The organism is Cryobacterium sp. PH31-AA6 (genome assembly GCF_030063195.1).
Taxonomy (GTDB): domain Bacteria; phylum Actinomycetota; class Actinomycetes; order Actinomycetales; family Microbacteriaceae; genus Cryobacterium.
This window is the reverse complement of record NZ_JASISS010000026.1, coordinates 1-42,489: the sequence shown is the minus strand read 5'-3', so window position 1 is coordinate 42,489 and position 42,489 is coordinate 1. Positions and strand designations below refer to the sequence as shown.

Annotated in this window: 42 protein-coding genes and 1 pseudogene; 30 read left to right on the top strand and 13 right to left on the bottom strand. The window is 67.4% G+C overall.

Annotated elements, in window-relative coordinates; all coding sequences use genetic code 11:
- Positions 1 to 1,991: 1,991 nt before the first annotated feature.
- From QMG61_RS14675 to QMG61_RS14650, 6 genes are all read right to left on the bottom strand, one after another.
- Complete coding sequence (locus QMG61_RS14675) at positions 1,992 to 2,948, bottom strand: D-alanine--D-alanine ligase family protein (RefSeq protein ID WP_283495075.1); 957 nt, start codon at positions 2,946 to 2,948, stop codon at positions 1,992 to 1,994.
- 40 nt (positions 2,949 to 2,988) lie between these two features.
- Positions 2,989 to 4,308, bottom strand: a complete 1,320-nt coding sequence (locus tag QMG61_RS14670) for an aminotransferase-like domain-containing protein (RefSeq protein ID WP_283495074.1) — start codon at positions 4,306 to 4,308, stop codon at positions 2,989 to 2,991.
- Positions 4,309 to 4,501: 193 nt separating this feature from the next.
- On the bottom strand, positions 4,502 to 4,825 hold the full coding sequence (gene trxA, locus QMG61_RS14665; protein WP_283495073.1) for a thioredoxin: 324 nt from the start codon (positions 4,823 to 4,825) through the stop codon (positions 4,502 to 4,504).
- An 11-nt stretch (positions 4,826 to 4,836) separates the two neighbouring features.
- Positions 4,837 to 5,811: a thioredoxin-disulfide reductase gene (gene trxB, locus QMG61_RS14660; protein ID WP_283495072.1), complete on the bottom strand. Its 975-nt coding sequence runs from the start codon at positions 5,809 to 5,811 to the stop codon at positions 4,837 to 4,839.
- 156 nt (positions 5,812 to 5,967) lie between these two features.
- A complete protein-coding gene (gene murJ / locus QMG61_RS14655) occupies positions 5,968 to 7,584 on the bottom strand; it encodes a murein biosynthesis integral membrane protein MurJ (RefSeq protein WP_283495071.1) in 1,617 nt (538 codons plus the stop codon).
- The gene (locus QMG61_RS14650) at positions 7,577 to 9,955 is read right to left on the bottom strand and encodes a DUF6049 family protein (RefSeq protein ID WP_283495070.1); all 2,379 of its coding nucleotides are present in this window, start codon (positions 9,953 to 9,955) and stop codon (positions 7,577 to 7,579) included. The genes murJ and QMG61_RS14650 overlap by 8 nt, the downstream gene beginning before the upstream one ends.
- Positions 9,956 to 10,035: 80 nt before the next feature.
- On the opposite strand from QMG61_RS14650, the gene QMG61_RS14645 reads away from it, so the two are divergent.
- From QMG61_RS14645 to QMG61_RS14595, 11 genes and pseudogenes are all read left to right on the top strand, one after another.
- Complete coding sequence (locus QMG61_RS14645) at positions 10,036 to 11,466, top strand: CCA tRNA nucleotidyltransferase (RefSeq protein WP_283495069.1); 1,431 nt, start codon at positions 10,036 to 10,038, stop codon at positions 11,464 to 11,466.
- Between the two features lie 329 nt (positions 11,467 to 11,795).
- A pseudogene (gene rpsF / locus QMG61_RS17455) lies at positions 11,796 to 12,164 on the top strand (30S ribosomal protein S6); the annotation flags it as partial.
- A 180-nt stretch (positions 12,165 to 12,344) separates the two neighbouring features.
- Complete coding sequence (locus tag QMG61_RS14635) at positions 12,345 to 12,848, top strand: single-stranded DNA-binding protein (protein ID WP_283495067.1); 504 nt, start codon at positions 12,345 to 12,347, stop codon at positions 12,846 to 12,848.
- 54 nt (positions 12,849 to 12,902) lie between these two features.
- On the top strand, positions 12,903 to 13,166 hold the full coding sequence (gene rpsR, locus QMG61_RS14630) for a 30S ribosomal protein S18 (RefSeq protein WP_035835236.1): 264 nt from the start codon (positions 12,903 to 12,905) through the stop codon (positions 13,164 to 13,166).
- Between the two features lie 9 nt (positions 13,167 to 13,175).
- Positions 13,176 to 13,625 carry a 50S ribosomal protein L9 gene (gene rplI, locus QMG61_RS14625; protein WP_283495066.1) on the top strand — a complete coding sequence of 150 codons (450 nt, stop codon included), beginning with the start codon at positions 13,176 to 13,178 and terminating at the stop codon, positions 13,623 to 13,625.
- A 461-nt stretch (positions 13,626 to 14,086) separates the two neighbouring features.
- Complete coding sequence (gene dnaB, locus QMG61_RS14620; RefSeq protein WP_283495065.1) at positions 14,087 to 15,466, top strand: replicative DNA helicase; 1,380 nt, start codon at positions 14,087 to 14,089, stop codon at positions 15,464 to 15,466.
- Positions 15,467 to 15,588: 122 nt separating this feature from the next.
- The gene (locus QMG61_RS14615) at positions 15,589 to 16,734 is read left to right on the top strand and encodes a Re/Si-specific NAD(P)(+) transhydrogenase subunit alpha (protein ID WP_283495064.1); all 1,146 of its coding nucleotides are present in this window, start codon (positions 15,589 to 15,591) and stop codon (positions 16,732 to 16,734) included.
- Positions 16,734 to 17,045 carry an NAD(P) transhydrogenase subunit alpha part 2 gene (locus QMG61_RS14610; protein WP_283495063.1) on the top strand — a complete coding sequence of 104 codons (312 nt, stop codon included), beginning with the start codon at positions 16,734 to 16,736 and terminating at the stop codon, positions 17,043 to 17,045. Before QMG61_RS14615 ends, QMG61_RS14610 begins: the two co-directional genes overlap by 1 nt.
- The gene (locus QMG61_RS14605; RefSeq protein WP_283495062.1) at positions 17,042 to 18,415 is read left to right on the top strand and encodes an NAD(P)(+) transhydrogenase (Re/Si-specific) subunit beta; all 1,374 of its coding nucleotides are present in this window, start codon (positions 17,042 to 17,044) and stop codon (positions 18,413 to 18,415) included. Before QMG61_RS14610 ends, QMG61_RS14605 begins: the two co-directional genes overlap by 4 nt.
- A gap of 128 nt (positions 18,416 to 18,543) precedes the next feature.
- A complete protein-coding gene (locus QMG61_RS14600) occupies positions 18,544 to 19,140 on the top strand; it encodes a DUF308 domain-containing protein (protein WP_283495061.1) in 597 nt (198 codons plus the stop codon).
- Positions 19,137 to 19,391: a hypothetical protein gene (locus QMG61_RS14595; protein WP_283495060.1), complete on the top strand. Its 255-nt coding sequence runs from the start codon at positions 19,137 to 19,139 to the stop codon at positions 19,389 to 19,391. Before QMG61_RS14600 ends, QMG61_RS14595 begins: the two co-directional genes overlap by 4 nt.
- A 75-nt stretch (positions 19,392 to 19,466) precedes the next feature.
- Here the strand turns inward: QMG61_RS14595 and purB are convergent, their stop codons facing one another.
- Positions 19,467 to 20,849, bottom strand: coding sequence for an adenylosuccinate lyase (purB, locus tag QMG61_RS14590; protein WP_283495059.1), 1,383 nt, complete (start codon positions 20,847 to 20,849; stop codon positions 19,467 to 19,469).
- On the bottom strand, positions 20,846 to 21,373 hold the full coding sequence (locus tag QMG61_RS14585) for a low molecular weight protein-tyrosine-phosphatase (protein WP_283495058.1): 528 nt from the start codon (positions 21,371 to 21,373) through the stop codon (positions 20,846 to 20,848). Before QMG61_RS14585 ends, purB begins: the two co-directional genes overlap by 4 nt.
- A gap of 170 nt (positions 21,374 to 21,543) precedes the next feature.
- Here QMG61_RS14585 and QMG61_RS14580 point away from each other — a divergent pair, with 170 nt between their 5' ends.
- Both QMG61_RS14580 and QMG61_RS14575 read left to right on the top strand, forming a co-directional pair.
- Positions 21,544 to 21,873 (top strand): hypothetical protein, encoded by a 330-nt coding sequence (locus tag QMG61_RS14580; RefSeq protein WP_283495057.1) that lies wholly within the window; start codon positions 21,544 to 21,546, stop codon positions 21,871 to 21,873.
- The gene (locus tag QMG61_RS14575; protein ID WP_283495056.1) at positions 21,870 to 23,336 is read left to right on the top strand and encodes a hypothetical protein; all 1,467 of its coding nucleotides are present in this window, start codon (positions 21,870 to 21,872) and stop codon (positions 23,334 to 23,336) included. The genes QMG61_RS14580 and QMG61_RS14575 overlap by 4 nt, the downstream gene beginning before the upstream one ends.
- 5 nt (positions 23,337 to 23,341) lie before the next feature.
- On the opposite strand, the gene QMG61_RS14570 is transcribed toward QMG61_RS14575, so the two are convergent.
- Positions 23,342 to 23,734: a phage holin family protein gene (locus tag QMG61_RS14570; protein WP_283495055.1), complete on the bottom strand. Its 393-nt coding sequence runs from the start codon at positions 23,732 to 23,734 to the stop codon at positions 23,342 to 23,344.
- A 77-nt stretch (positions 23,735 to 23,811) separates the two neighbouring features.
- On the opposite strand from QMG61_RS14570, the gene QMG61_RS14565 reads away from it, so the two are divergent.
- From QMG61_RS14565 to QMG61_RS14500, 14 genes are all read left to right on the top strand, one after another.
- Entirely contained in the window at positions 23,812 to 24,918 is a 1,107-nt protein-coding gene (locus tag QMG61_RS14565) for a histidinol-phosphate transaminase (protein ID WP_283495054.1), read from the top strand.
- Positions 24,919 to 24,922: 4 nt separating this feature from the next.
- The gene (locus QMG61_RS14560) at positions 24,923 to 26,050 is read left to right on the top strand and encodes a thiamine pyrophosphate-dependent dehydrogenase E1 component subunit alpha (protein ID WP_283495053.1); all 1,128 of its coding nucleotides are present in this window, start codon (positions 24,923 to 24,925) and stop codon (positions 26,048 to 26,050) included.
- Positions 26,051 to 26,139: 89 nt separating this feature from the next.
- Positions 26,140 to 27,105 carry an alpha-ketoacid dehydrogenase subunit beta gene (locus tag QMG61_RS14555; RefSeq protein WP_283495076.1) on the top strand — a complete coding sequence of 322 codons (966 nt, stop codon included), beginning with the start codon at positions 26,140 to 26,142 and terminating at the stop codon, positions 27,103 to 27,105.
- A 54-nt stretch (positions 27,106 to 27,159) separates the two neighbouring features.
- Positions 27,160 to 28,554 carry a dihydrolipoamide acetyltransferase family protein gene (locus QMG61_RS14550; protein ID WP_283495052.1) on the top strand — a complete coding sequence of 465 codons (1,395 nt, stop codon included), beginning with the start codon at positions 27,160 to 27,162 and terminating at the stop codon, positions 28,552 to 28,554.
- 76 nt (positions 28,555 to 28,630) lie between these two features.
- Complete coding sequence (locus tag QMG61_RS14545; RefSeq protein ID WP_283495051.1) at positions 28,631 to 29,623, top strand: metal ABC transporter substrate-binding protein; 993 nt, start codon at positions 28,631 to 28,633, stop codon at positions 29,621 to 29,623.
- A gap of 7 nt (positions 29,624 to 29,630) precedes the next feature.
- Complete coding sequence (locus QMG61_RS14540; RefSeq protein ID WP_283495050.1) at positions 29,631 to 30,422, top strand: metal ABC transporter ATP-binding protein; 792 nt, start codon at positions 29,631 to 29,633, stop codon at positions 30,420 to 30,422.
- Positions 30,423 to 31,292 (top strand): metal ABC transporter permease, encoded by an 870-nt coding sequence (locus QMG61_RS14535; RefSeq protein ID WP_283495049.1) that lies wholly within the window; start codon positions 30,423 to 30,425, stop codon positions 31,290 to 31,292. It abuts the gene before it with no gap.
- Entirely contained in the window at positions 31,292 to 32,098 is an 807-nt protein-coding gene (locus tag QMG61_RS14530) for a metal ABC transporter permease (protein ID WP_283495048.1), read from the top strand. Before QMG61_RS14535 ends, QMG61_RS14530 begins: the two co-directional genes overlap by 1 nt.
- On the top strand, positions 32,095 to 32,493 hold the full coding sequence (locus QMG61_RS14525) for a Fur family transcriptional regulator (RefSeq protein WP_283495047.1): 399 nt from the start codon (positions 32,095 to 32,097) through the stop codon (positions 32,491 to 32,493). The genes QMG61_RS14530 and QMG61_RS14525 overlap by 4 nt, the downstream gene beginning before the upstream one ends.
- Positions 32,494 to 32,679: 186 nt before the next feature.
- On the top strand, positions 32,680 to 32,916 hold the full coding sequence (gene rpmB / locus QMG61_RS14520) for a 50S ribosomal protein L28 (protein ID WP_104099753.1): 237 nt from the start codon (positions 32,680 to 32,682) through the stop codon (positions 32,914 to 32,916).
- A complete protein-coding gene (rpmG, locus tag QMG61_RS14515; protein WP_104099752.1) occupies positions 32,916 to 33,083 on the top strand; it encodes a 50S ribosomal protein L33 in 168 nt (55 codons plus the stop codon). The genes rpmB and rpmG overlap by 1 nt, the downstream gene beginning before the upstream one ends.
- 2 nt (positions 33,084 to 33,085) lie before the next feature.
- On the top strand, positions 33,086 to 33,391 hold the full coding sequence (gene rpsN, locus QMG61_RS14510; RefSeq protein WP_134364793.1) for a 30S ribosomal protein S14: 306 nt from the start codon (positions 33,086 to 33,088) through the stop codon (positions 33,389 to 33,391).
- A 271-nt stretch (positions 33,392 to 33,662) separates the two neighbouring features.
- Positions 33,663 to 33,950, top strand: a complete 288-nt coding sequence (locus tag QMG61_RS14505; protein WP_066598601.1) for an HU family DNA-binding protein — start codon at positions 33,663 to 33,665, stop codon at positions 33,948 to 33,950.
- A 120-nt stretch (positions 33,951 to 34,070) separates the two neighbouring features.
- On the top strand, positions 34,071 to 36,065 hold the full coding sequence (locus tag QMG61_RS14500) for a bifunctional copper resistance protein CopD/cytochrome c oxidase assembly protein (RefSeq protein WP_283495046.1): 1,995 nt from the start codon (positions 34,071 to 34,073) through the stop codon (positions 36,063 to 36,065).
- Between the two features lie 20 nt (positions 36,066 to 36,085).
- On the opposite strand, the gene QMG61_RS14495 is transcribed toward QMG61_RS14500, so the two are convergent.
- Entirely contained in the window at positions 36,086 to 37,129 is a 1,044-nt protein-coding gene (locus QMG61_RS14495; RefSeq protein WP_283495045.1) for a hypothetical protein, read from the bottom strand.
- A 139-nt stretch (positions 37,130 to 37,268) separates the two neighbouring features.
- On the opposite strand from QMG61_RS14495, the gene QMG61_RS14490 reads away from it, so the two are divergent.
- Entirely contained in the window at positions 37,269 to 38,570 is a 1,302-nt protein-coding gene (locus QMG61_RS14490; protein ID WP_283495044.1) for an ATP-dependent DNA helicase, read from the top strand.
- Positions 38,571 to 38,764: 194 nt separating this feature from the next.
- Here QMG61_RS14490 and QMG61_RS14485 read toward each other — a convergent pair whose 3' ends face one another.
- On the bottom strand, positions 38,765 to 39,364 hold the full coding sequence (locus tag QMG61_RS14485) for a hypothetical protein (RefSeq protein WP_283495043.1): 600 nt from the start codon (positions 39,362 to 39,364) through the stop codon (positions 38,765 to 38,767).
- A gap of 47 nt (positions 39,365 to 39,411) precedes the next feature.
- Positions 39,412 to 39,828, bottom strand: a complete 417-nt coding sequence (locus tag QMG61_RS14480; protein ID WP_283495042.1) for a DUF4383 domain-containing protein — start codon at positions 39,826 to 39,828, stop codon at positions 39,412 to 39,414.
- A 165-nt stretch (positions 39,829 to 39,993) separates the two neighbouring features.
- On the opposite strand from QMG61_RS14480, the gene QMG61_RS14475 reads away from it, so the two are divergent.
- Complete coding sequence (locus QMG61_RS14475) at positions 39,994 to 41,349, top strand: serine hydrolase domain-containing protein (protein WP_283495041.1); 1,356 nt, start codon at positions 39,994 to 39,996, stop codon at positions 41,347 to 41,349.
- Between the two features lie 9 nt (positions 41,350 to 41,358).
- Complete coding sequence (locus QMG61_RS14470; RefSeq protein ID WP_283495040.1) at positions 41,359 to 41,880, top strand: DinB family protein; 522 nt, start codon at positions 41,359 to 41,361, stop codon at positions 41,878 to 41,880.
- 91 nt (positions 41,881 to 41,971) lie between these two features.
- Here QMG61_RS14470 and QMG61_RS14465 read toward each other — a convergent pair whose 3' ends face one another.
- Positions 41,972 to 42,235: a GlsB/YeaQ/YmgE family stress response membrane protein gene (locus QMG61_RS14465; RefSeq protein WP_283495039.1), complete on the bottom strand. Its 264-nt coding sequence runs from the start codon at positions 42,233 to 42,235 to the stop codon at positions 41,972 to 41,974.
- Between the last annotated feature and the right edge of the window lie 254 nt (positions 42,236 to 42,489).

Below are 42,489 nucleotides of genomic sequence, written 5' to 3'. Positions count from 1 at the left end.
AACGCGACGCCATGCGCCTACTCAAACGCTACCTCGCCCGAGAAATCTTCCCCATCCTCAACGCCATCCAACAACGCCACACCCCAACCCAAATCGCCGCTTGACATCAATAGGAGCATCGAGACCCGCCTCCTGTCCCCCGCGGTGGTCGATCCTGTCGAGTCCCGGCTTCCTGACTTCGGTTCGGTGGTCGAGTTTGTCCAGACCGCGTCTACGACGGCCGGCTCCGCCCTTCTGCGAGCAGTTACGGACGTGGACTCCGGTCTCCAACACGCATCCCCCTGGTGGGCCAGGATTCATTGCGAGCGCTCCCCCAAGCTGTCGTAGAGAGTCGATTTCACACTACAGCGCAGGTCAGTTCTTCACCTTTGCAAGGAGAGAAGAATGCCTTGCCCGTAGCGAGGAGAGGGCCGGCTCGCGCCGAGATGTCGGTCCGCCCTTTCGTGAAGGTCAAGCCAGCGGCTCGGTTCGTTGGCTGCCGAGGCGCGAATACTCGTGCTGCGTGCGCGCCTGCCGAGTACGCCAAACATATTGCTGGGCTTGGCGTTCCGGGAGTAGCCGGGGACAGATAGGGCACGTTTCACGTGAAACATTGCCTTCTGGCGGTATTTTTCGTTGCGCGCGGGCCTGGTCGGTCTCTGGCCTGCGCGGTCGATCGGCGGCCCGGCACTCGGTGGCGTGCTCCTTGCCGTCGCCGTGGTTTAGCTCCGGAGACTCGGAAATCGGCCGAGTACCGCCAGCGCGGATTCGCCACGGGCCGGGGCCACGGTTGTGGTGGCGTCGTGACCTACGGTGGACTGGCCGTGACCCTCAAAGTCCTGAGATGGCCTGGGTCGTGGTCTCGGACGTTGGTGTTTGGGTTGGGTGTTGGGGTCTCGTCGGGTTCGACCACCGTGGTTGGTCGGTGGTGTTGACGTTACGTGGGTGCTGAACGTGGATGTTTGGGTTGGGTGTTGGAGGGGGGTCTCGACGGGCTCGACCACCGTGGTCTGGTCGGAGGTGTTGGCGTTACGTGGGTGCTGAACGTGGGTGTCAGGGCTGGGTGGCGGGGGTCTCGACGTGTTCGAAGGACGTGTCGAGTGATGGGAATTGCTGCGGAAATGAGGTCGCGGCGGACCTGGGCCCCGTGTTGGGCGGGTTGTGAGGTTCGGACCGAGGATATGATCACGGCGCCCTGACCAAACAATTCAAGGGATAGTGTTGCGTTTCACGTGAAACATTCGCGTTTGGCGGGAACTTCACAGGCCTGGACGTCCGTTCTTTTCGGCGCTCATTTCATGCGGGACGTGCACTCTGGCGAGGTCGGATCCGTAATCCGGGAAACGTGCACTCGTCCCCTCTGAGCAGGAAACGTTTCGGCGGGTCCGAGCTTCCAGTTGTGTGTGACCCTACGGTGTCGGTGGAAGCACTCCCCCGCCGTGCACTGCGACGACGCGTCCATGGCTCCGAGATTCCGGTTGCCGTTCCACAACGTCCCGAGCCGGGCAAAGAAATCGAAGGTACGCCGTCATTCGTGAGAGGTCAACAAACACTCGCGGGGATCCTTCCTGGATCCATCGACGGACGGAATGGAAGCTGGAGCACTCAATGTCGCGATTGCCATGTTTGACAGGCGGGGTGATCACACGCACGTCATTTCAGAGAATTACTCGTATTAGAGCCCGAAATGGTCGAAAATGCGCCCAAAAACGACTATTTTGAACCGGGCGAACGGTGCTTAGGATCGTTCCTGACGAGCTGAAAACGCTGAGTTTTCGACTCAAATTTCGACGCTTCACTAGTTTCGCGAGTTTTCTCAGGTGGGTTCAGGGAGTCCCCAGGCAACTCACTGGAAGCCGGGTCGACCATTTCGGCACCGGGAACCGAGTCCGGTAACGAAATCAATGAGTTTGGATGCTCGAGGCGAACCAAGCGCGCTGCCCGCCGTGCCCGCTTCAGGACCGGGACGCCCGGGAATGTTTCACGTGAAACGTCGACGTGAGGGTTGCGGCCTAGTTGTCGGCGAGGGCCGCGGAAGCGAGAGCCTCATAGACGGCGCCGAGGGACTGCCCGGATGCCTCGATCGTCTGCGGTACGAGACTCGTTTCCGTGAGTCCGGGGAGCACGTTCGCCTCGAGGAACCACGGTGTTCCCTCGTCATCGACGATGAGGTCGATTCGTGAAATGTGGCGGAGCCCGAGAAGCGTGTGCACGGCCACGGCGGTCTCGGCCACTCGGGCGGCCACCTCCGGAGAAATTCGCGCCGGGGTATAGAAGAGAGTGTCGCCGGCGTTGTAGCGCGCCTCGAAACTGTAGACGCCGACCAAAGGAACGATCTCCACCGCCGGCAGCGCGGTCGGACCGGTGCCGGTGTCGATGACCGTGACGGCCAGCTCGGTTCCGGTCACCTTCTCCTCGACGAGCGCGACATCGGCATAGGTGTACGCGTCAACCATGGCCCTCGGTAGCTCGGCCGATGTCTCGACGATGGTGACCCCCTGGGCCGAACCACCCTCCGCCGGCTTGACGACCAGTGGCGTGGGGAGAGCCGTGAGCAGGTGTTCGAGCACGCTGGCCGCACCCAGATCCCGAAAGGTCTCCTTCGAGAGAGCGATCCAATCGGGAGTCGAATAGCCGGCCCTGCGCACGAGTTCCTTGGCCGTGGGCTTGGACCAGGCCAGCCCGGCGGCTCCGCCACGCGAGCCGACATGGGGGATTCCGGTGGTCTCGAGCAGGGCGAGAAGCGCACCGTCCTCGCCCGTTGCGCCGTGCACGACGGGCCAGATGACATCGGGGTGCCGGTTGGTCAGGTCTGCGAGTAAGCCGGCCTGGGGGTCGAGGACGGTCACGGTGTGGCCTCGCGTCGTCAGCGCATCCGCGACCCGGCGCCCCGAGCGCAGGGACACATCGCGTTCGTGCGAGATGCCACCGGCGAGAACGACGATGTCGAGGGCTGCTAATTCGCTCATGATCAGGAGTTTTCCTTGTTCTGGCCGGTGAAGCGCTGGTCTAGGAGATGTCAGGGGGTGGGGAACTGAAGCGAGCCTTCTCGCCGTGCGGGTTCAGGGACCCCGTGCCCGCGAACGTCTCGAGAAGGTCGAGCTCGTCCCGGATGACGGTGGCCAACCGACGTATTCCAATTCGGATATGTTCGGGCGTCGGGTAGCAAAAGGATAGGCGCATATTCTGGCGACCGTCCCCGTCGGCAAAGAAAGCCGTGCCCGGAGTGTAGGCGACGAGCTCCTTGACTGCCCTGGGCAACATGGCCTTGGAGTCGAGCCGGTCGGGCAGCGTCGCCCACACGTAGAAGCCGCCGTTGGGGTTCGTCCAGGTCAGCTCGGGGAGGTATTCCTCCAGGGCGCCGAGAAGAGCGTTCTTGCGCTCGTGGTAAACGCCCCGGAAGGTGTTGATCTGGCCCTTCCAGTCGGCCGTGGAGAGGTACTCGGAGATGACCAGCTGGCTGAAGGAACTCGGCGAGAGCACGGCGGCCTCGTTGGCGAGCACGAGCTTCTCGCGGATGGCGTGCGGAGCGAGCGCCCAGCCCACCCGGAAGCCGGGAGCGAGGGTCTTGGAGAAGGTGCCCAGGTAGACGACGCCGTCCTGCTCGAGCGAACGCATCGCATCCGGGGCCGGCTGGTCGAAGTAGAGCAGCCCGTAGGGGTTGTCTTCGAGCACCAGAATGTCGTTGCTGCGGCAGATTTCCAGGATCTCGATCCGGCGGGCCCAACTCAGCGTCACGCCGGCGGGGTTGTGGAAATTGGGGATCGTGTAGAGGAACTTGATCGTCTTCCCAGCAGCCCTGACGGCCGTGATGTGCTCGCGCAACGCCTCCGGAATGAGACCGTGCTCGTCCATGGGAACGTGGTCGACCTCGGCCTGGTACGACTTGAAGATGACCATGGCCGTGACATAGCTCGGGCCCTCGGAGAGCACCACGTCGCCGGGGTCGAGGAAGAGCTTACTGACGAGTTCGAGGGCGTGCTGGGAGCCGGTCGTGACAACCACGTCATCGGCGTGCGCACGGATGCCTTCCAGCGCCATGACCTCGAGGATCTGCTCCCTGAGCACGGGAACTCCCTGACCAGAGCCGTATTGCAGCGCTGTGGGCCCTTGCTCGCGCATGACCCGTTCCATGGCGTTGACCACCAGGTCCGGCGGCAGGGCGGCCACGAAGGGCATTCCTCCAGCGAGTGACACAACCTCGGGGCGCGACGCGACAGCGAAGAGGGCCCTCACCTCGGAGGCGCGCAGCCCGGCGGCTCGCTCGGCGTAGTGGTGATACCACGGGTCGAGATTGTTGCCGGCCTGGGGGGAACCCTGTGCGCTCACGTCACTTCCGTTCTGGTGTGGCTTCAATCGTAGGCGGTGTCGTGCGGGGCCCGCTCCTCACGCAGCCTTCCCCCGAGCGTACAAGGCAGGCGGAGGCCACGTTGGGCGCTTGAGCCCCGCGGGGACGGAAAAGACCCGCCCGGCCGGAGCCGGGCGGGTCTTCGCGCCTGAGGGGCCGTGGCCCGCTCGGTGGCTAGGCCAGGTATGCGGCCAGGTCGGCTACGAGGGCGACCTTGGGCTTGGCGCCGATGACGGTCTTGACGACCTCGCCCTTCTGGAACACCTTCATCGCGGGGATCGACGTGATCTGGTACTTCGCGGCGAGGGCCGGGAAGTCGTCGACGTTGAGCTTGACGATGTCGATCTTGTCGGCATTCTCGCTCGCGATCTGGTCAAGGATCGGGCTGACGGCGCGACACGGGCCGCACCACTCGGCCCAGAAGTCGACGAGGACGGTCTTCTGGTTGTTGATGACTTCCGTTTCGAAAGTCGCGTCGGTAACGGCGCGTGCAGACATGTAGTTGCTCCTTAGTTGTTGACGGTTACGAGTTCGGTCTCGCCGGCGTCAGCCAGCAGGTCCGCGGGAAGGGAAGCCAGGTAGTGCTCGGCATCGAGGGCGGCGACGGTACCGGATGCGGCGGCGGTCACGGCCTGACGGTAGGTCGGATCGATGACGTCACCGGCGGCGAAGACACCGGTCTGGCTGGTCTTTGATGAGCGACCGGCGACGGCGATGGTGCCTTCCGCCGTCAGGTCGAGCTGGTCGTGGACGAGGTGGGTACGCGGGTCGTTGCCGATCGCGACGAAGACTCCGCCGAGGGGGAGGCTGGTCTCCTCCGCGGTAACCGTGTTGCGCAGGCGTAGGCCGTCGACGGCCTCGGCGCCGGTGATCCCGACGACCGCGGAATTCCAGATGAACTCGATCTTCGGGTTCGCGAACGCGCGCTCCTGCATGATCTTCGAGGCACGCAGGGTGTCCTTACGGTGCACGACGTAGACCTTGCTGGCGAACCGGGTCAGGAACGTGGCTTCCTCCATCGCGGAGTCTCCGCCGCCGATCACGGCGATGGTCTTTTCCTTGAAGAAGAAGCCGTCGCAGGTGGCGCACCACGACACACCGCGCCCGGAAAGTCGCTCCTCGTCGGGCAGACCCAGCTTGCGGTACGCGGAGCCCGTGGCGAAGATGACGGCCAGTGCCTCGTGGGTCTCGCCGGAGCCGAGGGTGACGGTCTTGGTCGCGCCGGTGAGTTCCAGGGCGGTGACGTCGTCGTAGACGACCTCGGTGCCGAAGCGTTCGGCCTGTTCCTGCATCTTGGTCATCAACTCGGGGCCCTGGATCCCGTCGGGGAAGCCGGGGAAGTTCTCCACCTCGGTGGTGTTCATCAGTTCACCGCCGGCTTCGACGGAACTGGCGATCAACAACGGCTTCAGATTCGCGCGGGCGGCATAGATGGCCGCGGTGAAACCGGCCGGTCCTGAGCCGATGATGATGATCTGGCGCACGCGGGAACTCCTTTGAATGAGGGGGCAGGGCAGTAGATATTCGCCTCGCTGCCGGGTACAACACATCCTAATCGGATGCTATTCCGACGCCCCGGTCGGACCGTTTGGCTCACAGCCCGCTCACATCGAGCGTGACGGAGCATCGGCCCGTGGGGGTCAGCGGCGAAGCCGGCCGACCAGCGGGGCGAGGAAGCCGCGGAGTTCGCTGCTGCGCATGAGCACGAGCAGGCCGAAATAGAGGGCCGACATGACGGTTCCGATCATCAGCATCGCCGCGATCGCCTGAGCCTTGCCGGAGACAGCGAAGCCGTTCTCCTGGGTGCCCCCGAGAACGTAGAGCAGCGCGAGGCCGAGCAGGATGGGCGGCACGGCGGCCGTGAGGTACTTCACCAGGCTGCGGATGATGCGCCGGCCGTCGATGCCCCCGAGCCGTCCGCGCAGGAGCCAGGCAGCGAATCCGGCCTGGGCGATTCCGGCGAGGGTGACGGTGAGGGCGATTCCGGCCGCGATCCACTCACTCGGCAGCAGGGCGCAGCCGAGCACGCCGATGATGACGAGCACGACCTGGAAGAGCGTGAAGAAGAACGGCGTGCGGGTGTCACCGAGCGCGTAGAAGGTGCGCTGGATGACGAAGAGGATGCAGAAGGCGACGAGGCCGAGGATGTAGGCGACGATCACGTTGCCGGTGCTCTGCACCTGGTCGAATCGGGAGACGAAGACGGCGGCGAACGGATAGGCGCAGACGGCGATCACGGCGGAGGCCAGCACGATGATCAGGGTCGTCCCGCGGATGGCGGAGGACGCATCCGTGCGCACCAGGTCGAGCTTGCCGATGGAGGCGTGCTCGCTCATCCGGGTGAAGTACGCGGTGGCGACCGAGACCGTGATCACCGAGTGGGGCAGCATGAAGATCAGCCAGGCGGTGTTCAGCACGGCGACTGACGCGTCGGTGTCGCTGGCCAGGGTCACGACCCGGGTCTCGACGATGCCGGCGAGCGTGGTGAGCAGGAGCATCCCGAACGTCCAGCTCGCCATCTTGCCGGCCGCCCCGAGACCGACGCCGCGGAAGTGGAAGTCCGGGCGGTAGCGGAGGCCGATCCGGTGCCAGAAATAGAACAGCACGACTGCCTGCAGCGCCACGCCGAGGGTCGCACTGCCGGCCAGCACGGCAATCATCCCGGGCGTGAACTCGCCCGCCGCACGAACGCCGTTGGGGTCCGCTCCATAGAGGGCGGCGAAGATGAGCAGGCCGGCGATCGCGACGACATTGTTCAGCACCGGCACCCAGGTGAAGGGGCCGAACGACTTGCGTGCGTTGAGCACCTCACCGAGCACCGTGTAGAGGCCGTAGAAGAAGATCTGCGGGAGGCACCAGAAGGCGAACGCGGTGGCGAGGGCAAGCTGTTCCGGCTTGAAGTGGGGGCCGTAGAGCACCGTGAGAACCGGGGCAAGCGCCGTGGCCACGAGCGTGGTGACGCCCAGGATGACCAGGGCGAGCGTGACGAGCTTGTTGATGTATGCCGTACCGCCGTCGGCGTGCAGGCTGGCGCGCACGATCTGGGGCACCAGCACCGCAGTGAGCACGCCGCCGGCGACGATCACATAGACGGTGTTCGGCAGCTGGTTGGCGACGGCGAACGCGTTGGTGCTCTGGCCGACCTGGCCGATCACACCCACGAGCACGATCAGCTTGATGAAGCCGAGGATGCGGGACACGATCGTGCCAGAGGCCAGAAAGGCGCTCGCACGCCCGATACTGCCGGTCTTAGGCATGCGGCTCCGTTTCAGGTGCGCTCGGGTCAGGTGCGCTCGGGTCGGGTTCGCTCGATGGAGTCGCGGAGACCTCGGACGGGGCCGCGGAGTCGGTGGAGTCGGCCTGGCCCACCGCTGCTTCTGGTGCGTCGCGCTCACGGCGGCGGCGCAGCACATTGCGCCAGACCCCGAAGCCGAAGAACAGCACGACCAGAACGGCGAAGATCAGGGCGCCCAGGCCCTCCCAATCCGCGCGGACATTGATCGGGATGAACGCGGGCTGGTCGATCATCGTTCCCGCCGGGGTGAACAGGGTCACGCGCAGGGTGACGGCTCCGTTTCCGACGGCCGAGGTGACCGGTACCAGCACGGTGCGTGCGGACTGGGCCTCGATGGTGGATTCGACGTCGCCGCCGACGAGAAGGCGACCGTTGGAGGGGACAACCTGCACCCGCACGGTGACGGCCTGGCGCAGGGCGTTGTCGAGCGTGACGGGGATGTCCACCTTGCTGCCGACGACGTTGATCGGGCCCTTGGTCGAGACGGAGACGGAGCTGAGCAGGACGGAGGAATCGACGAGGTTCGTGCCGACGTTGTCCCGCCAACTGCTGGGCTGGGAGGCCCAGGAGTTCGCGAGGAGGGAGAGCAGGGTGAGGCGGTGGGTGCCCGTGATGCGGAGGGGATCGGACAGGGCGGAGGAGAACGCGACCACCTCGTTCTCGCGCAGCATCAGCCGCTGGGCAAGGTCCACGCGCTCGTCCGGTTCCGACTTGCTCTTGAACGTGACGTCCGTCGTGGTGGCGGCGCGTGCGGCGGTAAGGGTCGCGGGTGCCTGCCAGGACAGTGCGGCCATGGCGTCCAGGGTCTGGCTGAGCCGCGCCGCCGTCGACGGCCAGCCGCGGTCGAAGGTCGCCAGCAGGGTGCGGGTCGTGCCTGGCTTCTCCGCCGAGACCACGGCGAGCTGTGAACTGACCTCGGCCATGGCCTCACGCCAGTCTTCGTCCGTGGTCGACAGGGCAGCCGCGCGCAGGGCAACCCCGAGGGGATCGTCGGCGACGAGGCCGGTGCCTGACCCGGCGCCCAGGGCGATGGCGGTGTCCGGGGTGAGATCACGGTCGGTCTGGGTCGTGTTGCGACCGGCCAGGATCGTGCTGGTGAGGCCGGATGCGACGAACACGGGGAGATCCGCCGCGGCGACGGATCCCTCGTGCGGCCAGCCGATGTCGGTGGCGGTGTAGTTCCAGGCCAGCAGCTGTTCCGTGGTCGGCGGGGTGCCGTCGACCGGGCCGACCGGCTGGGGGGCGGTCGGCGTCGGGGCTGGGGTGCCGGTCGGAGCCGGGGGATCGGTGGCGGGCGGAGCAGTGCTGGGAGGCGTGGTGGCAGTCGCGGTGGGCGACGGCGTGGCGGCGGTCGCGGGGGTGGACGTGAACAGTGCGGGGTCGATGGCCTGGTCGAAGGAGGTCGGCGCGAGGAGGGTCGAGGCTCCGGCTTGCGTCTGCACGGAGAGGTCGGCATCTGCATAGCTGAGCGGGAATATTTCGTTTGTGGCCGCGGCCAGCCGGTTGAGCCAGGCGACGGCGCTCGGCGGAGCAGAATTCCCCAGGATTCGGATGGACACGATGATCTGCGGATCGATGGCGATGGCGACCGGCCGGTTGATCACACCCTCGAGCTGGCGAGTGAGCACCCCGGTCGGGCCCGTGAACGTTTCGAGTGCCTTCCCGGGAATCAGCCCGGTCGTCTGTTCCGGTGCCGTGATGGGCATGACCACGGCGACGTTGACCGGGGTGAGCTCCTCGTTGGAGTACCAGACGAACGTCCCACGGCCCTGGGCCTTGACGTCGCCATCGTCGGTCAGGGTCACGGCGATCCCCCGGGCACCCCAGGCGTTCCCGGTGGTGAGGCCAACGGAATCGGCCGGCACGGTGAGAGTGAGGATTTCGCTGCTGTTGGGTTGCACCGGCGCCTTCATCGCCTCACTCAGCATCAGGTCGCCCGGCTTTCCGGCCTTCGCGGGGCGCAGCCAGTTGTCGAGGCTGGTGCGACTGGTGAGGGCACGCTCCGCGAGGTAGACGTCAAGGGTGCCGGCGGCGACGGGGTCGTCGGTCCCATTCGTGATGGTGACCGTGACGGCGAGGTCTTCGCCCGCGTGCAACGGCTTCAGCAAGACCGGGGCGACGGCGATGGTGACCGAGTTCGCGGAGACGGCGCTGAGGGCGGCGGGCGCGGCAGCGGCGGTCGGAGCCGCGGGCGCGGCGGCGGCCGAGAGGGGCGCGGCCACGGCCAGACCGGCGGCGACGACCATCCCGAGCAGCTTCCTGAGCGACCGACGGTGATCGTGCCGCCGTTCACGGAGCGCGGGCCGACGCGCAGGAATTGAGTCGGCCACCATGTAGGGGATTCTACGGCGTGCAGGCTGGGATATCCGGCCCGGGACCGGCGGCGACGCGCCCAGCAACTAACATGGGGGTCATGCAGAGCGTCGCAACAGCCCTCACGCGGCTGGGCGACCTGGCTGCCACTCCCCCGGTGTCGACACTGGCGAACGCCTTCGCCGCGGCCGGGCACGAATTGGCCCTGGTCGGCGGACCGGTGCGGGACGCGTTCCTGGATCGCCCGATCAACGACCTCGATTTCACCACGGATGCCACCCCGGACCAGATCCTTGAGATCGTGAAGCCGATTTCCGACGCCCACTGGGACATCGGCCGGGCGTTCGGCACCATCGGAGCCATGGTCGCCGGGGAAACCGTCGAGATCACCACCTACCGGGCCGACAGCTATGACGGGCAGACCCGCAAGCCGGAGGTCGTCTTCGGATCGAGCCTCGAGGACGATCTGCTCCGCCGCGACTTCACCGTGAACGCCCTCGCGCTCCGGCTGCCCGGACTGACCCTCGTCGACCCGGCCAATGGCATCGACGACCTGATCGCCGGAGTGCTCCGCACCCCGATCTCACCCGAGATGTCCTTCGGTGACGACCCGCTGCGGATGATGCGAGCCGCCCGGTTCACGGCTCAGCTGGGTTTCCGCCTCGACATTGACACCGCGGCAGCGATGGAGGCGATGAGCGAGAGCATCCGCAACATCTCGGCCGAACGGGTTCGCGAGGAACTGTCCAAGCTGCTGCTCGCCGACAGTCCGCACGGCGGGCTGGAGCTGCTCGTGGACTCCGGTCTGTTCGACCTGGTGCTGCCTGAGTTCCCGGCGCTGCGGCTCGAGGTGGACGAACATCACCACCACAAGGACGTCTACCAGCACACGCTCACGGTGATCGATCAGGCCATCGGCTACGAAAAGGCACGCGGCAGTTTCGATGGGCCCGACCTCATCGTGCGGCTGGCGGCGCTTCTCCACGACATCGGCAAGCCGGCGACCCGCAAACTCGAGCCCGGCGGAGTGGTCAGCTTCTATCACCACGATCTGGTCGGGGCGAAGCTGGCCAAGAAGCGCCTCCGCGCGCTGCGCTTCGACAATGACACCATTTCCGCGGTGTCCAAGCTGATCGAACTGCACCTGCGGTTCTTCGGCTACACCGAAGGGGCCTGGACGGACGCGGCCGTGCGCCGCTACGTGCGGGATGCCGGCGACCAGCTCGAACGCCTGCACATCCTCACCCGCGCGGATGTCACGACCCGCAACCGGCGTAAGGCCGACCGGCTCGGTTTCGCCTACGACGACCTCGAACAGCGGATTCGCGAACTTGCCGAACAGGAGGAGATGGCCGCCGTGCGACCGGACCTCGACGGCGAACAGATCATGGCGATCCTCGGTGTGCGCCCGGGCCGTGAGGTCGGCGAGGCCTACCGGTTCCTGCTCGAGCAGCGCCTCGATGACGGCCCGCTGGGTGAGGAAGAGGCCACGCGGCGATTGCAGGCCTGGTGGGCCGGGCGTGGCGAGTAGCCGGCGCATTCCGCGAATGACACGAACCGCACGAGTCGGTCCCAGTCGGTCCTAGTACACACCGCCGGCTACTTCTCCACAGGGGCGGTGGGTGGCGGTTCCGCACCAGGGGTGGCGGACTCGGTATCGGGCACGGTCCTGACGTCAGGATCGCCGCGTGGACAGGGCGCGGAGGGCGTCGGGTCGGCTAGGTGGCGAATGGCCGCGGTATCCGGTAGTCTTGGCAGGTTGTCTGCGTGCCGGAATCCCGGCCTCCGCCTTCGACACATGCACAACCCTCCTGTTGCAGAGATTCTGCAGCCGTTTAGTCCGAAGGAGGTGGGTTAGTCATGCATCAGTACGAGTTGATGGTTATCCTCGATCCCGAGATCGATGAGCGCACCGTAGCTCCCAGCCTTGACAAGTTCCTCAACGTTGTTCGCAACGATGGTGGAACCATTGACAAGGTTGACGTTTGGGGTCGCCGCCGTCTCGCATACGAGATCAACAAGAAGACCGAAGGCATCTATGCCGTCGTCGACTTCACCGCGAACGCTTCTGCGACGGCCGAGCTCGACCGCCAGTTGAAGCTGTCCGAGGCAGTCATGCGCACCAAGGTTCTCCGCGCAGAAGAAGGCATCGCCCAGGTTGCCGTCGCGAGCAAGCTTGCCGCCGAGAAGGCCGCCCGCAAGGCAGCCAACCCGAAGGTCATCGCAGCCAAGGCTGAAGCCGCCGCTGCCGCTCCCGCCGCCAAGGTCGCCGCATCCGTGAAGCCCGCATCGGCAGTTGCCGCCGCGGCCGTCAAGGCTGTTCCGGCCAAGGTCGAGGCTCCTGCCGCGACGGAAGCTGACGCTCCCGCCGCTGCCGTGCCCGCCGACAAGGCAAGCGACAAGTAACCCGTGGCCGGCGAGACCGTAATCACCGTAGTGGGCAACCTCACCAGCGACCCGGAGCTGCGTTACACGCAGAACGGACTGGCGGTTGCCAACTTCACCATCGCATCCACTCCGCGCAATTTCGATCGCGCATCCAGTGAGTGGAAAGATGGTGAGTCGCTGTTCCTGCGTGCGAGCGTCTGGCGTGAATTCGCCGAGCACGTGGCGGGTTCACTGACCAAGGGTTCCCGAGTCATCGCTACCGGGCGTCTCAAGCAGCGTTCCTACGAGACGAAGGAAGGCGAGAAGCGCACGAGCATGGAGCTCGAGATCGACGAAATTGGTCCTTCCCTGCGCTACGCCACTGCTTCGCTCACCCGCGCGCAGTCATCGTCGTCACCTCGTGGCGGCGGCGCACCTGCCGTCTCTGGAAACGACGAGCCCTGGGCAGCCAGCACTCCCGCCGCGAACACCGGCGGAGATGTCTGGAACACCCCGGGCAACTTCAGCGACGAGACACCCTTCTAAGCCAGACCCTCGGGTCCCTGGCTGAAAAACACTTCTTAAGAAAGTAAGGAAATCATGGCTGGAAAGTCGAGCGGCGACCGCCGCAAGCCGCTCCGCGGAGCTAAGGGTGGCAAAAACGCCGCCCCCGCGAAGTCGATCCGGGTTGGTGTCATCGATTACAAGGATGTCCCCACCCTTCGCAAGTTCATCTCGGAGCGTGGAAAGATCCGCGCCCGTCGTATCACCGGTGTCTCCGTCCAGGAGCAGCGTCTGATCGCCCGTGCCGTCAAGAACGCCCGTGAAATGGCGTTGTTGCCTTACGCCGGCTCAGGCAGGTAGGGAACCCACATGTCAAAAATCATTCTGACGCACGAGGTCTCCGGCCTCGGTGCACCCGGTGACATCGTCGAGGTGAAGAACGGGTACGCCCGCAATTACCTTTACCCGCAGGGTTTCGCCGTGTCCTGGACCCGCGGTGGCGAGAAGCAGATCGAACAGATCAAAGCAGCTCGCGTCGCCCGTGAGCACGCCACCCTCGAAGAGGCACAGGCACTCAAGGCCGGCCTCGAGAACGCCAAGGTCAAGCTGGTCGTCAAGGCCGGCGAAGGCGGGCGCCTCTTCGGTTCCGTCAAGCAGACCGACGTCGCCGAGGCAGTCGCGGCTGCCGGACTCGGTGCCATCGACAAGCGCAAGATCGAGCTCAGCCCGATCAAGATGACCGGTGAGCACAAGGCAACGGTTCGTCTTCGTGACGAGCTCAGCGCCACCATCACACTGCTGGTGGTAGCCGCCAAGTAAGCAGTACCGCACGAGTAGCGGTGGGTTCCGAAAGGAGCCCACCGCTACTTCTGTTTAAGTCGACTGATACTCCGGTTTCGGCTGACGTCACCCCCCAGTTTCGGGGGCATTTCAGATGCTGAAAGCGGGCTTTTGTACACAGGCACACCCCTGAACTAACAACGTTCAAGGCGTAGTTGAGGGATGTTTTTACACACAGCTGTGAATAGATTTATGTGCTGGTCAGAAGCTATTTATTTGGCCAAGCTCTTAAGTTGTCCACAGGAGAGTGCACAGGTTGTGCACACGAGACACGGCGTTTCGCCCAGTTTTCCCACAGGCTTATCCACAGGGTGGTTTGGCCGCGGTTGAGACGCGTCCGTATCGTGGGCACGCGGCCGATTTCAAGGTGTGCACGGGGTGCCGGCGGGTGTTGTCGGTGGGCCCTGATAGACCAGCACCAGGAACAGAAGGAGGCACGGGTGTCGATCGCTCACTTGGGTCTGGCAGACAAGCGCGGCGCGGATGCGCGCGGCGGAGCAGAGACCCGCACCCTCCCTCACGACCTGCTCGCGGAACAGAGCGCACTCGGCGGCATGATGCTGAGCAAGGACGCCGTCGCGGACGTCGTCGAGACCGTTCGAGCCGCTGACTTCTACATTCCCAAGCACGAGATCATCTTCGACGCGATCCTTTCGCTCTACGCGCAGGGTGAGCCGACCGACGTCATCGCGGTCACCGACGAGCTGACCAAGCTCGGCGAGCTCTCCAGGGCCGGCGGCGCCGACTACCTGCACACCCTGACCAGCCTGGTTCCGACCGCGGCCAATGCGGGTTTCTACTCGTCCATCGTCGCCGAGCGCGCCCTGCTGCGCCGTCTGGTCGAGGCCGGAACCCGCATCGCTCAGATGGGCTACTCCGGCGAGGGCGAGGTGCTCGACCTGGTGAACACGGCCCAGGCCGAGATCTACGCCGTCACGGGCGGCACCGAGACCGAAGACTACGTTCCCCTGACCGACGCCGTCACGGCCGCGATCGATGAGATCGAGGCGGCCAAGCTCAAAGACGGCCAGATGACCGGCGTGCCCACTGGTTTTGCCGATATGGATGAGCTCACCAACGGCTTCCACCCCGGCCAGCTGATCATTGTGGCCGCCCGCCCGGCCCTGGGTAAGTCCACTCTCGCGCTCGACTTCGCCCGCGCCGCGTCGATCAAGCACGACATGCCCAGCATCTTCTTCTCGCTCGAAATGGGCCGAAGCGAGATTGCGATGCGCCTGCTCGCGGCCGAGGCATCCGTGCCGCTGCAGAGCATGCGTAAGGGCTCCGTCGACGCAAGGGACTGGACCACCATCGCGGCCACCCGCGGCCGGATCAACGACGCCCCGCTCTACATCGACGACAGCCCGAACATGACGCTGGTCGAGATCCGGGCGAAGTGTCGCCGGCTCAAGCAGCGGGTGGGCCTGAAGATGGTCATCATCGACTACCTGCAGCTGATGACGTCGGGCAAGAAGGTCGAGTCCCGTCAGCAGGAAGTCAGTGAGTTCTCGCGGGCGCTCAAGCTCATGGCCAAGGAACTTCAGGTTCCGGTGATCGCGCTGTCCCAGCTCAACCGTGGCCCTGAGCAGCGCGCCGACAAGATGCCCGCCATTTCCGACTTGCGAGAGTCCGGTTCGCTCGAGCAGGACGCTGACATGGTCATCCTGCTGCACCGCGAGAGCGCCTACGAGAAAGACAACCCGCGCGCCGGCGAGGCCGACCTCATCGTCGCCAAGCACCGTAACGGTCCGACCCGCACGGTCACCGTCGCATTCCACGGCCATTACTCGCGCTTCGCCGACATGGTTCCGGGAGCCTAGGCGGTCATATTCGCCGAGCGGCAAACGATCACCGCTACGCTACGAACGGGGCGTAAGTGCCGCGCAAGCGTTCGGAACGGTCCGTGCTCGCTCGCGGCCGGGCGTCACGAAGGAGAACGCGCGTGAAGGTTGGCATCGGTCGAGAGCGACATGAGGGCGAACGCCGCGTCGCGGCGACACCGGAGACGGTGGCCCAAATGACGAAACTGGGAGTCGGTGTCCTGATCGAATCGGGCGCAGGTACCGCGGCGGGTCACCCCGACGCCGCCTACATGGAGGCCGGCGCATCCGTCGTCGCCGAGTTGCCGGTCGTCGAGCTTGACGTGTACTGCCACGTTCGCCCGCTCACCCCGGAGCGTGCCGCTCAAATGCACCCCGAGATGATCACCATCGGCCTGGCCGCACCCGCTGCCGAGCTGCCCACCGTGGCCGCCCTCGCGAAGGCCGGGGTCACCGCGTTCGCGCTCGAGCTGGTGCCGCGTATTTCCCGGGCCCAGTCGATGGATGCCCTCACCTCCCAGGCGCTTGTCTCCGGCTACCGCGTGGTGCTCGAGGCCGCCATTCGCTTCCCTCGGTTCTTCCCGCTGTACATGACCGCGGCGGGAACCATTCCGCCCGCCCGCGTGCTCGTGCTCGGCGCCGGTGTCGCCGGGCTCCAGGCCATTGCGACCGCCAAGCGGCTGGGCGCCCGGGTCTCCGCCTACGACGTGCGGCCGGCCTCGGCCGACGAGGTCACCTCGATGGGCGGAACCTTCATCACCCTCGACCTGGATGCCGTCGAGGGCGTTGGTGGGTACGCCCGCGAGCTGAGCGAGGACAGGTCGATCCGTCAGCGCGAGCTGCTCGCTCCACACGTGGCCGCCGCCGATGTGCTGATCACCACGGCCGCGATCCCCGGTCGCCCCGCGCCCCTGCTGGTGACCAGCGAGATGGTGGCCGGCATGCGGATGGGTTCGATCGTCATCGACCTGGCCGCCGAATCGGGCGGCAACGTCGAGGGCGTTGTGGCCGGGCAGGACGTCTCCGTGCGCACCCTGGCCGATGACGGCTTCGTCACCCTGGTCGGAATGAAGGACCCGGCGTCGACGATGCCCGCGGACGCCTCGAGGCTCTACGCCAAGAACGTGGCAAACCTCCTCGCCCTGATGACGCACGACGGCGAGGTCTCCCCCGACTTCACCGACGAGGTCATCGCCGGCGCCTGTCTCACCCACGCCGGCGAGGTCAGGCACGCGCCGACCGCGGCGGCCCTGAACGGAGAACACTGATGGATCCCGTCACCCTGCTGACCGTCGTCGTCCTGGCGGTCTTCGTCGGCTTCGAGGTCGTCTCCAAGGTCTCGAGCACGCTGCACACGCCCCTGATGAGCGGGGCGAACGCCATCCACGGAATCATCCTGATCGGCGCCATCACGGTCGCCGGTCAGAGCCTGAACCCGTGGCTGCTCACCGTGGCCCTGATCGCCGTCGTGCTCGCCACGGCCAACCTGGTCGGCGGCTTCGTCGTCACCGACCGGATGCTCAAGATGTTCGCCCCCCGCAAACCGGCCGGCGCTGACGCGAAGGACGCAACGAAATGAGCCTGCTCTCCCCCGAGTGGACCGGCCTGCTCTACCTGGTCGCCGCGGTCTGCTTTATTCTCGCCCTGAGGGGACTGTCGTCGCCGAAGACCGCCCGCCGCGGCAACCTGATCGGTGCCGCCGGTGCGCTTCTCGCCGTGATCACGGTCTTCCTTTCCGCCAGGATCGAGAACATCCCGGCCATCCTGATCGCCATCGCGGTCGGTTCAGCGATCGCAGCCCCGATCTCACGGCGGGTCGAAATGACCCAGATGCCCCAGCTCGTCGCCCTGTTCAACGGCGTCGGTGGCGGTGCGGCAGCACTCGTGGCCATGCTCGAACTGGGCAGCAGCGAGAGTCCGTGGACCAAGGTCGCCGTGGTCTTCACGATGCTCGTCGGTGCCGTTTCCTTCTCCGGCTCGGCCGTCACCGTGGGCAAGCTGCAGGGCCTGATCAGCTCCCGCCCCCTCGTCTTCCCCGGGCTCGCCCTCGTGATGGGCGGAATCGTGCTCGCGGCCCTCGTCGCCGGCGGATTCGTCGTGGCCACCGGTGCCCCTCTGTGGGCGGTCATTCTGCTCGTGATCGGGCTCGTGGTCGGTGCTCTGCTCGTGCTGCCCGTAGGCGGCGCCGACGTTCCGATCGTCATCTCGCTTCTCAACGCGTTCACCGGCCTCGCGGTCGCCGCCTCCGGCATCGTGATCGGCAACCTGCTCCTCGTCGTCGCCGGCACCCTCGTCGGGGCCAGCGGTACCATCCTCACCAGGGCGATGGCCTCGGCGATGGGCCGAGGGGTCAGCGGCATCCTCTTCGGCGCGTTCAAGGGCGGTTCGACCGCGGGGTCGACCACTCAGAGCGACCGCCCTGTGCGCACGTCCAACCCGGAGGACGTGGCCGTGCTGCTCAACTACGCCCAGCGGGTCGTCATCGTGCCCGGCTACGGCCTCGCCGTCGCCCAGGGCCAGCACACGATCGCCGAACTGGCCACGACGCTGGAGGCCCGCGGCGTCGAGGTCGTCTTCGCCATTCACCCGGTGGCGGGGCGGATGCCCGGCCACATGAACGTGCTGCTCGCCGAGGCGAACGTGCCGTACGAGTCGCTCCGCGAAATGGCCGAGGTCAACCCCGAGTTCAAGAACACCGATGTCGCCCTCGTCGTCGGCGCCAACGACGTCGTCAACCCCGCGGCCAAGACGTCACCCGGCTCCCCGATCTACGGCATGCCGATCCTCGACGTGGGCGACGCCCGCCAGGTCGTCTTCCTCAAGCGGTCGATGCGCCCCGGATTCGCCGGGATCGAGAACGAACTCCTCTACGACCCGAAGACCAGCCTGCTCTTCGGCGACGCGAAGGATTCACTGACGAAGATGCTCGGCGCCGTCAACGCCCTGTGACCGGCGGGCCGTCGGGGCGGGGGTCGGCCGTCGCCGCAGCCGGCGGTCGGGGCTGCCAGCGGCGGGCCGACCGGAGCCTCGGCGCGTAGACTGATCCAGTCCAATCCCGTTACGAAAGAGGTCGCCGCGTGGCCAATGTCCAGGCACAGAGCGCCCTCGGAGCACGGTACTGGACGGTTCCGATCGTGCGCGCCGCCATCGCGCTGGTCCCGGCCGCCGCGATCACCTTCAACGCGAACCACTCGGCCGAATTCGGACTCTTCGCCTTCGGCGGATTCGCCCTGCTCAGCGGCCTGGCCATTGCCCTGCTCAGCCGTCGAACCCTCGCCGACCCGCGGGATCGCTCGCTCTTTCTAGTGCAGGGTGCCGTCGGCGTCACGGCCGGCACCATCGCCCTCCTCTTCCACGGCGGCGGGCTCGGTTTCTTCCTCTACCTCGTCACCGTCTGGGCGGCCGTGACCGGTTTTGCCGAGCTCTACAGCGGCATCCGGGCACGGCGGCGCGACCCGGGGGACCGTGATTGGATGCTGGTCGGGGCGTCGACAGCCGTGCTGGCCCTGGTCTTCCTGCTCCTGCCGCCCAACGCGGTCGTGTCGGTCGGCCTGCTCGGCGCCTATCTCGTGCTCCTCGGTGTCTACCTCGTCATCGCCGGGCTCTCACTCAAATGGGCGTCGCCCGCCTCGCGCGCCGACCCGGCCTCACCCAACGATTCGGACACCCTGTGACCCAGAACACCCCACGCAAGCCCAGCCGCTCCGAAGTACTCAAGCCCGCAGAACTCGTCGGACTGTCCGGCGTGATGGCGCTCTTCCTCGGGCTCGTGATCCTGATGAGCACGCGCGAACCGGTGCTGGCCCTGATCGGCTTCGGCGTCACCTTCATCGTCGTGCTCGTCGTGATCGCCATGCTCGTGCTCGGAATGAAACCGAACGACGCGGAGAAGACCGACCTGGACGAGCAGAACAAGGGCCTCTGACTCCTCCGCGGGTGGCGCGGCGCTCCGCGGGCGGCGCACCACCCGCGGAGCGGCGCACCACCCCCGCGACTCCCGCTACGGGAGGTAGTCGACCAGGGAGTCGGCCAGCCCGACGTACGCCCCAGGAGTGAGCGCGAGCAGCCGCGCCTTGGCGTCGTCGCCGATCTCGAGTGCGCCGACGAAGGCGATCAGGTCGGCCTGGTTGATCCGCTTGCCTCGGGTGAGCTCCTTGAGCAGCGCGTAGGGGTCCTCGATGGTGGACCTTCCGGCGGAAACCTCGGCGCGGATGACGGTCTGGATCGCCTCGCCGAGGATCTCCCAGTTCGTGTCCAGGTCGCCGGCCAGCAGGGCACGGTCGATGTCGATCTCGCCGAGGCCGCGCACGATGTTGTCGAGGGCCAGGAGGGAGTGGCCGAAACCGACGCCGATGTTGCGCTGGGTGGTCGAGTCGGTCAGGTCACGCTGCAACCGTGAGGTGACCAGGGTCGCGGCGAGCGAATCGAGGATCGCGCTGGACAACTCGAGGTTGGCTTCCGCGTTCTCGAACCGGATCGGGTTGATCTTGTGCGGCATCGTCGACGATCCGGTGGCCCCGGCCTGGGGAATCTGGCGGAAGTAGCCCAGGGAGATGTAGGTCCAGACATCCGTGGCCAGGTTGTGCAGCACCCGGTTGGCGTGGGAGACCCGCGAGTAGAGCTCGGCCTGCCAGTCGTGCGATTCGATCTGGGTGGTGAGCGGGTTCCAGGTCAGGCCGAGGCCTTCGACGAACTCGCGGGAAACGGTCGGCCAGTCAACGGCGGGGTCCGCGGCGACGTGCGCGGCGAATGTGCCGGTGGCGCCGCTGAACTTGCCGAGGTACTCTCCGGCGGCGATCTGCTTCTCCAGGCGCTCGAGCCGGTAGACGAAGACGGCGAGCTCCTTGCCGACCGTGGTGGGCGTTGCCGGCTGGCCGTGAGTACGGGCGAGCATGGCATCCGCCCGGTATTCGAGGGCGCGGAGGCGGAGCGCGTCGATGGTGGCGCGGAACTTCGGCAGCCAGACCTCGTGCACGGCAGCGCGCACGGTCAGGGCGTAGGAGAGGTTGTTGATGTCCTCGCTGGTCGCCGCGAAATGGGTGAGCTCGCTGATGTGGTCGAGGCCGAGCGTGCCCAGGCGACGGCGCACCAGGTACTCGACGGCCTTGACGTCGTGGCGGGTGGTTGCCTCGAGTACGGCGAGCTCGTCGATCTCGGCCTGGCCGAAATCGGTCACCAGGGCGCGCAGCGCGGCCTTCTGCTCCCGCGACAGCGGCGCAGACCCGAACAGGCTCCGTTCGGTGAGGGTGATCAACCACTCCACTTCGACCTGCACGCGGGCGCGGTTGAGGCCGGCCTCTGACAGGTACTCCCCCAGTTCGGTGACGGCGGCGCGGTAGCGGCCGTCGAGTGGGCTGAGGACCTGGGGTGGTAGCGGACTCATCGGACTCCCTGTCTAATTGCGGGCGCAAGCTGCGCGAAGAGGGCGTGGTTTGCCCCCTCAATCATGCCTAAAACCGAGTCAAACAGCGCATCGTCGGAATAGTAGGGGTCGGGAACGTCGATCAGAGGCGCCTGTACCGGGTCGAAACTGAGCAGCAGGCGCACCTTGTTGCGGTCCCGCTCGGTCGTCGCCCAGTTGTGCAGGATGCGCTCCTGGGCCCGGTCGAGCACGACCACGAGGTCGAGGTCGGCATACCAGTCCGGATCGAACTGGCGGGCCCGGTGATGGCTGCCGTCGTAGCCCTGCCGGGCGAGCGCGGCGATCGTGCGCTCGTCGGCCTGCTCGCCGACGTGCCAATCACCGGTGCCGGCCGAGCTCGTGGTGATCAACCGGCCGAGACCGGAGCGGGTGACCAGGTCGCGCAGCATCACCTCGGCCATCGGTGAGCGACAGATGTTGCCCGTGCAGACGAAGATGATGCGGAATGGCATCGACTCATCCGGGGTGAGCGCCGCGAAAGTCATTCCTCCATTGTGGCCCGACTACCGGTCCTCCACAGCCGCCGGTCGGGAGGACATTTGATGAACTCTGGGCGTGCGTGCGGGCGGGTGGCGTGCGCGGTGGAATCCTGTGAGCCGGGTCCCGCATCGGGGCCCGGTCTGGGAGGTGCACCGGTGAGCCACGGCGCCCGATCATGACCGGAGTTTTTACGACCGGCCCGACCTCGCCGGGCCCGATCTCGACCGGCCCGAGCGTGCTCGAGGACCCCGGCCGACGTGAGCGGCGCCTGGCCGAATTGCGCCGGCGCCGGACGCTGCTGCGCGCGCTCCGCGACGACATCGACCTGGTCTGGCGCGGTCTGGTGCCCGCCGAGGTCGATGGGTCCTGGCGTTCGGCAGCCCAGCGCGAATACCTGGAGCGGCGCGGCGAGCTTGCCGGCGAGCTGCGCCGAGCCTGCCGGGAGCTCGACGACGCGCTCGACGCCGTGAATGCGGCGATCGCGCTCATCGTCGCGTCACCGTGACCGATCCCGGCGCACCGGATCCCGGGGCGCCCGCCGACGGGCCCGGGGAATCCGCCGCCCTCATCGTCTCCGGCGGCGGCAGCACCATGGTGGCCACGGACGCGCTGCTGGCGGAGGCGGCGACCATGCGAGGGCTCCAGGCCGCCGCCGAGGCGTGGCAGGACCGGTTGGAGCGCATCCGATTGCTCGACTCGGAGCCGCTACCGGCTCCCCAGTGGTCGGACGGCGACGCGAGCCTGAGCACGTTCGGGGCGCAGACTGCCATCCACGGTGTCGGCGTGCGAAGTCGCACCCTGGCCGATGCCCTCGTCTCTGCCGCGGAGGGTTACGGTCGGGCCGAGCGCTCGGCGGAGTTTTTCGCCGGGGTGTCCGGGGTGTGGCTCGGCCACGCGCTCGGCCGGCTCGCCCCATTCCTGGCGCTGGCCGCCATTCCGGCCCTCACCGGCGGAACCATCGCCTGGCTCCTCGCCGGCCTGGCCGGCGGCCGGGGGCCCCAGGGCACGGCGGAACCAGCCGGCGGGTGGTTCGCGGGCAGCCCGCGGGTGCTGACCAATCCACTGCTCCCCGCGGCGGTGCGGGTGCTCGCCTCGTCGGTCGACGACCTCGCGGCCGGCCTGACCGCGGTTCCGTTTCCGGTGTCCTTCGCGCTGGGCGACCAGGGTGCCCGGCTGCTCGGGGTGACCACCTCCGCCGCCGGGGTCCTCGCGGTGGCCAGGCCGTTCGGCCTTCTCAGGGAGACGAGCATCACGGTCGCCAGGGCCGGCCGGCCCGTGGCCGCCGGTCCCCCGACCGGCTTCGGTGACCTGGCCGCCCGGATCCCGGCGGCGGTCAGAGGCGGGCCGCAGGTGCGCGTCGAGCGGTACGGGTCGGCGCAGGCGGGAGCCTGGGTCGTCTACATCGGCGGCACCGCCGAGTGGAGTCCTGGCGTCACGGGCGAGCCCTGGGACCTCAGCTCCAACGTCGCCGCCGTCGCAGAGGCGGGTGCGGGTTCCTACCGGGCCGTCGTGGCGGCGATGCGGGAGGCCGGGGTGCAACCCGCCGACCCCGTGCTCCAGGTCGGACACTCCCAGGGTGGACTCATCGCCAGCCAGGTGGCGGCATCCGGGGAGTTCAACACCGTCATGGTCGCGACCTTCGGCGCCCCGAACGGCCAGGTCTCGGTGCCGGACGGGCTCGTCGTCGTGGCAACCGAGCACCTGGACGACCTCGTTCCGGCCCTCGGCGGGGTCGCCGACCAGACGGCCGACCGGTTGGTCGTGCGCCGGGAGGTGTTCGCCTCCGAACCGGTGCCCCGTGACCAGGCGCTGCCGGCCCATGAGCTGGTCGCCTACCGGGAGACCGGGCGGCTGATGGACGCCTCACCGGAACCACGGCTGCGCGACTTCAGGGCCGCGATGGCGACCATGCTCGGCGGATCACCGGGAACGATGTCCCGGTGGCGAGGCCGGCGGGCCGGAACGTGACCCGGCTAGCGGCGGGGAGTGGCCGGGCGGGCCAGGATGCCGAGCAGCCAGCTGACAATGCCGAGCACGAGCGCGCCCAGCACGCCCCAGCCGAAGCTGTCGACGACGAGGCCGAAGCCGAGGGACTCCGAAATCCACGCGACGAGCATCAGCAACAAGCCGTTCACGACCAGAGCCATCAGGCCCAGAGTCAACACGTAGAGCGGGAACGCGACGACCCGCACGATGCCACCGATCACTCCGTTCACAAACCCGAAGATGAGGGCGATCAGCAGAAAACTGACGACAACGGCAGCGGTGTCGGGCGCGTAGGGCACCACCCTCACCCCGACAACGAGCAGGGTCGTGACCCACAATGCGACGGCGTTGAGGATCAGCTTGATCAGGAATCTGGCCATACCTCCACTATGACACCGGATGCCGGGCCCCGCACCGCATTGCACTCTACGCATATGCCCCGGCGTAGAATCGGCGAGTGAGCCCTTCAGACCAGCCCTCGGTCCGCCTGCGCCCCGAGATTGTCGCCCTCCCCGCCTACCGGCAAGGACAGGCCGCCGCGGCCACGGCGTTCAAACTCTCGAGCAACGAGAACCCCTTCGACCCGCTCCCCGGCGTCATCGAGGCGGTCGGCGCCGAGACGGCGTACAACCGCTACCCGGATGCCTCGGCCCTCGCCCTGCGCGAACGCCTCGCCGCGAAGTACAAGATGAGCGTTGACGAGGTGCACGTCGGCGCAGGGTCGGTCGCGCTGCTTGCCCAGTTCATTCTCGCCGCGGCCGGGCCCGGCGACGAGGTGCTCTACTCCTGGCGGTCCTTCGAGGCCTACCCCAGCCTCGTCACGGTCGCCGGGGCGACCAGCGTCCGCGTGCCGAACCGGGACGACCACGGCCACGACCTGCCCGAGATGGCCGCCCGGATCACCGAACGCACCCGCGTCGTCATCGTCTGCAGCCCGAACAATCCGACCGGCACCATCGTCACCGCCGACGAGTTCGAGGCGTTCATGGCCGTCGTGCCGAACAACCTGCTCGTGCTCCTCGACGAGGCCTACGCCGAATTCGTCACCGACCCCGAGGCGGTGAGCGGCCTGCCGCTGCTCAAGCGCTACCCCAACCTGGTCGTCCTGCGCACCTTCTCGAAGGCATACGGGCTGGCCGGCCTGCGGGTCGGCTACGCCCTCGGCCAGGCGCCGATCCTCGACGCCGCCCGCGCCACCGCGATCCCCCTCTCGGTCACCGGGGTTGCCAGCGCGGCCGCGATCGCCTCGCTCGCGGCATCCGACCAGCTGCTCCGGCGGGTACGAACGCTCGCGGAGCGACGCGACGCGGCCTGGCGGGTGCTCACCGACCAGGGCTGGAACATCCCGAAACCCCAGGGGAACTTCATCTGGCTGCCGGCAGGAGAGGAAACCACCGACATCGCGGACGTCCTGTCCGCCGTCGGTCTGGTCGTGCGACCGTTCCCCCCGGAGGGCATCCGGATCTCGATCGGCGAGGAAGAATCTGTGGAAAAGCTCGTGTGCATGTGCGCGGACATTGTCGATGACCTACCGACCGACCACCCGGCCCGGCGGATAGGTTAGGACGGTGTCAGCGACCCCGAACGCCTCGCCTACGGTGCAACTGCTCTCCCCCGCGGGTGTTTTCGCGCCCAGCGACGCCGCCGCAGAGTTCCTGCCCTACCTCGACCGGCTCACCGAGGCCGACTACCGCCGGTTCTACCGCGACATGGTCGTGATTCGCCGGTTCGATCAGGAAGCCGCGAACCTGCAGCGCCAGGGACAGCTCGCCCTCTGGGTGCCCAGCCACGGCCAGGAGGCCGCGCAGGTCGGCTCCGCCTACGCCACGCGCCCGCAGGACCACATCTTCCCGTCCTACCGGGAACACGTCGTCGGCATGATCCGCGGCCTCGACATGGTCGACATCCTCCGGATGCTGCGCGGGGTCACCCTCGGTGGCTGGACGCCCGAGGACCACGGCAACTTCCACCTCTACACGCTCGTTCTCGCCTCGCAGACGCTGCACGCCACGGGCTACGCGATGGGGATGCAGCTGGACGGCTCGACCGCGACCGGCAACCCCGAGACCGATCAGGCCGTGATCGTCTACTACGGCGACGGCGCATCCTCACAGGGCGACGCCAACGAGGCCCTGGTCTTCGCCGCCAGCTACCAGACCCCGCAGGTCTTCTTCCTGCAGAACAATCACTGGGCAATCTCCGTGCCGGTCACCCGGCAGTCGCGCACCCCGCTCTATCTGCGGGCAGGCGGCTTCGGCATCCCGGGCACCCAGGTCGACGGCAACGACGTGCTCGCCAGCTTTGCCGTGACGGCCAAGCACCTCGACGACGCGCGCGCGGGCAAGGGCCCGGCCCTGATCGAGGCGTTGACCTACCGGGTCGGCGCCCACACCACGGCCGATGATCCCACCAAGTACCGGGATCCCGAGGAGCTCGCCTACTGGGTGGCCAGGGACCCGATCGTGCGCTTCCGCGCCTACCTGCAGGGGCTGGGCGTCGAACAGGAATTCCTCGACGCCGTCGACGAGGAGGCCGACGACCACGCCGCCGACGTTCGGCGACGGGCCCTGGAGATCCATTCGCCGGACAAGCACGTGATCTTCGACAACGTCTACGCCGAACCACACCCGCTGGTGCAGGAGCAAGAGGCCTGGCTCGAGCGGTACGAAGCATCCTTCGAAGGAGGCGACGAATGAGCGACACGATTGTTTCCACTGCCCTGGACCCGGCCAACGCACCGACCCTCGGCGATTCCGCGGCCCCGGCCGTTCCGGTGAGCGCCAGCATGCCGATGACCAAGGCCCTGAATGCCGGTCTTCGCAAGGCCATGCAGGACGACCCGAAGGTGCTCCTGATGGGCGAGGACATCGGCCCGCTCGGCGGCGTCTTCCGGGTCACGGAGGGCCTGCACGCCGAATTCGGCGACAAGCGCGTGCTCGACACCCCGCTCGCCGAGTCCGGCATCATCGGCACCGCGATCGGCCTGGCCCTGCGCGGTTTCCGCCCGGTCTGCGAGATTCAGTTCGACGGATTCGTGTTCCCGGGCTTCGACCAGATCACCAGCCAGCTCTCCCGGATGCGCAACCGCCACGAGGGCGGGGTGTCGATGCCCGTCGTGATCCGCATCCCCTACGGCGGCCACATCGGCTCGATCGAACACCACCAGGAAAGCCCGGAGGCGTACTTCGCGCACACGCCGGGCCTGCGCGTGGTGAGCCCGTCCAACTCGCACGACGCCTACTGGATGATGCAGGAGGCCATCGCCTCCGACGACCCGATCATCTTCTTCGAGCCCAAGAGCCGCTACTGGCCCAAGGGCGAGGTCCTGCTCGGAGCCAGCGGCATCCCGCTGCACGCCAGCCGTGTCGTCCGCACCGGCACCGATGTCACCGTGCTCGGCCACGGCGCCATGGTCAGTGTGCTGCTCCAGGCCGCCGATCTCGCCGCCGCGGAGGGCATCAGCATCGAGGTCATCGACCTTCGCTCGATCTCGCCCGTGGACTACGGACCGATTCTCGCCTCGGTCGAGAAGACGGGGCACCTCGTCGTCGCCCAGGAGGCTCACGGCTTCGTGAGCGTCGGTTCCGAGATCGCCGCCACCGTCATGGAGAAGGCGTTCTACCTGCTCGAGGCCCCCGTGCTCCGCGTCTCCGGTTTCGACACCCCGTTCCCTCCCGCCGCAGTCGAGACGCATTTCCTGCCGAGCCCGGACCGGGTGCTCGAGGCCGTCGACCGCGCACTCGCCTACTGACTTCATGACCTTCGCCCGGTCTTCTGACTTCACCAATCGCAAGGAACGCACCCCATGAGCGTCTCGAAATTCACACTGCCGGATGTCGGCGAGGGTCTCACCGAGGCCGAGATCGTCGAGTGGAAGGTCGCGCCGGGCGACACCATCGCGATCAACCAGGTGCTCGTCGAGATCGAGACCGCCAAGTCGCTCGTTGAGCTTCCCTCGCCCTATGTGGGCGTGGTCGGCGAGATCCTCGTGCAGCCGGGCACGACCGTCGACGTCGGCACCGTGATCATCACGATCGTCTCCGAATCGGCGGACCTCGCCACGGAGACCGCTCCCCCGGTCCCGCCGGTCGCCGAGACGGGCGGCACGGAGAACGAGCTGGCCAGCGCGGCAGCGGATGCCGGTTCCACCATCACGGATGAGCCGGCCGAAAAGCCCGGCGCCGTGCTCGTGGGCCGGGGCGCCGCCGCGACCATGCCCACCCGGCGCAAGCGTCACGGCGGCACCCCCGTCGCCCACGAGTCCCTCGCGCCGCAGCCCACCGCAGCCCAGCGCCCGGCCGCGGCAGGGCTCCCCCAGCTGCCGCGCGCGGCATCCGCGGGACCCGTCATCGCCAAGCCGCCGATCCGCAAGCTCGCCAAGGACCTCGGCGTCGACCTCTCCCTCGTCGAGGCGACGGGCCCGGTGGGCGACGTGACTCGCGAGGACGTGCTTCGCGCCGCCACCCAGGCCAGTGTCTTCCGCAACATCCAGACGCCGGAGTGGCCGAGTGATCGCGAGGAGCACATTCCGGTCAAGGGCGTGCGCAAGTCCATCGCCCAGGCCATGGTCTCCAGCGCGTTCACCGCGCCGCACGTGAGCCTGTTCGTCGACGTCGACGCCACCCGAACGATGGAGTTCGTGAAACGGCTCAAGGCCTCCACCGACTTCGCCGGCGTGCGGGTCTCCCCCCTGCTGATCATGGCCAAGGCCATGATCTGGGCGGTGCGCCGCAACCCCACGGTCAACTCGGTCTTCACCGACGAGGAAATCGTCATCAAGCACTACGTCAACCTGGGAATCGCCGCCGCGACCCCGCGCGGCCTGATCGTGCCCAACGTGAAGGAAGCGCAGGACATGAGCCTGCTCGAGCTCGCCGGGGCGCTCGAACGGCTCACCATGACCGCCCGGGACGGCAAGACCACCCGGGCCGACATGACGGGCGGCACGATCACGATCACCAACATCGGCGTGTTCGGGATGGACACGGGCACCCCGATCCTCAACTCCGGCGAGGCGGGCATCGTCGCCCTCGGCACGATCAAGCAGAAGCCCTGGGTGGTCGACGGCGAGGTGCGCGCACGGTTCGTGACCACGATCGGCGCGAGCTTCGATCACCGGGTGGTCGACGGTGACGTCGCGAGCCGGTTCCTCGCCGACGTGGCAAGCATCATCGAGGAACCCGCACTGCTGCTCGAGTAAACCGGCGGAACGGTTCCGAGATCCGGTTCCACTAATTGGTTTTGACAATCATTATCAATAAGCGTAACTTGGCGGTGTGATCTCCCCGAAGCTGCGACTGCCTGCCCTGCTCGCCACGGCCGCGCTCGCCCTCACCGGGTGCTCCGCTGCGGAGCCGGGGAACGGCGGCGTGTCGGGCGGCCTGTCGATCGTGGCGACGACCACCCAGGTGGCCGATCTCACCCGGAACGTGGTGGGGGAGACCTCCGGCGTCACGGTGACCCAGCTGGTCAAGCCCAACCAGAGCGCCCACGCCTACGACCCCTCTGCCGCCGACCTCACCGCGCTCGGCCATGCCGACGTGCTCGTGATCAACGGCGTCGGACTCGAGGAGTGGCTCGGCGATGCCATCGACGCGTCCGGCTTCGACGGGGTCACCATCGACTCCTCCACCGGCATCACCCTCGCAGCGGATGCGGCCGCAAACGACGAGTCGACGCACTCCAGCGAGCCCGCCGCCGGCAACCCGCACATCTGGACCGATGTGGCCAACGCCGAAGCGATGGTGCGCACCATCGAGAAGGGCCTCAGCGCCGCATCACCGGTCAACTCCGCCGCCTTCGCGGCCGATGCCGCGGCCTACGAGGCCAGGCTGGCCGCGCTCGACGGCTGGATCCGGTCGAACATTGACCAGGTTCCGGCCGACGAACGGCTGCTCGTGAGCAACCACGACGCCTTCGGCTACTTCACGACCGCCTACGGCATCACCTATGTCGGCAGCGTGATCCCGAGCTTCGACGACAATGCGGAGCCGAGCGCCGCCGCAATCGACCGGCTGGTCGCCGCAATAAAGGCGACCGGCGTCCAGGCCGTGTTCTCGGAGGCGTCGATCAACCCGAAGGCGGCCGATACCATCGCCAAACAGGCCGGAGTGGAGGTCTACTCCGGTGAGGATGCCCTGTACGGCGACTCGCTCGGCCCGGCCGGGAGCGACGGCGCCACCTATCTCGCCTCCCAGGTGCACAATGTGTCGCTCGTGCTCCGCTCGTGGGGCGTCACCCCGGCCACCCTTCCCCCCGAACTGCGATAGTGGACTCGTGAACGAGAACGATTCCTCGCTGGGCGGGACGCCCACCCCCGCCCTCAGGGTGGTCGGCGCATCCTTCTCCTACGGGCAGAAGTCGGCCCTGGAAGACATCAACTTCGAGTTGGCCGCCGGCGAGGCCGTGGCACTGATCGGCCCCAACGGCTCCGGCAAGTCGACCCTGCTCAAGGGCATCCTCGGGCTGATCACGCGGGTCGCCGGAACCGTGGAGGTGCTGGGGGAGCCGACGGCGCCGAACGGCACCGTCGGCTACGTTCCGCAAACCGACGAGCTCGACCCGGAGTTCCCGATCACCCTCGAGCAGGTCGTCCTGATGGGCCGCTACCGCTCGCTGGGCTGGCTGCGACTCCCCGGCAAGCAGGACCGGGCCATGGCCGCGAAGGCACTGGACGCCGTCGGACTCACAAACCTGGCGAAGACCCGGTTCGGCGAGCTCTCCGGCGGCCAACAGCAGCGGGGACTCCTGGCCCGCGCCATCGCCTCCGGGCCGCGCCTGCTGCTGCTCGACGAGCCGTTCAACGGACTCGACCGGGAGAACCGGGACGCCCTCGTCGGCACGGTCAAGCGCCTGAAGGCGGACGGTGTCGCCGTTCTGGTCTCGACTCACGACCTCGAACTCGCCCGCGAGGTCTGCGAGGACGTGCTCCTCCTCAACGGCAGCCAGGTGGCCTTCGGACCGAGGGACGATGTGTTGAGCCTGGAGAACGTGCAGCGAACCTTCACGTCGGTCGGCGTCGAACTGGACGAGCACACCGTCGTCGTCCCCGGGCACTCGGGCCACTGAGTGGACCTCGCCGGCGCGCTGTTCGACGCGTTCTCCCTGCCATTCATGGCCCGCGCCCTCGTGCTGCTACTCGTGCTCAGCCTGGTCGCCGGGGTGGTCGGGGTGCTCGTGAACCTGCGCGGACTCGAGTTCATCAGCGACGGGCTGGCCCACGCCGTCTTCCCCGGCATTGCCATCGGCTTCGTCTGGGGTGGACGAGAGGGACTCTTCGCCGGGGCGATGGTCGCCGCGGTGCTGACGGCCGTCGTGCTCGCCCTGATCGCCCGACGTGCGGTCGCAATCGATGCCGCGATCGCCATCGTCTTCACGGCCATGTTCAGCATCGGCGTCATCGTGGTGTCCAGGCAGACCGATTATGTCGGCCAACTCGAACAGCTGCTGTTCGGACGCCTCCTCACGGTGAGCCCGCTCGAGGTGATCCAGACCGTCATCATCTGCGCCGTGGCGCTGGTGATCGTGGCCCTCACCGTGAAGGAGCAGGTCTTCCGGGCCTTCGACCGGGTCGGCTTCGCCGCGGTCGGCTTCCGCCCGATCGTGCTCGATGTGCTCCTCAACGTCGCCATCGCCCTCGTGGTGGTGGCCGCATCGAGCGCCGTCGGCACCCTGCTCGTCCTCGCCGTGCTGATTGTTCCCGGAGCCGTGGCCAGGCTGGCCACAAATCGGCTCTGGCTGCTCTTCCCGATCGCGGCGGCGGTCGCCGCGGCAGGGGCCTGGCTCGGCCTCATCCTCGGCTACCAGGCCTCCGTGAGCGCCGGGATCGACCTTCCGAGCGGTGCGACGGTTGTACTGGTGCTGGTGGCCGGGTATTTCCTCGCACTTGTGGCCCGCCTGGCCGTGGACAGGCTCAAGCGCGCGCGGGTGGCCCGCTGATGGGCTACTTCGAGAAGGCCCTGCTGGCCGCCGTGGTGATCGGGGCGCTCAGTGGTTTGGTCGGCACCCTCGTGCTCCTGCGCCGGCGAACCTTCTTTGCCCAGGCGCTGACCCACGCGACCTTCCCCGGCGCGGTGGCCGCGGCGATCCTCGGGGTGAGTATTCCGCTGGGGGCATTTCTCGCCAGCATCGCCATCGTGGGCGTGATGACGCTGATCGGCCGGGTGCGCCGGCAGGGGAGTCAGGTCGCCTCAGGGATCGTGCTCACCGCCGGCTTCGCGCTCGGGGTGTTGCTGCAATCGCTCAATCCCGCGCTTCCGGTGCACGTCGACTCCTTCCTGGTCGGCTCGATCCTGACCGTCACCACGATGGACGTCGCGCTGGCCGGAGGAGTGCTCGTGGTGGCGCTGCTCGCGATCGTCTTCCTCGGCAAGGAAATCCTGTTCTCGACCTTCGACCGCACCGGCTACCGCGCCGCCGGCTACCGGGAATGGCCGATCGAACTGCTCAGCCTGGCGCTGATCACCGCGACGGTCGTCACCGCCATGCCTGCGGTCGGGGCGATCCTGGCCATCGCCCTGATCGCGGCGCCGGCGGCCGCTGCACGGCTGCTCGCCCGCACAACGACGCAGATCCTCGTCGCAGCACCGGTTCTGGGCGCAGTCGCCGGAATCGGCGGAGTCTTCCTCTCCCGGGCCCTCGACATCGCGGCCGGGCCGGCCATTGCGCTCACCGCGACCGCGTTCTTCCTGGCCGCCCTCGGCGTGCGCTCCATCGGTCGGGCCCGGTTACGGTTGACAGCATGAAGCGAAACACCTGGCAGCGGGAGGCCGTGCGCACTGCCCTCGGCGACACCGAGGGCTTCGTGAGCGCGCAGGGCCTGCATTCGCGACTGCACTCCACCGGCTCGCCGATCGGGCTCGCCACGGTCTACCGCGCCCTGGCCGACCTGGCCCTCGAGGGCGAAGCCGACTCGCTGCAGTCGCCGGACGGGGAGAGCCTCTACCGGGCGTGCAGCACGACCGACCACCACCACCACCTGATCTGCCGTCGCTGCGGTCTCACGATCGAAATCGAGGTGGATGCCGTCGAGAACTGGGCGACGAACGTGGCCGCCGAGCACGGATTCAGTCAGGCGGCGCACGTGATCGACATCTTCGGTCTCTGCGCGGCCTGCACCGCGGCATCCGTCACCGCGTAGGCGCCCCTCCCGGGCGGGCCGCGGGTTTGCGTCCGGGCGACGCAGCCCGTAGTGTTGGACGCTGCTGCGCATATCTGTGCGTGCACTGCCGCTATCGCAGGCTCCCCGTTCACCGGGAATCGTTTGCGTGCCGGCCGACAAGAGATCTTGGGAAGGGCATTCGCCCTTCGGTATTGGAGGAGAACCATGGCAGCTACCTGCCAGGTGACCGGAGCCGTTCCCGGCTTTGGACACAACATTTCGCACTCGCACCGACGCACCAAGCGTCGCTTCGACCCGAACGTTCAGACGAAAAAGTACTACGTGCCGTCGCTGCGCCGTAATGTCACTCTGACCCTGTCGGTCAAGGGCATCAAGGTAATCGACGCTCGTGGCATCGAGTCGGTCGTCAAGGACCTTCTCGCCCGTGGGGAGAAAATCTAATGGCCAAGCAGCATGACGTCCGCCCCATCATCAAGCTCCGTTCGACGGCTGGAACCGGTTACACCTACGTGACCAAGAAGAACCGTCGCAACGACCCCGACCGTCTCGTACTCAAGAAGTACGACCCCGTAGTGCGCAAGCACGTTGACTTCCGTGAGGAGCGCTAAAAATGGCGAAGAAGAGCATGATTGCCAAGAACAACCAGCGCAAGGTTATCGTCGAGCGTTACGCGGCGAAGCGTCTTGAACTGAAGAAGGCCCTCGTTGACCCGGCCGGCACCGACGAGTCGCGTGAAGCGGCTCGCCTGGGCCTGCAGAAGCTGCCGCGTAACGCGTCGCCGGTTCGCCTGCGCAACCGCGACGCGGTTGACGGTCGTCCCCGTGGACACCTCAGCAAGTTCGGCATCTCGCGCGTGCGTTTCCGCGACATGGCGCACCGCGGCGAACTGCCCGGTATCACCAAGTCCAGCTGGTAATACCGCACTATCCGCCAACCGGAACCAGCGGTTCCGAACGGTGAGGGGATGTCGACTTCGGTCGACATCCCCTTCTTGTTTGTGCCCAGAGCGCAAAATGAGCCGTTTCCGGGGGTGAAAGCGTCTCAAAACGCCGTAAATCCGGGGTTTTTGGCGGAACTCTGTTAGATTCAACGCGGTCGAACCGACCGACGGAGTCGCTCCTACGGGGCGTCGCCCGCATTTACGTGAAAACCTGTTTTTACAGACAAAGGTCCGAGGAGGACACTCAATGGCTGACAAGTCGCTGAACAAGACCGAGCTCGTTGCCAAGGTTGCCGCAGATTCTGGCCAGAGCCAGGCTGCAGTTGACGGCGTTCTGAACGCTTTCTTCGCAACCCTCGCCGACACCGTTGCAAACGACGGCAAGGTCACGATCCCGGGCTGGCTCGGAGTCGAGCGCACCGCTACCGCAGCGCGCACGGGCCGCAACCCGCAGACCGGTGAAGAGATCGCCATCGCCGCGGGCCACCGCGTCAAGCTGACCGCCGGCAGCAAGCTCAAGGCCGCCGCAAAGTAGTCTCGTTTTTGTGAGGGGGCGTCGACTTCGGTCGGCGCCCCTTCGTTTTAAGCACCGCCGCCCGGCAGGCCGACCCGAGGCCCGGCGTCGACGAGGGTGGGGCGCGGATAGGCTGAGTCAGTGACTCGTCTCCTGCGTATCTCCGGTCCGGCGGTCCTGCTGCTGGTTGCCGCGCTGGCGACGCTTCTCGCACTTGCCTACGGCGGCGGCGCAGCGGGGCAGCTTCTTGCCGACCCGGGGCCCGTCGTGCGCTGGGGACTTCCGCTGGCGAAGCTGCTGGTCAATCTCGGGGCGGCCGGCACCATCGGTGCGCTCGTGCTGACCTTGTTCGCCCTGAGCCCGCGCGAGCCGGAGTTCGACCACGCGATCGACTTCGCTGCGGCATCCGCGGCCCTGTTCACCGTGGCGTCGGCGCTGACCGGCTTCCTCACCTTCCTCCAGGTCACGAACGTTCCGCTCGGCTTCGATGACCGGTTCAGTGCGACCGCCGGACAGTTCTTCAGCGAAATCGAGCTCGGCCAGGCCTGGCTCGGCACGACCCTCATCGCGGCGGGCGTCACCGTTCTTTGCTTCGCGGTGAGGAACCAGACCGTGCTGGTCTTCGTGACCGCATTGGCGGTCGGGGCCCTGGTTCCCATGGCGCTGCAGGGGCACTCGGCCGGCGCGGAAGGTCACGATGTGGCCATCACGGCTCTCGGGCTGCACCTCGTCTTCGCGGCCGTCTGGTTGGGCGGGCTGCTCACCATCGTCGTGATCCGCAACCAGCTGAACGGCGACCGGATCGGCGCCGTGATCGGCCGGTATTCCTCGGTGGCCATGGTCTGTTTCATCGTCGTGGCGGCCACCGGCTACGTCAGTGCGGAACTTCGGATCGGCACCTGGGAACGTCTGCTCTCGCCGTACGGCATCCTCGTGCTGATCAAGGTGGTCGCGCTGATCGCCCTGGGCGGTTTCGGGGTGCTGCAGCGTCGATTCCTGGTGGCCCGGATGCAACGCGGCGCCGGGCAGGGTGACCCAAGGTCCCGCACGTGGTTCTGGTGGCTCGTGGTGGCGGAGCTGGGCTTCATGGGCCTGGCCTCGGGCGTCGCGGCCGCGCTGGCGCGCACGGCAACCCCGGTGGCGCAGATCGCGGCGACCGAGATTCCGACCTCGACCCCCGCCCAGATCCTGACCGGGGAAGTACTGCCCCCGGAGCTGACCTTCGGCCGGTACTTCACGGAGTGGAGATTCGACCTGGCCTGGGTGTTGTTCTGCGCCTTCGGGATCTTCTTCTATCTCGCCGGGGTGGCCCGGCTCCGCCGCCGCGGTGACAAGTGGCCGGTCTACCGCACGGTGCTCTGGGTGCTCGGCATGCTGATCCTCTTCTACATCACCAATGGTGGGGCGAACCTCTACGCCAGTTACCTGTTCTCCTCGCACATGCTCATGCACATGGCGCTGACCATGCTCGTGCCCGTGTTCCTGGTGCCGGGGGCGCCCGTGACCCTCGCCGCCCGCGCCATTCGCAAGCGCCAGGACGAGAGCCGCGGCCCGCGCGAGTGGATCCTACTGGCCGTGCACTCCCGGTATGCGGGCATCCTCTCCAACCCCCTCGTCGCCGCCGGTCTCTGGGCCGGGTCACTCTGGGTGTTCTACTACTCCTCCCTGTTCAGCTGGGCGACGACCGACCACATCGGCCACGAGTGGATGGTGGTGCACTTCCTGATCACCGGCTACCTGTTCGTGCAGTCGCTGATCGGCATCGACCCGGTCCCGTACCGCCTGCCGTACGCCGGGCGGCTGCTGCTCCTGCTGGGGACGATGGCGTTCCACGCCTTCTTCGGCGTGACCATGATGACCGGGACCGGCCTGCTCCTGGCCGACTGGTACGGGGCGATGGGCCGGGACTGGGGCCTGAGCGCGATTGCCGACCAGCAGATGGGCGGGGGCATCGCCTGGAGCGTCGGTGAGATTCCGACGATCGCACTGGCGATTGCGGTCGCCATCCAATGGAGTCGCAGCGACGAGAAGGAGTCCCGGCGCACCGACCGCAACGCGGATCGTACGAACGACGCCGATCTCAAACGCTACAACGACCAGCTGGCGGCGCTCGCGTCGCGCGACCGCCTGCGCTGACTCGCCTGACCGGGCGAGGCTCAGTGGAGCTGAATAGCCAGTGAGCCGTCCGGTTTGACCGTCACGCTCAGCGCCACCGCGAAGGGGACGTCTTCGTCCCTCGTCTCGACATCCCCGTCGAACAGGGACTGCACCTCGACGACGATGTGGGCCTGGCCGGTGGTGTCGGCCATCTCGAAGGTGGTTGCCCCCGCGGTCAGGGCGACCACCGGGTAGTCCGCGATCGACCAGACCGGATCATTCTTGATTCGATCGTTGATCTCGATCCCGAACGGGCAATTCGACGGCTGGAGAACCTGCTGGGTCGTGCAGTCGTCGAGGAAGCCGTTGAGCTCGGTCTGTACCTGGCTGATGAAGGCCTCGTTGGGCTCGGCATCGACCGAGACCGCGACGGCCGTGCTCTTCGTTACCGGAACCCGCTGGACGGGAGCGCTGAGCAGGGTCGACGTGTGGGCGATGGAATACGACGTGGGCGCGAAGGCGAGATAGGAGGCCTGGTTGGAGAAGGTGGCCGGGGTGTCGGCCGCGGCGTGCGCCCGGGTGTCCAGGGTGAGCCCGTTGACGGTGAAGGAGGCCTCGTGCAACACCGTGATCTGCAGCACCGCGAGGGGGCTGGAGGCAAAGCGCCAGCTGTTGAAGACGCCGGCGAAGGTGCCGGTATGGGCGACGTTGAACGTCATCGACTCCGGTTTGCCGTCGAGGCGGAAACCATAGATGACGGTGTTTGTGCCAGCGCCATCCTCGGTTTCCCTGATCAAGTGGATATCGGTCAGTTCGCTGAGCACGTCCGGGCGCAGCAGGGTGGTCGGCAGGTCCCGGGGAAGCTTCGCGGCCTCGAGAGCCTGGTTCGTCAGCTCAACCCCGGGCAGTTGCAGTGCGCTCGTCGTGTCGCGCCGGGCAATGGCGTCAAGATACTGGCGCACGAATCCGCTGGCGCTGTACAAGTCGCGATTGAGCGAACCGATCGCGGCCAGCAGGGCGGCACAGAGGAGGGCGGCGATCACGACCATGGCGAGGATGGCGCGACGCCGGCTGCTGCGGCGCCTGCCGCCCCCATTGCTCACCCCCACATCTTCCCATGCCGCGGGTCCGCGGGCAGGCACCGGCGGCCAGGGAACACACAGGCCCGGCCCCGGCGGCAGCCGGTCCCGGGCCGGGCGGATAAAGTGGGATCTCCCGCTGCACCGACCGAAAGCATCCCCCGTGTCCGAAATTCCGCTCTCGCGTGAACAAGCCGAGGTGTTCCAGGCGATCGAGGGAACCCGGCAGAACGTCTTCGTCACCGGGCGGGCCGGAACGGGCAAGTCGACGCTGCTGAACCATCTGTCCTGGAATACCAGCAAGCAGATCGTGATCGCCGCGCCCACCGGCGTCGCCGCCCTGAACGTGGGCGGTCAGACCATCCACTCGTTGTTCCGACTGCCGATCGGCGTCATCGCCGACCACCCGATCGACCAGAACGATCAACTGCGCAAGCTGCTCAACACCATCGACACCGTGGTGATCGACGAGGTGTCCATGGTCAACGCCGACCTGATGGATGCGATCGATCGCAGCCTGCGGCAGGCTCGCCAGCGGCCGAACGACTCCTTCGGCGGGGCGCAGATCGTGCTCTTCGGCGACCCCTACCAGCTTGCCCCGGTGCCAGGCGACTCCGACGAGCGCGCCTACTTCGCCGACACCTACCGGTCGATGTGGTTCTTCGACGCGAAGGTCTGGCAGGCCGCGGACCTGCGCATCTTCGAGCTCACCGAGGTGCACCGCCAGCGCGACGCCGACTTCAAGCTCATGCTCAACGCGGTACGCCACGGGGAGGTCACCCCGGAGATCGGCGGCGCGCTCAATGCCGCGGGGGAGCGGAAGCCGCCGACGGAGGGCGTGATCACCCTTGCGACCAGGAATGACTCGGTGAACCGGATCAACGCGGCCGCTCTGAAACGACTCTCCGGCAAGGCTCTGACCGCCAAGGCCGACGTCACCGGAGACTTCGGTGGGCGCACGTTCCCGGCCGACGAGGTGCTCGAGCTCAAGGTGGGGGCGCAGGTCATGTTCCTGCGCAACGATTCCCCGCAGGACGGCGGCCCCCGCTGGGTGAACGGCAGCATCGGCACCGTCACCCGGGTCGATTCCACCGTGTACGTCGACATCGACGGTGAGGTCCACGAGGTGGAGCCGGCCGTCTGGGAGAAGTTCAAGTACTCCTACAACCCGACCACGAAGAAGCTGCGCAAGGATGTCGTGGCCGAGTTCACGCAGTTTCCGCTGCGGTTGGCGTGGGCGGTCACCATCCACAAGTCTCAGGGCGCCACCTACGAGCGGGCCATCGTGGACCTCGGGGCGAGGGTGTTCAGTCCCGGCCAGACCTACGTGGCGTTGAGCCGGTTGACCAGCATCGACGGGCTGTACCTCACCCGGCCGCTGCGGCCGAGTGACATCATCGTGGACGAGAACGTGCGGCGCTTCATGAGCGGACCGCGCGGAGACTTCCCCGCCCTGCCCGCCTGACCCGCACGCCTCGCCCTGACCCGCACGCCTCGCCCCGCCTCGCACGCCTCGCCCCGCCTCGCACGCCTCGCACGCCTCGCCCCGCACGCCCCGCTTTTCAGAGAAACGTCGCGGCGCGCGTCGAAGAAGCTGGCGCGTGGAGCACCACCCGCCACGTTCCCCCACCCGCGCCACGAGCCGTGGCGGATGCCTCGCTAGTGGTGGTGACCGGACGGAACCGGCTCGGCAGGCGGCACGGACCCGGCGCCGTGTGACCCGTGCGGCACGGCGTGGGCGCCGGCCTCCGTGGCGGCCAGGGCCGGCGTGGTCAGGCCGGAGAAGACCAGAGCACCGATCGTGAGCGCGACGAGGAATCGCCATCCCTGCGGCGTGGGCGGGGCATCCGTGCGCCGGATACCCCGTGTCGTGGCGCCGTCGCTGCCGACCGCGCGGACGAGTCGGCGCGCGCTCCGGAGGCCGATCGCAAGGGCCGCCGCAATGAAGAGGCCGAACAGCGACGCCACCATCATGGGGAAGTAGGGGAGTCCCGTTGACCCGGCGGGCAGCCCGAACCCGCTGCCCAGGGTCGCGGTCAGACCCCAGACGAGAACGGGAATCAGGGCGCCGAGTAGCGCCGGTTCCGGGGCCAGGAGTTTTCCGCGCACGAGGGTCGCGACGCCCCAGCCGAGTTCGGCGACGCCGAACCCGACCAGTGCGATCGCCAACAGCACGGGAGCGCTCGCGCCGACAGCCAGGTGGATGGTGCCGGCGCCGATCGCGGCGAAGGCGAGCCAGAGGCGACTGATCGAGGTCATGGCGTTCCTGTCCGAGAGAGGGTGCGCGCGGTCGGGTTCGGTGGCGGCTAGACCGTGGCGGTGCGGTTGCGGGTGACCACCTTGTCGGTGGCGAGACCGGCTCCGAGCAGCACGAGCGCGCTGGCGAGGTGCAGGAAGTGGTCGGGAGTGTTCAGGGCGAGGATGTTCAGGGCGGTGCTCGCGATGAAGAAGCCGACGATTCCGAGGAGCAGGTAGACCGCACCGATCGTGGTGTTGACGGCCTTGGCCGCGGACACGCTGGAGAGACCGGCAATCAGGAGGGCGGCGCCGATCAGGAGGTGGGCCACGTTATGCAGCGGGTTGACCGCGAACAGGCCGAGCAGCAGCCCGCCCTCGGTGGCGATGAAGCTGATGCCGCCGGTCACCGCGAAACCGAGCAGTCCGACGAGCAGGTAGACGGCGCCGAAGACGGTGGCGACGAGACGATTGGGTGAAGTACGCATGAGAAAACCTCCTGGCTGGTGTCACGGCCAATCCGTGCACGATAACTATTCGGACTGCCCGGCGTTTCGGTTTGGTCAAATTTCGCAAGCCAACCGGCATCTGGGTACACTCCCTCAAACGGGGTCAGTTTCAATCGGGGGTAACGGAATGAACGTCGAGATGCCATGACGAAGGCTGGGAAGGCTCCCCGGCGATGGACCGTGGCCGCAATCGCGGTGAGTGCCGCCGTGTTGCTGTCCGGATGCACCGTCACGGCGGGAGCCGCCGGCGACAGCCGCCCGCAGGTGCGGGCCGCGTTCCCGGCAGAGACCACCGACCGCCTGGACGCCGCCCTCGCCGAAGCGATCACCCAGTCCGGCTCCACCGGCGCCCTGGCCGGCGTCTGGGCGCCATGGGCCGGGCAGTGGGTCGTGGCGCCCGGCACCGTCGCGCCGGAGGACGCTGCGGCGCTCAGCACGGCGATGAGCTACCGCATCGGCACGAACACGACCGCGCTCACCTGCACCGTCCTGGCGAAACTCGTCGACGAGGGCACCGTGAAACTGGACGATCAGGTCACGACCCATCTCACCCGGGTGGTCGGCCTCGAGGGAATCACCCTCGGCCAGCTCTGCCGGAACACGTCCGGCCTGGCCGACTTCACCCGGAACCTGCTTCCACAGTTCGTGGACAACCCGACCCGGATCTGGCCCGACCGCGAGGTCGTCTCCAGCGGCATGGCATCCGCACGCATCGCGCTTCCGGGTAGCTCCTGGGCACAGTCCGACACCGGGATCGTGCTGCTCGGAATGGCCCTCGAGGCGGCAACCCACGAGGACCTGTCCTCGCTCTATCGGAGCCGGATCTTCGGCCCACTGGGCATGAACGACACGAGCCTGCCCGACCCGCACAATCTGGGTCTCCCCCGAGAGCATCCACAGGGCCTCACGGCGCCGTTGGATGCCGCCGCGCACCCCGTCTGCGACAAAGTGCTCGACGTGACCGAACTGTCATCGTCGATGGGTGGTGCCGCCGCGGGAATGGTCTCGACGCTCGCGGACCAGAGGAAGTGGGTCAGCGCCCTCGCCGAGGGCAGCCTGCTGACCGAGGCCACGGCGAAGACTCAGTGGACGACCCTGTCCGAAGGGGCGGAGGTGCCGGCGTGGCGGCGTTACGGGCTCGGCGTCGAACAGATCGGACCGCTCCGCGGGCGGGCCGGAGCGATCCCCGGCTTCATCTCGGCGGGCTACTCCGATCCGATCAGCGGCCTCACGATCGTGGTCGCGTTCAATAACTCGACCGATGGGGCCGGCTTCGCCGAGGCCGTGGCCAGGCGACTCGCCTCGATCGTGTGGGCCGTGCCCGCCGCCGACGGTGCGAACGGCGCCGCAGCAGCGGAGTCAGCGCCGGCAGCCGCTCCGACGACTTCCCTGCCGTGGACCGAGGAGGAGGCGGTCGAGTCCGTTCGCGCGGCCGTGGCCTGCGCCCCGGCAGAGCCGGCGCCCGCCCCCGCAGAGCCCGCACCCGCACCCGCCGGATAGGCTCTGCGCATGGCCATCGAAGCAGACACCAAAGACTGGACCTGGGTGCTTGACACCCCGTGCCCCGAGTGCGGGTTCGCCGCGGCCGAGGTCGATTTCGACGACATCCCGGGGCTGGTGCGTGCCAACGCGGCCGCCTGGGTCCCCGTTCTGCACCGCACGGATGCCGCGGAGCGCCCCAACGACCACACCTGGTCCGCCCTGGAGTACGCGGCCCACGTGCGCGACGTGTTTCGCATCTTCGAGGCGCGGCTGCGCCTGATCCTCACCGAGGACGACCCGGCATTCCCGAACTGGGACCAGGACGCCACGGCCATCGCCGCCCGGTACAACCAGCAGGACCCGGCGGCGGTGGCCGGCGAACTCACCGAGGCAGCGGGATCCGTTGCCGACGCGTTCTCGGCCGTCGGGGTCGCCGACCGGGGCCGGACCGGGCGCCGAGGAGATGGCGCCGTTTTCAGCGTGACGACGCTGGGCCGCTACTTCGTGCACGACCCGGTGCACCACCTGCACGACGTGGCCGGCGACTGAGCCGTCCGGGCACGAAAAAAACGGGCGCACCTGACCGGTGCGCCCGTTTTTTTGCTGGAAGCCCGCTCGCCGGTTGGGCCCGGCGGCGTCGTTACGCCCGGCGGCGCCCGGCGAGGGCGCCGTAGATCAGGAGCACAATGATCGATCCGGCGATGGCGAGAAGCCAGGTCGAGATGGAGAAGAATTCGCCCAGGTTGACGCCGAAGAGGACCGACCCGAGCCAACCGCCCAGGAAAGCGCCGATCACGCCCAGGATCAGCGTCACGAACCAGCCGCCGCCCTGGCGGCCGGGAAGGATCGCCTTCGCGATCGCGCCGGCAATGAGTCCGAGAATGAGAAAGCCGATGAAGCTCATAGGTGTGTCCTTCTTGTTGTGGTGTAGTCGGGTCGGTGGACCCTGGGTCAGTTCAGGTTTGGGGCGCCGAAGCGCGGATCGATCGGATTCGGCCCAGCCTCGTCGGGCTTAGTCGGGCCTCGTCGGGTTTAGCCTCAATCCACCGGTCGGCTTTGATTCCGTGACGGCGAGTTAAACCGAGAATGCCCCTCTGATCAGGTAAAATAGTTGTTACTTAGACAAACTATTCACCAACCAAGGAGGCATCTCGTAGA

Coding starts and splice junctions, on each gene's coding strand:
- QMG61_RS14675 (WP_283495075.1), bottom strand. CDS start 2,948: ATGAGCGAATTAGCAGCCCTCGACATCGTCGTTCTCGCCGGTGGCATC.
- trxA (WP_283495073.1), bottom strand. CDS start 4,825: ATGTCTGCACGCGCCGTTACCGACGCGACTTTCGAAACGGAAGTCATC.
- murJ (WP_283495071.1), bottom strand. CDS start 7,584: ATGCCTAAGACCGGCAGTATCGGGCGTGCGAGCGCCTTTCTGGCCTCT.
- QMG61_RS14650 (WP_283495070.1), bottom strand. CDS start 9,955: ATGGTGGCCGACTCAATTCCTGCGCGTCGGCCCGCGCTCCGTGAACGG.
- QMG61_RS14645 (WP_283495069.1), top strand. CDS start 10,036: ATGCAGAGCGTCGCAACAGCCCTCACGCGGCTGGGCGACCTGGCTGCC.
- rpsR (WP_035835236.1), top strand. CDS start 12,903: ATGGCTGGAAAGTCGAGCGGCGACCGCCGCAAGCCGCTCCGCGGAGCT.
- rplI (WP_283495066.1), top strand. CDS start 13,176: ATGTCAAAAATCATTCTGACGCACGAGGTCTCCGGCCTCGGTGCACCC.
- QMG61_RS14610 (WP_283495063.1), top strand. CDS start 16,734: ATGGATCCCGTCACCCTGCTGACCGTCGTCGTCCTGGCGGTCTTCGTC.
- QMG61_RS14605 (WP_283495062.1), top strand. CDS start 17,042: ATGAGCCTGCTCTCCCCCGAGTGGACCGGCCTGCTCTACCTGGTCGCC.
- purB (WP_283495059.1), bottom strand. CDS start 20,849: ATGAGTCCGCTACCACCCCAGGTCCTCAGCCCACTCGACGGCCGCTAC.
- QMG61_RS14585 (WP_283495058.1), bottom strand. CDS start 21,373: ATGACTTTCGCGGCGCTCACCCCGGATGAGTCGATGCCATTCCGCATC.
- QMG61_RS14580 (WP_283495057.1), top strand. CDS start 21,544: ATGACCGGAGTTTTTACGACCGGCCCGACCTCGCCGGGCCCGATCTCG.
- QMG61_RS14570 (WP_283495055.1), bottom strand. CDS start 23,734: ATGGCCAGATTCCTGATCAAGCTGATCCTCAACGCCGTCGCATTGTGG.
- QMG61_RS14555 (WP_283495076.1), top strand. CDS start 26,140: ATGCCGATGACCAAGGCCCTGAATGCCGGTCTTCGCAAGGCCATGCAG.
- QMG61_RS14550 (WP_283495052.1), top strand. CDS start 27,160: ATGAGCGTCTCGAAATTCACACTGCCGGATGTCGGCGAGGGTCTCACC.
- QMG61_RS14530 (WP_283495048.1), top strand. CDS start 31,292: ATGGGCTACTTCGAGAAGGCCCTGCTGGCCGCCGTGGTGATCGGGGCG.
- QMG61_RS14525 (WP_283495047.1), top strand. CDS start 32,095: ATGAAGCGAAACACCTGGCAGCGGGAGGCCGTGCGCACTGCCCTCGGC.
- rpmB (WP_104099753.1), top strand. CDS start 32,680: ATGGCAGCTACCTGCCAGGTGACCGGAGCCGTTCCCGGCTTTGGACAC.
- rpmG (WP_104099752.1), top strand. CDS start 32,916: ATGGCCAAGCAGCATGACGTCCGCCCCATCATCAAGCTCCGTTCGACG.
- rpsN (WP_134364793.1), top strand. CDS start 33,086: ATGGCGAAGAAGAGCATGATTGCCAAGAACAACCAGCGCAAGGTTATC.
- QMG61_RS14505 (WP_066598601.1), top strand. CDS start 33,663: ATGGCTGACAAGTCGCTGAACAAGACCGAGCTCGTTGCCAAGGTTGCC.
- QMG61_RS14485 (WP_283495043.1), bottom strand. CDS start 39,364: ATGACCTCGATCAGTCGCCTCTGGCTCGCCTTCGCCGCGATCGGCGCC.
- QMG61_RS14480 (WP_283495042.1), bottom strand. CDS start 39,828: ATGCGTACTTCACCCAATCGTCTCGTCGCCACCGTCTTCGGCGCCGTC.
- QMG61_RS14475 (WP_283495041.1), top strand. CDS start 39,994: ATGACGAAGGCTGGGAAGGCTCCCCGGCGATGGACCGTGGCCGCAATC.
- QMG61_RS14470 (WP_283495040.1), top strand. CDS start 41,359: ATGGCCATCGAAGCAGACACCAAAGACTGGACCTGGGTGCTTGACACC.
- QMG61_RS14465 (WP_283495039.1), bottom strand. CDS start 42,235: ATGAGCTTCATCGGCTTTCTCATTCTCGGACTCATTGCCGGCGCGATC.